This is a genomic window from Nocardia sp. NPDC058658 (assembly GCF_042716665.1).
Classification (GTDB): domain Bacteria; phylum Actinomycetota; class Actinomycetes; order Mycobacteriales; family Mycobacteriaceae; genus Nocardia.
The window spans coordinates 115,344-173,014 of record NZ_JBHXRR010000008.1 but is presented as its reverse complement, the minus strand read 5'-3'; the positions used below and the strand labels follow the sequence as shown (position 1 = coordinate 173,014).

The window sequence follows — 57,671 nt, the reverse complement described above, 5'->3', positions numbered from 1 at the left end:
CAGCAGCGGCGAGATGGTTGTCCAGTTGGCGGCCATCGTGGCGGTCAAGCCGTGCACCAGCACCACCGGCTCGGGATGTTCCGCGCTCGGTTTGCAGTTCCAGTCGTTGGCTCCCGGCGGGGCGGTGCGGTCGAGGTAGTGGGTGATTCCGGGAATCAGCCCGTAGGGGACGGGGTATTGCGGTGCGGCCTGCGCGGCGGGTGTGCCCGCGGCGGCGAGACCGGCCAGTGCCGCGGTCAGGGCCAGGCGTTTTACGAGGCCGGTGCGGCGGGGGGAGGTGATTCGGGTGAGGGAAGACATGAGCACTCCTAGGACGTCGTTGTCTGTCATGAGTTCTAGCACAGCTTTACTAACAATAAAGCGCAAATGGCAAGTATTCGAGGAATGCGCGGGAACTGATTGACAGGACGAGCGATCTGATGGAACGTCTAGACATATTCGTTCCATTGCGAGGAGTCTTCGTGTCTGTCGAACTGGCCATCGACCGTGTCCACCTGCGGGACTGGTTGGTCTCGCTCGGTCTGCGCTGTACCGGGCCGGTCGAGGTCACCCGCATCGGTGCGGGCAATTCCAACCTGACCTTCCTGGTCACCGACACCGCCGACCGCCGCTGGGTGCTGCGCCGACCGCCGCTGGGGGAGTTGCTCGCCTCCGCCCACGACGTCGTCCGCGAGGCGCGGGTGGTGCGTGCGCTGGAGGACACGGAGGTGCCGGTGCCGCGGGTCCTCGGGGTCGGTGCCCAGGACGGCGTCCCGATGGTGTTGCTCTCGTATGTCGAGGGACAGGTCGTCGAGGACATCGCCGTCGCGCAGTCGCTCACGCCCCATCAGCGGCGGGCCACGTCCTTGGCGCTGGCCCGCGCGCTGGCCCAGGTGCACGCCGTCGACCTGGCCGCCACCCGGCTGACCGACCTGGCCTCCCACCGCCCCTACGCCGAACGGCAGCTCCGCCGCTGGTCCAGGCAGTGGGAGCAGTCTCGAACCCGGGAGCTGCCGCGAGTGGACCACCTCACCACACGCCTCACCGCCGCGATCCCCGAACAGCACGAACTGACCCTGGTGCACGGTGACTTCCACCTTCGCAACATGATCATCGCGCCCACCGACGGCTCGATCACCGCGGTCCTGGACTGGGAGTTGTGCACCCTCGGCGACCCACTGGCCGACCTCGGCAGCCTGCTCGCCTATTGGTGCGAGCCGGGCGAACTCGCCGTCCCCGGGTTCGAGATGACCGCGCTGCCCGGGTTTCCCAGCAGGCAGGAACTCGTCGACGAATACCTCGACCACACCGGACGCGATCCCGCCGCACTGGCCTTCTGGCACGCGCTCGGCCTCTGGAAGCTGGCGATCATCGCCGAAGGCGTCCGGCGCCGCACCCTCGACAACCCGGACAACAGCACCCACGCCGGGGCCCCGACGACGGCACAGATCGACCACCTCGTCGACCTCGCCGACGTGGTGGCCACCGCCACCGGCCTGTGACCATCACCGCAGAAAGCGAACAACGACAATGCAATTGGCACTGACCGGCGACGAGATCGCCTTCCGCAATCACCTGCGGTCCCTGTACCGCACCGAAATCCCGGCCGAGATCCGCGACGACGTGCGGGAAGGCCGTGCACTCAGCCCCGAAGCGCTCATCACCACCCAGCGCATCCTCAACGCCCACCGCATCGCCGTACCGAACTGGCCGCAGCAATGGGGTGGCCGGGACTGGACGCCGATTCAGCGCCATCTCTGGCACGACGAGATGGCCCTGGCCTCGGTGCCGGAACCGCTGACCTTCAATGTCGACATGATCGGCCCGGTCATCGCCCGATTCGGCACGGAGGAACAGAAGGCACGGTTCCTGCCGGCGACCGCGAACCTCGACATCTGGTGGTGCCAAGGGTTTTCCGAGCCCGAAGCCGGTTCTGACCTGGCGTCGCTGCGCACCACCGCGACACGCGACGGCAACGAATACGTCGTCAACGGGCAGAAGATCTGGACCAGCGCCGCCCAGCACGCGGACTGGATGTTCTGCCTCGTCCGCACCGACCCCGGTGCGGCCAAGAAGCAGGCCGGGATCTCACTGCTGCTGATTCCGATGGACACGCCCGGTGTCACGGTGCGCCCGATCGAGCTCGTCGGTGGCAGCCGCGAGGTGAACGAGGTGTTCCTCGACGACGTCCGGGTGCCCGCCGAACATCTTGTCGGACAGGAGAATCAGGGCTGGACCTACGCGAAGTTCCTGCTCGGCAACGAGCGAACCGGCATGGCCGCCGTCGGCCGCACCAAGGTCGCGCTGTCGACGATCAAAGCGCGCGCCCGGCGCACCCGCGTGGGCGAGGGGACGCTCCTGGACGACCCGTTGTTCGCGGCGCGGCTGGCCGAACTCGAAAACGACACCCTCGCGCTGGAATTGGTGCAGCTCGGCGCGAGTGCGGGGGTGAAGGCGCCGACCTCGTCGGTGCTGAAACTGCGCGGCAGTGAACTCCAGCAGGCCGCCACCGAACTGATGATGGAGGTCGCGGGCCCCGATGCGCTGCACTCCGCTGTCGACCACTGGGCGGGCCGCAGCACCGCCGCCTACCTCAACTGCCGCAAAACATCCATCTACGGAGGATCGACCGAGGTGCAACGCGGCATCATCGCCTCGACGATCCTCGGACTGTGAGCCGAGCCCATGAATTTCGAACCGACCGCGGAACAAACGATGTTGCGCGACACCGTGGGCAATGTCCTGGCCGACCAGCCGACCACCCAGCCGGATGACCTGTGGGCCACCTTCGCCGACCTCGGACTGCTCGGGCTGACCTTCCCCGAATCCGACGGCGGCCAGGGCGCGGGCCCGATCGAGGCGATGATCGTCATGTCCGAACTCGGCGCCGCCCTGGCCCGCGTGCCGGTGCTCGACTGCGCGTACCTGCCCGGCGGTCTGCTGGTCGAAGCGGCCAGTCCCGCGCAACGGCGTGACCTGCTGCCGAAGGTCGCGGCAGGGGCGCTGCGACTCGCGTTCGCCCATGAGGAGCCGAACTCGCGTCGGGTGTCGACATCGGCAGTGCGACAGGGCAATTCGTGGCGGGTGAGTGGACGCAAGTCGCCCGTTCTGCACGGCGACGAAGCGGATCTGCTCATCGTCAGCGCGACCGGCCCCGATGGGGTCGGCCTGTTCCTCGTCGACCCCGCCGACGTCACCCGGCGCGGCTACGCGACCCACGACGGTGGTCGCGTGGCCGACATCGTCTTCGACCAGGCCCCCGCCGAACCCCTCGCCTCCCGCCGGGCCGACGACGCGATCGAAGCCGTGCACGTCGCCGCCCAGGCCGCGCTGTGCGCCGAAGCTGTCGGCGCGATGACCGAGACCTTGCGCATCACCGCCGAATACCTGTGCACCCGAAAACAGTTCGGCGTTCCGCTGCGGTCCTTCCAGGCGCTCAGCCACCGTGCCGCCGACATGTACATCGCGGTCACGCTGGCTCGCGGCATGTCCGTCTACGCCTCGACGGCACTGGCCGACGGCATGATCGACCAGACGGTGGCCGCGCGCGCGAAACTGCGCGTCGGGCGCTCGGCACGCTTCGTCGGCCAGGAAGCCGTCCAGTTGCACGGCGGTATCGGCATGACCACCGAGCACCCGATATCGCGCTACTTCGCCCGGCTCACCGCCATCGAGCAGACGCTCGGCAGTTCCGGCGACCACCTGCGCTACCTGACCGACCGGGTCGCCGAGTACGACATGGTCGACCTGTGAAGGCCGCCGACCGGCCGGTGGTCGAGGTGACCGGCGGCAAGGTGCGGGGCAGGACCGTCGACGGTGTGAGCGCGTTCCTCGGAGTGCCCTACGCCGCACCCCCGGTGGGTCCGTCCCGGTTCCGCGCGCCGGAACCGGTCGTGGGCTGGGACGGGATTCGCGACGCGGACACCCTTGGTCCCACATGTCTGCAGGGCACGTATCCGCCCGGAATCGAGGAGATCCTGGGCACTCACCTGGTGGCGGGGACGGAATCGCTGAACGTGAACGTCTGGACGCCCGGCGGTGGCGGGTTGCCCGTCATGGTGTGGATCCACGGTGGTTCGTTCGTTCACGGCGCCAACGCCGTGCCGGCCTATGACGGCACCGGTTTCGCCCGTGACGGGGTGGTGCTCGTGTCGATCAACTATCGGCTGGGCGCAGCCGGATTCGCCGTGCTCGACGGTGCGCCGGCCAACCGTGGTCTGCTCGATCAGCTGTACGCGCTGGCCTGGGTGCGCGACAACATCCGGGCGTTCGGCGGTGACCCCGACAATGTCACTGTTTTCGGCCAATCGGCAGGCGCGATGAGCATCGCCGCACTGCTCGGTTCGCCGGCCGCCACGGGGCTGTTCGGTCGCGCGATCATGCAGAGCGGCAATCCGTCGATCGCGGCAACCATCAATGACGCCCGCGTGCTCAGTGGCGAACTCGGCAAGGTACTTGGAGTGCCCGCCAGCGTGGAAGCCTTTGCGGCAGTGTCGCCCTCGGCACTGCTGGTCGCGCAGGAGGCGGTGCGCGCGGACTTCGCCCGTGACCCGAACCCGGCGCGCTGGGGTGCCTCGGTGGTGAGCGCCGGTGCGGGCATGAGCTTCTTTCCCGTCGTGGACGGCGAGGTTGTGCCCATGGTGCCGGTCGAGGCGATCGGGGCGGGATCGGCGCGCGGGATCGCCCTGCTCGCGGGCTACACCACCGAGGAGTTCCGGCTGTTCACCGTGCCGACAGGGCTGGGGGACGTGATCACCGTCGACACGCTGCCGTTCGCGTTGGCCCGCTTCGGCATCGGCGCTTCGGCGATCAGGGCGTACGCGGTCAACCGCCCCGAGGCGACTGCGGGGGACCTGCTGGCCGCGATGGTCAGCGACGCCGTATTCCGCGGTCCGACAAGGGAACTCGCCGAACTACAGGCCGCCGTCGGCACACCCGCGTACCTCTATGAATTCGCCTGGCGGCGCGAGAATCTGGGTGCGATGCACGCGCTCGAGGTGCCCTTCGTCTTCGACACCCTGGCCGCGGCGACCAGTCTCACCGGCCCGAATCCACCACAGCGAATCGCCGACGAAATGCACGCGGCCTGGGTCGGTTTCGCCACCAACGGTGACCCCGGTTGGCCGTCCTACGCCGAGGGCCGCCTGGTCATGACCTTCGACGAGCCCGCCTCGACCCTGGTCGGCAACCCCCGCGCCGACGAAGACGCGACCCGATTCCCACGACGGCAGGACTGACCCATGCCCAACCTGTTCGATCCTGTTCGACGACATGCCGACACTCACCCCGACACGGTGGCCGTGCGCGGCGAAAGCTCCGTCCCCGGTGGCTGCAGCGGCTGGACCTATCACCAATTACGTTCGCGGAGTATCAATTATGCCGCCGCCCTGGTCGAGGCCGGGGTGCGCGTCGGTGAGAGAGTGTTGCTCGTCGCGCCGTCGGTGCCCGAGTTCGTTGTCGCCTACCTGGGGATTCAGGTGGCCGGTGCCGTGGTGGTGCCGATCAATACGATGTCGACCCAGCACGAGGTCGACTACGTCCTCGGCGACGCGGGGTGCGCGCTCGTCATCACCTGGCACACCCTCGGTCCTGCCGCATCGTCGGCGGCGCGGGCGCGCGGCGTGCCGGTCTGGACGCTGGGGCCCGGTGCCGACGCGGGGCCCGCGACGACGGAGGTTCGGGATCGCGACCCCGACGACACCGGCGCGATCCTCTACACCTCCGGCACCACCGGCCGACCCAAAGGCGCTCAGCTGACCGTGCGAAATCTGTTGTCCGCGGGCGAAATCGGCGTCGCGTGCAGCCGTTCGACGCGAGCGGACCGCACCGGCACCGCGCTGCCGCTGTTCCACATCTTCGGCCAGGCCTCGGTGATGATGACAACCTTCACCGCAGGCGGATCACTGTCCTTGCTGCCCCGTTTCGACGCGGCGGCGATGACGGCGATGCTGCGTCGCGACCGGCTCACCGTGCTGGCAGGGGTGCCGACCATGTGGAACGCCATGCTGCACGCGACCGCCGACACCGACCCCGCCGACTTCGCGCAACTGCGCATCGCGATCTCCGGCGGCGCGTCCCTGCCGGCCGCGGTGACGCAGCAGTTCGAAGAACGCTTCGGCTGCACCATCCTCGAGGGCTACGGGCTCACCGAAACTACCGCCTTCGGCACCTTCACCGACATCGACCGGGGCCCGAAGATCGGCTTCGTCGGCAGCGCGACACCGTTCACCCGGATCGAGGTCCGCGACGAAGCAGGCGATCCGTGCCCGCCCTCGACCGTCGGCGAGATCTTCATTCGCGGCGCGACGGTCATGAAGGGCTACTGGGAACGACCATCCGACACAGCCGCCGTGCTCGACGCCGAAGGCTGGTTGCGCACCGGCGACCTCGGCGCCACCGACACCGAGGGTGACCTGCGCATCGTCGACCGAGCCAAGGACCTCATCATCCGCGGCGGCTACAACGTGTACCCGAGCGAGGTCGAGGAAATCCTCTTCGCGCACCCTGACATCGTCGAAGTCGCTGTGATCGGCATCCCCGACCACCACTACGGCGAGGAGGTCGCCGCAGTCGTCGTACGCCACCCGGAATCGACCCTCACTGCCGACGACGTATCGGCATGGGCCCGCGAACGCCTCTCCGCCTACAAGATCCCGCGCGTGATCCAGTTCGTCGACACCCTGCCGAAGGGGGCGACGGGCAAGATTCTCAAGCGATCCATCGACCGCCGAGCACTCCTCGAAATCGACGCACAGTAACCGTGTTACTCTCGGTCGGCGCTGGTGTGACGGGCATCATGATCTGCTTCTCCGGCGACCTGAGTCACCGTGGCGACGACGCCGGTGGTGGTGTCGACTGAGAGGTTCTCGATGAAGCGACAGAATCGGCGATGGGTGCGGGCCGGACGCGTCGGTGCGGCGTTGGTCCTGGCTACCGCTACGGCGGTGGCCGGGGTGGCGACGCGGGAGGCGGCCGCCGAGCCGATGAGCTCGTTCTACACGCCGCCGGAACGGATTCCGCAGCAACCGGGCGCGATCATCAAGACCGCACCGATGTCGTTGTTCGTGACCCCGCCCACCGAGCAGGGATGGCCGGGCAAGGCGCAGCACGTCATGTACACCTCGCGGCTGCAGGACGGGTCGCCGGTGGCGGTGAGCGGAACCTACCTCGAACCGACCGGACCGTGGCGGGGCGCGGGACCGCGTCCGACGGTGGTCATCGGCCCCGGCACCTCCGGTCAGGCCGACCGTTGCGCGATGTCGGTGGCCTTCTCGACGGGGGTATCGCTGTCTGCGCAACCGCTGGGTTTGTCGGCGAACCAGGAGCTACCGTCGTCGACGGTCTGGAGCGGCCTCGGCGCGCGGGTGCTGGTGACCGATTACGTCGGCCTCGGCACCCCCGGCATCCACACCTACGCCAACCGGTTCGAGAGCGGGCACGCCATCCTCGACGGTGTCCGCGCGGCCAACAACCTGGCCGGAGTCGGACCCGAGACGCCGGTCGTGCTCTGGGGCTACTCCCAGGGTGGTGGCGCCACCGCGGCCGCCGCGGAGATGCAGCCGACCTACGCACCGGAGCTGAATCTCAAAGGCACCTGGGCCGGGGGACCGGTCGCCGACCTGGCCGCGATCCTGGAGAAGATCGATGGCGCGTTGATCGGCGGCGCGATCGGCTACGCCGTCAACGGCATGCTCGCGCGCTATCCCGAACTGCAGCGCGCGGTCGACCAGGTCACCAGCCCCGCCGGTCGCGCCATGCTCGCGACGCTGAGCGATTCCTGCATCGCCGACGTGATCACCCACCACCCGTTCCTGAAGACCACCTCGCTCACCAAGGACGGGCGTTCGCTGTCGGCCCATCTCGCCGAATTGCCCGAAGCCGCACCGGTACTGGAACAACTGCGCATCGGCAATTCCACCCCGGCCACCCCGGTGCTGATCACCAGCGGGCGCAACGACGACACCGTCCCGTACGGCCAGGCCCGCCGCCTCGCCGAGGACTGGTGCGGCAAGGGCGCGACGGTCACCTTCCGCGCCAACGATCTGCCGCCGATCCTGCCCGGCACCACGATCCCGAATCATTTCGGTCCGGAACTCATCGACGGTTTCGGTCCCGACAACGCGTTCACCTATCTCCTCGATCGCCTGGCCGACAAACCGGTTTCGGGCTGCAGCCTGGACTGAACCGCGTCGAATCGTCTCGGTAGCAGGACAAGTCGATGGATTACTGTGGCGGGGTGGCCAAAAAGGGCGAAGGTGATCCCGCGCGCAAGATCACCGAAACCACCCTGTCGCTGCTCGAATCGGAGGGTTACGACGCGGTTCAGCTGCGCCGGGTGGCCGGCGTCGCGCACGTTTCGCTGACCACGGTCTACAAGCTGTATCCCACCCGCGACGAACTCGTCCTCGCCGCGGTCGCCCAGTGGATGGCCACCAACACCTACACCGAACTCGACCCACCGCGCCCCGGCGAATCACTCGCCGACGTGCTGAATCGGGTGACCCGGTACGTGTTCGAACCGTGGGAACGCCACCCCCGGATGCTGGCCGCCTACTCGCACGCCCGTTCCGGCCCCGGCGGGCACCGGCTCGACGCCCAGGGCTTCGCCGCGGTGCTGCCCGCCGTCAGCACGATGTTCGCCCGGCTCGACGCCGAGTACGCCGCCGATCTCGCACTCGTGCTCACCAATATGGTCTACGCGCTGCTGGCCCGCTTCGCCCACGGCGATCTCGAGATCACCGAGATCCTGCCCGCCCTCGAACGGACCATCGCGCGACTCACCCAGAACAACGAGGCCTTCGCCGCGGCTGCTGAACGGACCGCCGATGCGGATGCGGCATTCGAATGGGCGACCGGGTTCGGCTCGCCGTATTCCCCGGGAACCGGCGGGTCGTAGGCAGGCCGAACGTTTTCGTGGCGAACCGGAGCAGTTCAAGCTCCGGTCATCCCGGCAAGGGATACTGGAGTTTCGCCTGCCACGGGCGTTGTCCAGTAGGAGGAGTCCGAGCGGATGGATCGCCGGAACCAGGAGTTCAGTCGGCGCAGTCTGCTGTGTGCGGCGGGCGCGGCGATCGCTTTGACCGTGGTGGCGCAGCCGACACAGGCGGGGACGATCGCCCCGAAGCGGGCCGTCGAACTCGGTGCGGGGCAGCGGGCCGACCTGGCGGAACGAGCGATCGTGGAGCGGCATGTGCGATCGCTGTGGGGGCTGTCGCGTCGGCAGTTGGGCACGCTCGTGTGGCCCGCGGATCTGGTGGAACGTGCGGCGGTCGGCCGGTGGTGTTACTGGTGGCAGGCGCACCTGCTCGACTGTGCGGTGGACGCGGCACACCGGGCACGCACCCCTGAACGCATCGATCGGGTCGTCGCCGTCGCGCGCGGTATCCGAACCCGCAATGTCACCGGGTGGACCAATCGGTACTACGACGATATGGGCTGGCTGGCGCTGGCGCTCGATCGTGCCGAGCGGTTGTTGGACATTCAGTTCGACGATGCGTTGGCGGATCTGCGCACCGGATTGCTCGCGGGCTGGAACCCTGACGTCGGTGCGGTGCCGTGGCGGTCCGGCGACGACTTCTACAACACTCCGGCGATCGGTCCGACCGGTATCGCGCTGGCCCGGCTCGGTGAGGTGCCCCGTGCCGAGCAACTGGCCGACTTCCTGCACGCCCGATTGTGTGACGCCGAGACCGGCCTGATCCTCGACGGTGTCCACGAGCCCGGCGGGCGAGTGGACCGCACCGTGCACACCTACTGCCAGGGCGTGACCATCGGCTTGGAAACCGAACTGGCACTGCGCACCGGCGAACCCGTCCACCGCCACCGCGCGACAGCACTTGTCGGCGCGGTCGAGAACGGGCTCACCGAGGCGGGGGTGATCGCCTCGGCCGCCGCGAACGACTCCGGGTTGTTCATGGGAATTCTCGCCCGGTATCTCGCCGAAACCGCACTGGCACTGGACGATACGACCGCGGCGAACATCGTGCACGCCTCCGCCGAAGCCGCCTGGACGAACCGCGCCGAGGTCGACGGGCTACCGCTGTTCGGCGCCGACTGGGCCCGCCCGGTGGTGGTGCCGGAACAGCCGGGCACCTTCCTGCAGCTAGCCGACGCTGCCGCGGCCTCGTCGGCCAACCTCAGCCGCGACCTCTCGGTGCAGCTGAGCGGCTGGATGCTCATGGAAGCCGACTATCGCCTCACTGTTGCCGGTCGCTGACCTGCGGGGTGGATAATGCTCGTTGTGAAGTCGAATGAACAGTCCGTGCCCGAGGCGGTAGCCGTGATCAACACGGTGATCGGCGCCGAAGCGTGCATGGGCGTCGGAACGTTTCGCTACTGGTTTGCCGACGGCCGGTGGGAATGGTCCGACGAGCTCGCCGCGATCTACGGCTACCAGCCCGGTGAAGTCGAGCCGACCACCGAGCTGCTGCTCTCTCATCAGCACCCCGACGATCAGGAAGAACTGGGGTCGGCCGTCACCGCCGCCGTGAACGCGGGCGATCCGGTCTGCGGTCGGCATCGGATCGTGGACACCGAGGGCCGGATTCACGAGGTCTTCGTCGTCGGCGACCACATGGCCGACGAGGACGGCACGGTGATCGGCACGACGGGCCACTACGTCGACGTCACCGATCGGCTCGAGGAAGAACGTCGCGACACCCTCGACGAGACCGTGCCCGAACTCGTCGAGGCACGAGCCGAGATCGAACAGGCCAAGGGCGCGCTGATCCTCATGTACGGCATCAGTGCCGATCAGGCGTTCAAGGTGCTGCGCTGGCGTTCGCAGGAGACCAACATGAAGTTGCGCGATATCGCCGCCCAGATCGTCGCCGACGTCAGGTCGATCAACCCGCACCTGCCCGGTTGCCGGACCCGCTTCGATCATCTCCTGCTGACGGTGCACCAGCGCCGAGGTGAGAGCTGAAACCGGCGAACGAGTCTGCTGCTCAAGGCATTTCGACGGTTTCCGCCCTGGCGATCTCGTTGATGGCGCGCTGAACCGGTTGCTGCGGCGGCGTCCGGGTCAGGTCGGCGAGGTAGTCGATCAACAGGACCGCCGCCGGGTGGGGGTTGCTCTGAACGCGGTCCGGATCCTCGGACTCGTCGATTCCGAGTGCCCCGGCGAGCGCGCTGAACACCGCGGCGGCATCGAGTCGAGGTAGCCAGGCCACCGATCGCCGCACGACCGCGTCGAGTACCGCGCGCACGTCGTCGCCGGTGAGACCGTCGGGGTGCGCGGTTTCCAGGAGGTCCCGCACGATCGCGGACAGGACCGCGGTGACCTGGTCGGCGGGGAGTTGGGCCAGGTCCGCGGTGCTCTCACGGAACCCCGATTCGTCGGCGGCCCGCGCCGCGCTGACCGCGGCCTCGACGGCGGTCGCGATCGCGCGGGCGGACGAGGGCCAGTCGGACGGCCACATGGGTAGGTCTCCTCGCGGGTCGGTGCACATCACTGCCCGATGCGGGCTGCTGCCAGCGTAGTCAGTGCTGAGCCATGCCCCGCGCCGGTGTCATAAGTTACTGGGCATTTTCGTGCCAATGGACTTGTAAACGGCGGTTGATCGATTGAGTAAAGCGGATACAGCTCACCGAAAGGGCTGTTAAGTTACTGACCATTCTGGGCCGTGAGTTGCTGATGCGCCACCTGCATCGCACGCGGTAGAGGTCAGTTGTGCTCGACGAGGAGACGTCATGGATGGACTCAACAGGCGTGATGCATTGAAAGTCGGCGGGCTCGCCGGGGCGCTGGGCGCGTTGGCGATGGTGACACCCGCGCGGGCGCAGCCGTGGACGTGGCCGCCGGAGGGGTCGGTGGCCGGGAGCGGGTCCGGCGCCGACCCGATGACCGTGTGGGATCCCGAGGCCGACGATCTCGTCGCCGGACTGATCGACCGCGGAGACGTGCCGAGAGTCAACGAACTGTTGCGCACCTGGACCAGGAACGGTCAACCGCTGCCGGGAGGTTTGCCTTCGGACCTCCGGGATTTCATGGAGTACGCCCGCCAACTCCCGCACTGGACCGACCCGCTCGCCCTGAGTACTGCGATCGAGTTCAACAAGAAGCGCGGACTGTATCTCGGTGTGCTCTACGGGTTCGCCAGCGGGATGATGAGCACCGTCATTCCGAAGGAGGCGCGGGCGGTCTACTACTCCAAAGGTGGCCACGACCTGAAGGACCGCATCTCCAAAACCGCCAAGCTCGGCTACGACATCGGCAGCGCGAACGCCTATGCGGCAGAAGGCGAAATGATCGTCACCTGCGTCAAGACCCGACTGGTCCACGCGGCGGTGCGCCACCTGCTGCCCCAGTCACCGCACTGGGTGCACTCGGCCACCGAGGACGTCCCGATCAGCCAGAACGACATCATGGTCACCTGGCACAGCCTGCCCACCACCGTCATGAAACACCTGACTGCCTGGAACGTGCCGATTCCGGCGCGCGAATCCGCAGCGTTCCTGCACTCCTGGCAGGTGGCCGCGCACCTGCTCGGCGTGCGCGACGAATACATCCCGAAGTCCTGGCCGGACGCGAATTCCCAAGCGGCACAGGTCCTCGACCCCATCATCGAGGCGACACCGGAGGGCGCGAAACTCGCCGACCGGCTCCTGGGCCTCGGCGCGAATATCGACTTCGCCATGCTCAGCAAGCCGATTCTCGGCGCGTTCACCCGCTTCCTGCTCGGCGACACCATCGCCGACGGACTGGCCATCCCGCGCGAACCCGTCTGGGACCCGCTGCTGCGCGTCAGCTGGGGCCCCTTCATCGCCGTGCGCGAAGGCCTGCTCACCGCCGCACCGCCGCTGTCGGACCCCTACTGGCTGCTCGACGAATTCCTCCGCAAGGCGGCCCTGGTCTACCTGGCCGAACTGCGCCTGCCGATCAGCATCGAAATCCCGACGATGAACCGCGACATGAACCAGCCGCCTCGCTGAAATGGAGATCGATATGCGCACCACCCTCGCGGGCACGTTCCTGGCCGCAACGCTCGTCATGGCCCCGACCGCGACCGCCGACCCCACGCCGGTCGACGCCACCGGTTCATCAGCGCTCGACTACGGATCAACGGCCGCCGGCTCGGGCGCCGAATTGCTCCGTCAAGGCGATCTCATCGGCATCCTCGTACTGCTCGGCGTCACCCCCATCCAGATGCTGACCAGTGGCATCTGCGACCTCGCCACGATGTCGGGACCGGCGAGTCCGTGCACCCCGCAGTCCCGCTACCGGTGACGTGATCGGGTAGCCCGCTACTCGCGCGTGGTGGGCCGGCATCGGCCCACCCTTGCTGGGAGAGGCGACGGAATGCGCCGTCGCCGAACCCGACACAGGAAGCGCGAGTCCCATGATCATCGACGACACAGTTCCGTCGGCCGGCGACACGATCGACACCGGCGAATTCCATTCCGGCCCGGAGGCGGGCTCGGCACTGATCGGCAGCGTCGCCCACGGTGTGCGCGAGCTGCGCTATGCGGCGGTCGACGACCTGGCGATCTTCGAAGGCGACATCGTGCTCGGCACCGTCGAGGAGCTCGACGCCCGTAGGCGCCAGGAAGGTGTGGTGATCTCCGGGGCGGTGTTTCGCTGGCCGAATGCCGTGGTCCCGTTCGAAATCGATCCGGCGCTGCCCGCCCCGCAGCGTGTTTTCGACGCGGTCGCGCATTGGAATTCGCGTACCAGGATCCGGTTCGTCCCGCGCACCGGTGCCCACGGCGACTTCGTGCGGTTCGTCCCGAGCACGTCGAGCCGTTCCCCGGTGGGAAGGCAGGGCGGTCGGCAGACGATCGAACTGGCCGCCACCGCGCCCGTCGGCACCGTGGTCCACGAGATGGGGCACGCGCTCGGGCTCTGGCACGAACAGAGCAGGGAGGACCGGAGCAATTTCGTCGCGGTGCGCCTGGACCGTGTCGACCCCGCCCACCGGCACAACTTCGACCAGCACATCACCGACGGCGACGATGTCGGCGGCTACGACTTCGGCTCGATCATGCACTACCCCGCGACCGCGTTCAGCACCACCGGGGAGCCGACGATCCTGGCGCGCGTGCCGGTGCCGCCCGGCGTGACGATGGGCCAGCGCTCCGCGCTCTCGGCCGGCGATGTCAACGCCGCCCACACGATCTACCCGTGACAACACGCAGGCGCGCGGCGAAGTCGAGTGGTCCACTACTCGTGATCGCTCACCGCCCTCGCGCCCACGCTGAATACCCAGCACACATTCTCCGGGCGAGGTGACCCATGGATACCGAGAGCGAAGTACGCACTGCCGCACTGCACGAACAGATCGACGCCGCATCCCAGCGGTTCGACGATACCGCGGCACAACGCGACGAGGTGACTCGCCGCCGCGCGGTGAGCGCGTCCGATGTCGTCGACACCGAGGAACAGATTCTCGCCCGCGCCGACCGGCTGCTCGTCACCGGCGAAGTGCCCGCGCAGGCGGTGATCGAATTGGGCAGGCACGACCCGATGGACAGCATCGGTTCGCTCGAGCGGGTGATCGGCTTCGCCAACGAACTGCAGGCCGCGAACTTCCTCACCCGCGGTGCCCGCGCCGCCGCGGCAGTGGCGCGAATCTCGTTGGCCGACAACGGTCGTGAGGTGCCGATGGGTACCGGTTCGATGGTGTCACCGCAGCTGCTGCTCACCAACAACCACGTGCTGCCGACACCGGCGGCAGCCGAATCGGTGGTGGTCGAGTTCCGGGCCGAGGTCGGCATCGACAATGTCCCGAACGCCACGGTGCGCTATCGCCTCGCGCCCGCCGACTTCTTCGTGACCGACAAGCACCTCGACTACACCGTGGTGCGGGTGGCGCCGGGGCCCGACGGGGTGGCGCCCGGGACGACGTTCGGCTGGAACCCGTTGATCGCGAAGCCGGGCAAGATCGTGATCGGCGAGGCGATGAACGTGGTCGGGCACCCCTCGGGGCGGCTCAAGGAGATCTCGATCCGGCACAACCGCCTCGACCTGCAACTCGACGACTTCCTGCACTACGCCTCCGACACCGAGCCGGGAAACTCGGGCTCGCCGGTGTTCAACGACCAGTGGGAAATCGTCGCGCTGCATCACGCCGGTGTCCCGAAGAAGGACGACAAAGGCCGGGTGCTGCGCAAGGACGGCAAATTGTGGCAGTCCGGCGACGGCGACGACGCCATCGACTGGATCGCCAACGAGGGCACGCGGGTGAGCGTGCTGCTGCACGACCTGGGATCGCGACAGTTCGATGCGGCGCAGCGCGCCCTGCTCGACGAACTCGGACTCGCGGCGATCGCACCGGCGACGACAAAGGCTGTGCCGCACCAAGTTCCGGCTGCCGAGAGCCTGGTGCACGGACTGCGTGGCAGATCGTCGGCGTTCGGTGGTCGGCGCAGCGTGCTGTTCCTGCACGGACGTGGACAGCAGGGCCGCGACCCGGTCGAGCTGCGCCGTAACTGGACCGCCGGTTTGAACAAGGGACTCACCCTGGCCGGCCTGAGCCCGATCGACCCCGCCGACGTGTTTTTCCCCTTCTACGGTGACCAGCTCATCGAGAGCATGGACACCCGCGAGGCCGTCGACACCGGACCGGAACTGTACGAGACCCTGGTCGCCGAGGCAGCCCACTGGGCAGGCATGCCCGACACCGACGAACTGCCCGCCGAGCGCGAGCTCTTCGGCGGATTCGGGGCCGTGGTGCTGGGGCGACTGCACGACCAGCTCAGCTGGATCGCCGCCCGCAGCGGCCTCGACTCCGCGCTCATCGGCGCCATCTTCAAAGACGTCGCCGCCTATCTCGACAACGAACGCGTCCGCAAGAGCGTGCTGGACACGGTGCTCACCGACATACCCACCGAGGGCGAACTGATCCTGGTCAGTCACAGCCTCGGCACCGTGGTCGCGCTGGATCTGCTCACCCAGCTGCCCCGCGAACTGAACGTGCGACTGCTGGTGACCGCCGGTAGCCCGCTGGGCCTCGACGGGGTGTACCGCAAGCTCCTCAGCGGCGGTCCGAGCAGGCCGGAACGGGTCGGCGAATGGCTCAACACCTGGTACGCGGGCGACCCGATCGCCATCGGCTGCCCGCTGCGTCAGACGTGGGGACCGGACCTGCGCGAGCTTCCGGTGGAGAACCCCAAGGAGCGGGCGCACGACATCGCCGAATACCTCGCCCACGCCGCGGTGGCGGCGACCATCGGGCACACGCTGTCCGCCTGAGCGGCACCACGATTCACACAGCAATCACTCGACACAGGTAGGTGGAAAATGACACTCGAACTCGGCGACCACGTCTGGCACTGGAACGGCAGAATGTCGGTCGACAAGAACATTCCCCGGGCCACCTGGTTCCCCGGCACCAACCCGAACGATCCCACCGACTACGGCGGCCACGGCAAAGAGATCTTCAACTATGTGATCCACGCCGACGAAATCGCCCGTGGCCGACCGCACATGCGCAATCACGAAGGCAGCTTCGCGTGGCTGAACAACAACCCGGGCAATATCACCGGGGTGGCCGGCGGCCCGGACTTCGGGCAGTACCCGGGCAAATTCAACTGGCACAATTTCCTGATCTTCCCGACCTGGAGTGACGGATACTTCGCGATCGCGCAATTGTTGCGGTCGGCCTCCTATCGCGACCTGTCCATCCTGAACGCATTCGCCCGCTACGCACCCGCCTCCGACGGGAACGATCCGGCCACCTACGCCAACTCCGTGGCCACCGCGCTCGGAATCGGCGTGGACACCCGGATCGGCGATCTCGACGACGAGCAGATGCGGGTGGTGCAGGACAAGATCCAGGAGATCGAAGGCGCGGTGCCCGGCGCCAGCCTCGCGTGGGATTCGGAGGAGGTGCCGCCCGAGATCGCCGCCGAACTGCCCGCTTTCCGCCGCGTCGCCCGTCCCAGGGCGCTGGCCCGTGCGCGGGGCGCGTTCACGATGGACTTCTCCGCGCCGGTCGACCCCGCCGGATTCACCAACGGTCTCGGCGGCCCGCATCAGGGCGGTCACCAGGGGCCGAATTGGTATATCGAGTACGGCATGGATCTCGGTGGGCTGGCGGGCACCCCGGTGTTCGCGGCGTTCGACGGTCACATCACCCGGTTCCAACCGCACAACCCGGGGGGCGACAGCGGAAAGGTCTACGGCGCACAGATTTTCGTGCGTGCGCACAACGACATGATGGGTGCCTTCTATACGCACCTGGCCGATGTTCCGGCCGGAATCGGACCCGGATCGACGGTCTCGCGCGGTGATTTCCTCGGCACCGTGTTCGGTTTCGGCGGAATTCCCCCGCACCTGCATCTGGCGCTGGTCGAGATCATCGGCGGCGCGCCGGGCGGGCAGTACACCGGTGTGGATCTGTACCAGACCTTCCTCGGACTGGAGGTGTCGGAGCCAGGCGCGGTGGTCTCGGTGACCTTCCGCCAGGACGGTGGTGCGCCCGAGGACGGGTTGCGCGCCGCGCCGCGCGGGCTGAGCAATGCCGCCGCGGTAGTCGACTGAGCCGACGCGTCGGCACGAGGAGAGGCAGGGGCTGATGGACGAGGCGAAAGGCATGGGCTGATGGACGAGGCGAAAGGCATGGGCTGATGGACGAGGCGAAAGGCATGGGCTGATGGACGGCGAGGCGTTGCTGGTCCGGTCGGCGGACCACCTGGTGATCGGTGTCCGCTGGTCGGACTGCACCACCGACGGGACCGGTGTGCTCGTAGCGGGGGAGCAGGCCCGGCTGTGGCTGCTGTTTCCGCCGCAGCACGTGGGTGAGGAATGCTCCCCGCAGCAGTCGCAGGCCCCGCTTTCCTTGGCGGCGGGCACCACAGGAGCGGAGGTGCCAGGGTGGCGCGGAGTGCTCGCCGGTCCGAGCCGGATCGTCGCGGCGATACCACCCGGTCGGCGAATCCCGTTGACCGCCAACGGGATTCTCGACGCCATGGGTTCGGTTCCGCTCGCGGTGGCGTCGGCGCAGGAGACCGCCCTGGAAATCCCGTGGCGCACGATGCTGGTGCCGGGTGCCAGGACTGACGGCGGCACGGTCGTGTGCAGACATGGCTCGCACACCACGGCCGCCGGTGTGCACGGGCTGTGGCGAACCAGGCTCGTCGACGCCGAAGTCCCCGCCGCGGTGGCACTGTCGGACGCGCATCTCACCGTGCGGGTCATCGAGCCCGACATCGCGAACACCGCCGATCCCGATTTCGGACCGAACAACACCATCGGACTGCCGCGAGCACTCCGCACCCGACTGGTGGCGGAAACCGCCGTGCGACCGGCTACGGCAGCCCGGCTCGAACTCAGCACCCTCGGTGGCACCCTGTATGCCAAGGGGGCCTGGACGGCTTTCGAATGGGAACAACGCGCCGTACTCGGCCGCGACATGCTGGTCCGCGCGCGGCTCGAGGGCGTGCTGTATCCGCTGGGGCACCGGGCTGAATACCTCGAGGTCGTCACGCGAGAATTCGACGCCACGGCAGGCGGGGCGGCGGTATTGCGCCGGGTCGGCGTGCTCACCGTGGTCGAGCCGGTACGTCACCCACCCGACGACCGCGGGCTGCGCCGCCGATTTCCGCTCGGCGACATCGAGGTCGAACAGACGACATACACCGATATCGCCTCACCGAACGCCGCGGTCCCCGGCGCGGGCTGGCAGCGGACCGCACTGCCCGGCATCGGGGAGCAGTCCACGCACTTCCGCCCGACCACCGCGGCGGGTGTGCCGGTGCTGTTCCCGATCCGGTGCACGACCGGCACCGGTGCAGTCACCTTCGCGATGCCGCTGTTCTTCGTCGCCGAGATCGCCGTCGGCGCGACCACCTCACTCACCGATCCCGGCCTGGCGCAGCGCCTTTCCAGTGATTACGGCGCGGCGGCGGTGGCCTTCGCCCCGACACCGATCGATATCACGGGCACGGGTGGCCGCGCCCGCGGCGATATCCACGAAGTGCACGGCCTGACGATCGCCGGCATCGCGAACCAGTCACTCGCCGACGGTTACCGGGCGGGCCTCGCCCAGCTCGAGATCGCATTGCCCGCCTTGCGGGTGTTGCGCGGCGACGACCAGCTGACCTCGGTGCGCTTGTCGGACAACTACTTACGCGACGGCGCCGCCGATGTGGTGATGGAGATGGTGTCGAATCAGACGCGCGAAATCGACTTCGCTCGTGACTCCGGACGATCGGGTGGCCTGCTCGCCCCGAAGTACCTCGCCAACGCGATCTCGCGCAGCCTCGGCCCGGTCAACCTGGGTGCCCTGCCGCATCCGGCGACCGGGTTGATCGACCCCGCAGCACTGTTTCCCTCCGATCAGGCTGCCCTGCTGGGCTTTCCGTTGAAGACGCTGGTGACCCAACTGCGCCTGCCACCGGAGATCACCGCGGTGCCCAGGCTCGGCGCGGCACCGGAGGTGCGCATGCAGTGGCGCGATGTCGCCCTGCGATCGACGGGCGCCTTCGTGGCCCGACCCGGCACCCGGCTCGACCTCACCGTCGTCGCCTCGCCGGACAAGAACGAAACACTGTGCGCCGTCCGGGATTTCAGCCTCGAATTGCCGCCGGGACCGCGTCGTGTGCTGCGCCTGAATTTCAAGGCCCTCACCTTCACCCAGCGGGCAGGATCCGCACCCGATGTCAGCGTCGACGGCATCGATGTCGAATTCGTCGGCGAACTGACCCTGCTGAAAGAACTCCAGGATCTGGTGCAGCTCGGCGACACCGGCAAGCTGCTCGACATCACCCCGGACGGCATCGCGGTGCGCTACGCGCTGCCGCTGCCACCGGTCACCGCGGGTGCCTTCGTCATGCGCAATATCGCACTCACCGCGGCCATCGACATCCCCTTCACCGGCGACCCGGTCGGCTTCACTTTCGGGTTCGCCAGCCGGGTCAGCCCGTTCCAGCTCAGCGTGATGGTGTTCGGCGGGGGCGGTTACCTCGAGATCGAGCTCGACCGCGACGGGCTGCGCAGGCTGGAGGCCGCCCTGGAATTCGGTGCGTTCGTCGCGGTCGACTTCGTCGTCGCTTCGGGCGAAGTGCACGCACTCGGCGGGGTCAGGTTCACCCTCGAACGCGACGGCGCCGTGACACTGTGCGGCTACCTGCGCATCGGTGGTTGCGTCGAGGTGCTCGGGCTGATCAGCGTGTCGATCGAGCTGTGCCTGTCACTGACCTACCGCTCCGAACGCAACGCGCTCGTCGGCCGGGCGACGCTGGTCATCGAGATCGACCTGACCCTGTGGTCGGACAGCGTCGAACTCGACAGCGGGGAATGGGTGCTGGCGGGCGGTGCGGCGCGTCGACCGGCGCTGCGAGATCGGGATACGGCAATGGCGCAGTGGCTCGAATATCGGGCCGCGTTCGCGGGAGTAGGGCGAGAGTGATGGACGAATCCGAGTTCTTCCGAGTGGTGCTCGATGCCGAGCTGACGCACGGGGTCGGCCGGGTGGCCACAAGCCACGACGGACGGTGGATCTGCGCGGGCGCGCTGACGATAGGTCCCTTCGGCGTCGGCGGCGGCGGTACGGTGCTCGGCCTGAGCATGATCGACACCCAGACCGGCCTGCCTGCCTGGACGGTGCCGGGCCTGACCTGCTTCGACATCGTCTTCGCCCCCGACGGCGCCTCGGTCGCGGTGTCTGTCCAGGACCAGGACTCCCGGCTGCGCATCTGCTTGCTGCGGACCGCGACCGGCGAGCAGATCTGGACGGTCGACAGCTTCGGCTACCTGACGTTCGGTCCGGACGGAACACAACTGGGCGTCGTCGGTGTCCGTGATCAGGCCCTCGGTGAACCATCGCACGTCTTCATGCTCGACGCGGCCACCGGCGCACTCCGATACGAGCTGGGAAATACGGTGGCGCGTCCCCGGTTCCACCGCGAATCCCCGTTGATGTGCACCGGCAGTCCATCGTTGGTCGACGCGCCTACGGGCGCAGCGAGGTGGGAGCTGGACGACCACGAGAACGTCCCGTCGGCCGCGGTGTTCAGTGCGGCCGGCGATGCGGTGGTCGTCGCCAGCGCCGGGTGGGCACAGATCGTGACCTACGAGCTCCGCGCCGATGCCGACGGTGCGCCCATCCGGCGCGGGGTGATCGACGTGCCCGAATTGGCGAGCACCAAACTCTGGATGGACCCGCTCGCGTTCGGCCCCGATCTCAGCACGCTGATGCAGATCGGGACCGAGCAGGTGGCCCTGCTGTCGGTGGTCGACGGCAGTGTTCGGAGACTGCTGCCGCTACCGTTGACCGGAAAGCCCTTCGCCGGTGAATTCCTTTCCGAGGGTGCGCAACTCGCCGTGAACGTCACGCTGACCGGATGTGTGGGCATCAGTGTCGTCGAGACCACGGGTGAGGCGTTGGTGTGGTCCGATCCCGGACGAGACGTTTCCCACCTGGCGGTGACCGACGACGGCTCGCGGATCGTCACGGGCGGTGAGTCCAGCGTTCGCGTCTACGAACTCGGCACACCCGCGCGCTCACGCCGCGACTGCCAGGCCCGCATCGCCGCGGTCGCCGCGAGCGACGGTCCCGCAGGCATCGTCGCGGCCGCCGCCGAATCCCGCCTGGTCGTCTTCCGGGCGGGCGGCGGTGAGCTCATGCTCGAGCGCGTTCACCCCGGCCCGATCGGCGCGGTCGCGGTCAGCCCCGACGGGCACAGCGTCGTCACCGGCAGCAGCGACGGCAGGGTCCGGCATTTCGACACACTCACCGGCGCGCGCTGGACGGCCCGCCACACCGGCCCGGTCAACGCGGTCGCGTTCAGCGACCACGGAACCCGAGTGGCGACCGCGAGCGCTGACCGCACCGCCCGGCTGTTCGACCGCGTGCCCAGCGGCGACCTCGAGGACGTGGGCGCGCTCTGGTCGCACCCGCATCCACTGGCGGTCACCCATCTCGCGATCGGTCTCGGCGGCGCCTGGGTCGCGACCGCGGCACTGGATCGCAAGGTGCGCATCCTGTCCGCGACGACCGGGGACGAACTGCATCCGCCGTTCGAGCACGATGCCAAGATTCGCGCGCTGCGTGCAGGTGCCGGAACAGTGGTCACGGCCAGCGAGGACGGCAGCACCGTCGCGATCGATGTGGCGACCGGCCAGCGGCGATGGCGCATCGAGCACCCGGGTTCGGTGACAGTTCTCGCTCTCTCGGCCGACGCCACCCTGCTCGCCACGGCGGGTACCGCGAACACCGTCGATATCTGGCGCATCGACGGCGATCAGCAGGTGCTGGTGCACCGGATCCCGACCAGGGCCGCCGTGAACGACTTGGTGTTCGCGGCGAGTGGCGGGCTGGTGGTGTCGGCCGACGACTCGGTGGTGGCGGTCATCGATCCCGTCACCGGACGCGAGACCGATCGGTTCCTGCATCCGATGCCGATGAGCCACTTGGCATCCGGAGGTGATCGCCAGATCGTTGTCGGCGCCTGCACCGACAATGTCGCGCGCGTGTACGAAATGGGTCAGCGATGAGCGAAATCCTGTGGGTCGCCGTGCCCGACGGCCGCGACGGCGCGGAGCTGTCGCTGCGGGTGTTGGTGGTGCCGAGGCTCGCGGAAGGCATGCTGAGTGACTTCGGCCTGACGGACTGGCCGTCGATCCTCACCGACCAGGTCGGTTTCGAACTTCGGGTACGCACCGCGGTGGGGGAGCGGGTGATCGGCCGGTCGCCGCGTCTGATCGCCAGGGCGAAATCGGAACTGTGGACCGAATTCTTCGGTGGGGAAGCCGGTTTCGTGCGGCAGTGGGAGGACCGGACGGTGCAACTACCCCGCGTCTCCGACACCTCGACCACGGCACGGCAAGTTGCCGCCACCCTGCGCACAGTCACCCGAGCCGGAGCTGAACGCACCCCGGAGGAGACCGAAGCGGCGGTCCGCGACCAGATCTCCGGCTGGAACGGCGCCCCGACACCCCCGGTCCCGGACGAGATCGCACCGCCACCACCGGTCGTCACCGACTTCCACCGCACCGTCTCGAACCTGCGTGAACATCCGGCGGTGCTGCTCGAACTCGGTCTGATCTTCGAATTACGGTGCGAGGCAGGCGATCTGGATCCGGGCACCGCGCAACTGAGTGTGCGCTGTATCGATCCGCCGTTCCTGCGCAACCTCGTCACCTCCCCGTGGACTCGCTACGAACTCACCGCGACCAGCTTCCGACCCGCCCCGACGGCCGAGGGCTCCTCCGGTATCCGCGCGGGCCTGCTCGATCTCTCCGATTCCGCCTCCCTCACCGACCCGACCGCCCCTGCCGCTCAACGTCGTTGGGCGATAGCTACTTTCGACATCGACGGCGGCGCGGACGGATTCCGGCAGGCGGCCCACGATTTCGCGCTGAACCCACCCGAGAACGCCACTCTCCCGCCGGTCCGCTCCACCGGAATCTCGCTGATCCGGCCCGGCCGTGGCCGTGAGTTCGCCGCGCGCAGCGGTGCCGGCCGTCGCGCCAGGGCAATCGGCGATGCCGTGTTCTCGGCCGAGGACCTCGTGCTCGGCTACCGCGTTGACATCCGCCGCGAGGGAACACCGTGGCTGTCGGTGTGTGAACGCGACGCCGACTATCGCGTCAACGGGGTCGACATCGTGTCGGGGCGCGAAGAAGGGCACGTCAAGCCGTTCGCGGCGGTTCGCGGTGCCGACGGGCAGTTGCGTGCCGACGAGGTCGTGGTCCGGTGGGACGGCTGGAGCCTGGCGCTACCGTCACCGAACCTGCGCGGTGACACCGCGGGTCCAGCGCGAAATCCGGCCCAGCCCTTGCCGTTCGACTTCCGCTGGACATTCACGGTCCCCCCGCACAGCATGCCGGCCCTGCGCTTCGCCGATCTGTACCAGATGCGGGTGCGGATCGCGGATATGGCAGGCGGCGGGCTCACCGCCGCCGAACTCGCCGACGCGACGGTCGCCAGCACCGGCGTGAGCTACCTGCGCCACGACCCGGTACCGCCACCCGAACTCCACGGACCGGCCGCGCTCGCACCGGGTGCCGCCGTCGCACGACTGGTGATCCGCAGCGACTTCGACCGGACCGTCGATCAGCTCAGCGCCACCGACCCCGCCTATCCCGCGATCGACGCGCGCGTCCTGCGACCTCCGACCGCACCGTTCTCGGTGATCGAACAGCACCGTGTGCTCGACGAGATGAGCAACGAGGAATCCTTCCGGCTGGCACAGGGCGCGATGGACGCCGACGGCACCGGCTCCGGCTTGCCCGACCCGGTCGCCAGCGGCGTGCGGGCACACGTGCGCGCGGGCGAGGCCGGGCTGGCAGTGCCGATCGGTGACCACAGCGCGTGGGCCCCCGGCTGGCCGGACTTCGCATCCAAAACCCTGGAGCTGCGCGAACATTCCGGCGAACCGTCGATCACCGTGGGGTGGAACGGCGACCGGCTGATCGTCGCGCTGGCCAAGGGAAAGGAGGCGACGATCGAGCTGAGCTCCACCCTCGACGGGGAACTGTCCAACCACCTGGCCATCAGTGACTTTCTCGCCGGTGGGGCGGGCGAGGCGGCGATCTCCCCGGACAGCACCAAGCTCGGCCGCAATCCGGCGGTCACGCCACCGATCCGGATCGCGGTGGTGCACGCCGTCAAACGTCCACTGCGCCAACCACTGTGGACCCTGCCCGCGACCGCCGTCATACGCGGCCCACACGATCCGACGGTGCTGCTCGCACCCGGTTTCCCGCCCGTAGGCCCCGATGCCGGTCTCGACCCCGACAGCACCGGGCGGCTCGAAGTGGCCGCCGCGTGGACCGAGATCAGCGATACCGGACTCGAAGCGGGCGCCGAGACTCGCCCGGTGGGAATCGCGCACCTGCACAGCCAGACGCTCGCGCCCGGCGCGGAACCGCTGGTGCGGATTCGGCACGAGTTCGGCGACACCCGACACCGCACCATCGACTACACGCTCACCGCCGTCAGCCGGTATCGGCAGTACTTCACCGCCGACGAACCCGAAGAGGCGTTCAGCGTCAGCCGTACGCAGGCGCCGGTCATCGTCGCGTCCTGTGCACGACCGACCGCGCCGGTGGTGCTCGGTGTGGTGCCCGCCTTCGGTGTGCGCAGCGAAAGGGCGGGACCCGATCGGCTCGAATTCCACAGGGACAGTGGGCGATTGCGCGTCGAGGTGGCGCGCCCCTGGTTCGAGACGGGCCAGGGCGAACAGCTGGCTGTCGTGCTCGCGCCGAGCGAGGACCCGTCGCCTCCCGTGCGCGAGTCGGTGAGCCGGATGGGCCGTGATCCGCTGTTCGGCACACCGTCGACCAGGACCTTTCCGCCCGCCGCATGGTTCCGCGCGTCGACGAGCGAGGTTTTCGTCGCGGAGCTCGGAGAGTTGGTCGTGATCGCCCCACATGAGGTCTCACCCGGCGGTGACCGCTGGTTCGCGGACGTGGAAATCGCTGTGCCGCAGGATGATCGGTCGTACAACCCGTTCGTGCGCTTGGTCGTCGCCCGCTGTCAACGCCACAGCCTGGACGGGATGAGCCTGTCGCCGCTCGTCGTCACCGAAAGCGTCCCGCTCCTGCCCGATCGGCACGTTGTCGTCGAGCGGGCGGGTGCCGAGCTGCGGGTCACCGTCGCCGGCACGTCACCGAATCCGCTCAACCGGCTGACGGTATTGCTCGAATCCTGCCCGGAGCAGCACACACCGGACACGGTCGAGGTCGTCATCGCCGATCCCGCCGCGTCACCGGAGCTCGCGGCTTGGCGGCCGGTACACACCGTCGAACGCACAGCCGACGGGCAGATCCCGCCGCTGCCGTTGCCGGGCGAGAGCGGGCATCTGCGGCTGCGCCTGCGCGAGTCCGAGAATATCCCCGGCTCCACCGCTGCCGACCTGCCGGATGATCTGTGCTTGCGCAATGTCTTCGTCGCCACCATCGTCCTGCCCGCCGAATGGCACCGACCGTGACGGTGCGGGGCGAACCCCGCACCCTCGGCGGCTACGGCGTGAACGGGCGCTGATCGACGAAATCGGCGCCCGCGTTGATCGTGAACAGGTTCGGAACCTGGTCGGGCGGCATGATGTTCATGATCTGCCGGTGGAACTGCGAATACCCGGCGGTGAAGGTGCCGTTGCCCCAGACCTCGAGCAAGGACCCGGTGAACTGGCCGTTGACCGGCCCGTCATAGGACAGCTGCGAATCCTGGCAGCCGGACAGCAGCAGCACCCCCGCCCGGATATCGGCCCGCGCCTGCGGACCACTGAGCCGCTGGACGAACGAGTACAGCTGCCTGCGCCGCTTGTTGTCCTCGGTCTGCACATCGCGCGGCATCGCCTTGGGGCTGCCCGCGACGACGGTGAGCCCGGCCGGATCGGCGGCGCGCTCGGCCACGTCGATGATCGCCGCCCGTGCGTCGCGGGTGAACACGTCACGGACCACCGACCCGCTGTGACAGCTGTCCGAGCACACGACCACGCGCACACCCGCGGCGAACTGGCGCCACATCTGATACAGCTCGTCGTCGACGATCTGGCGATCGAAGGCCACCCAGGTCTCGTCCTGGCTGTCGTCCTCCTCGCCGTCGACATCCCAGGTCTGGCCACCGTGACCCGAATAGGTGATGAGCACGAGATCGCCGGGCTGCGCATTGTGCGCGAGCTGACCGATTTCGCCGATGATCGCGAAAGAGGTCGCCGCACTGTCGAGCAATTTCGTCGAGGTGGCGAATCCCTGTGCCGCGGCCAGCGCGGCCATGGAATTTGCATCGTTGACACAGCCGGCGAGAGCGCCGTCCCAGCCGTCGTACGCGGCGGGATCGACCCGATTCAATCCGATATGCAAGGAATATCCGGTCACTGTCGTTCCTCCATCTAGAGATATCGAACACCTCCGTGCCGAGAGCTTCGACACCACTCGATCTTCCTGCGGCCGTGCGGAACTCGATAGCGTGGCCGACTACTCGAATGCGCGAAACGAAAATCCGCGCGCGTAATGGGGTAGTGGATTACGCATTCGGACAGGCGGGCCGGCGCGCGACGATAGCTCCACACAGTAATTCCGTCGAGAAAGGACAGCGAAATGTTGGGAACGGATACGGAGGACGCGGTCGTGGCAGCGAGCGTGGATACCGAAGAAGAAGACGCGTTCGAGCCGGCGAAAAGCGGCTACGGTGCCGACGAGGCAGGCGTGCGGGCCATCGGTCAGACGAATATCACGTCGATTTTCTGGGCACAGAAGATTCTGCGCACACACGGCACCGGTGCGTGGGTATTCGGATTCCCGAGTGCCGATGTGCGGGCCGACAGCCAGGTCTCGGTCAGCCTGACCGAGATCGACACCAACGGCACCCCGTTCCTCGGGCCCGCCACCACTCAGGTCCTGAATGTGGTTCCGCATGCCGACGGCACCATGACCGTGCGCTATCACGTGGGGTGGAGCAGCAATATCAGGGTGCTGTTCAATTTCATCATCGCCAATTGAGCCGTGACGGTGCTCCCGCCAGCGCGGTGAGCACCTGCTCGGTTTTCGTATCGCCCGCCGCGATCGTGATGCCGAGCGCGTGTAGGGCTTCTTCGAGTGCGCGCTGCGCGTCGAGTGCGCGCAGATGCAGATCGACGGGCGAATCACCGTGTCGGGGTGTGACTTTCACCGACAACTCGACCAGATCGAGACCGGCGACGGCCCACCGCTCCACATCGGCGTGCTGATTCCCCACCGGTAGTCCCGTCCACCGCGCGGACGCGACCGGGCCCATCGCGCGCAGGTGATCGACCGCGACGCCGGGCGGCGTGCAGCTCACCAGGAACTGCCGCTGGGCCGAGTTCAGCGTGTCGGTGACATCGACACCGCCGGCAACGGCGGCGCGCAGGGACCCGGGGGACCGCTGGCTGATCGCCGAGGCCGACAGCATCCGTCGGCCGCCGGACCAATCGCTTTCGATGCGGTAGCGGATCCCCGGCTCGGTGAAGGGCGCCGCCCAGCGGCCCGTCAGCTGGGCGGCGTGGCACGGCCGCAGCTTGACGGTGAGATCGTCCTGTGCGCCGCTCCGCAACCGGATCACGATGCGGCTCGACAGCAGGGTGGGCGCGCCCGGCGAACCGGGGCGCAATGGTTCGGCGAACCAGATGTCGCGGGCGGTCGCGGCGGTGTCGCTACATCGCAGCCGCCGCAGTGCGGCCGCGACGTCCCCGTCGAGGTTCACTTTGATCTCGATCGGCGTGATCACCGGTGCCCCCTTTCGGTCGCTGTGACGGGTACTGCCCGCGGTGGGCGGGCGCCCTCGACCTCAGATTCGTCGATCGACCGGCGGCGGCGCGCGCGTAGTGCGCTACCCGATCAGGTCTCACAGGATGCGCATCGCCGACGACACCCCCCGATCGGCGACGCGCCGGGGCCGCGCGTAGTCGACTACTCGTGACAGGCCTGACCAGGTGTCGGAGACTGGATTCGATCGGTCCGGTAGGCGCCGAGTCGGTGCCATCCCGTGGAGGTTCTCGATGGTCGACGCACAGCAACAGTCACTGGTCACCCGCGCACTCGTCGCCGGCGCCGAAGCGCTCGACCGGCGGGTCGGCTGGTTCCGGTTGCCGACCCCGGTGGGGTTGGCCGTGCTGATCGGCCTGCGCAGCAGACTACGGTCCCGCAACCTCTTCGATACCGGCCCGCACCCGGCCGGGCCGCTGCCACCGGATGTCGCGGGCGAACACCAGGGCGCGCGCACCATCGACGGCACCTACAACAGTCCCGACGACCCGCGCGCGGGCTCGATCGGCTGCCGCTTCGGGCGCAACGTCCCCCTCGACCGCACCCATCCCGAGGATCCGGTGCGGATCATGGCACCCAACCCGCGCACGGTCAGCCGGAAACTGCTCACGCGCGAGGAATTCCAGCCCGCCACCACCCTGAATCTGCTCGCGGCCGCGTGGATCCAGTTCGAGGTACACGACTGGTTCGTCCACGACCCGGCCGAACACGAACCGTTCACCGTCACCCTGGACGACGACGATCAGTGGCCGCACCCCCCGATGACGATCCCACGAACGGCGACAGTGCCCGCCCCCGATCCAGAAGGTGCGCCGACCTACGTCACCGGCGAGACCCACTGGTGGGACGCCTCCCAGATCTACGGCAGCACAGCCGAATTCGCCGCGTCCCTGCGCTCTGGCAAGCACGGCCAGCTCGTGATCGACGAACTGGGTCTGCCACCGCTGGACGCCGAACGCCTGGTGGCGCTCGCGCCCGCGGCGGCCAATGCCTGGGTCGGCCTCGCCCTGCTGCACTCGCTGTTCCTGCGCGAACACAACGCGATCTGCTCCCGCCTGACCCGGCGCTATCCCGACATGGACGACCAACAGCTCTACGACACCGCGCGACTGGTCAATTCCGCGCTGATCGCGAAGATCCACACCGTCGACTGGACCCCGGCGATCATCGCCCACCCCACCACGGTCGTGGCCATGCGCGCCAACTGGTTCGGGCTGCTGGGGGAGCGGTTGTCGCGGCGCTTCGGCACGCTCCTCGACAACGAAGTGCTGTGTGGCATACCGGGTTCCACGCACGACGACAGCGGGGTGGGGTATTCGCTCACCGAGGAGTTCGTCGCGGTCTACCGCATGCATCCGCTGATCCCCGACGAACTCCTCGTCCGCAGCCTCGCCGACGACACCGTGCTGGCCGAGCACACCCTCCCTGAGCTCGGCGTCGCCCACATCCGCGAACGCCTCGCCGAGACCCCGATGGACACCCTGCTCTACTCCTTCGGCCGAGCCAACCCCGGCGCGCTGACCCTGCACAACTACCCCGCACACCTGCAACACCTCGAGCGCCCCGGCCAACCACCCCTCGACCTCGCGACGGTCGACATTCTGCGGGTCCGCGAGCGAGGTGTGCCGCGCTACAACGAGTTCCGGCGCCAACTGCGGCTGCCGCCGGTCACCTCCTTCGGCGAACTCACCGACGACCCGCGCTGGGCGCGCGAACTCGAACAGGTCTACGGCGACGTGGACGACGTCGACCTGATGATCGGCCTCTACGCCGAACCCAAACCGCCCGGTTTCGGCTTCAGCGACACCGCCTTTCGCGTGTTCGTGCTGATGGCGTCGCGGCGGCTGTCGGCCGACCGGTTCTTCACCACCGACTTCCGGCCCGAGGTCTACACCGAGGCCGGCATGGCCTGGGTGCGCGACACCACGATGCGCAGCCTGCTGCTGCGCCATTTCCCGACCCTGGCGCCCGCGCTCGACGGCGTCGCGAATCCGTTCGCCCCGTGGAGGAGTCAGCGATGAGCTACCTGCGCTACCGCCCCGACCTGGAACAGCCGCGCCCCGACGAAGAACGCGACATCGACAGGATCATCGCGGTGCTGCGCGACAACAACGAACGCGCCTATCGCAAGTACAAGCGTGGCCTGCGTGACGCGCACGCCAAGAGCCACGGCATCCTGCGCGGCGAACTGACGGTGCCCGCGGGCCTGCCACCCGAGCTGGCGCAGGGCATGTTCGCCACCCCCGCCACCTATCCGGTGATCGCACGCTTGTCGAGCACGTCCGGAGTGATCCGCAGCGATCAACTGCGCGGGGTGCGCGGACTGGGAATCAAAGTGCTCGGTGTGCACGGGCCACGCGCACTGCCCGACGACGAGGCGACCACCCAGGACTTCATCATGGTCACCCACCGCGAATTCCTCTTCGCCGACGCGCACGCGTACCTCACCAAGGGCATGCCGACCGCCTGGGCGCTGGCCCGGCTCCCGGATCTGGCCCTGCGTGCGGGCAGCGACCTCGTCGCCGCGCTGAACACCCACGTCCTGCGCCGGATCGGGCGCAGCGTGCCACCGAATCTCGGTGTCTTCGTCGCGCCCAATACCCACATCCTCGGCGAGACGTTCTTCACCTCGGCGCCGCTGCGCTTCGGGGACTACGTCGCTAAGCTGCTCTACGCGCCTGTGTCGCCGGAAGTCGTTGCGCTGCAAGGTCAACCGGTCGACCCCGACGCGGGTGTCAACGCGCACCAGGATCTGATCGTCGACTTCTTCGCCGGGCACAGCGCCACCTACGAACTGCGCGCCCAACTGTGTACCGACATCGCCACGATGCCGATCGAGGACGCGACCGAGCCGTGGCCGGAGGACGAGTCGCCGCACCGGACGATCGCGACCATCCGCTTCGACGTGCAAGATCCCTACACCCCACAGCGGCGTGCCTACGGCGACGACGTGCTTTCGTTCAACTCCTGGCGTGGCCTGGACGCGCACCGGCCACTGGGTTCGATCAACCGGCTCAAGCAGCGGGTGTACGAGGCATCGAGCAACTACCGCCACGACGTCAACAACGCGCCGCGCGTCGAGCCACGCGACGCCACCGAGCTCCCGCCATGATCACCATGCCGCTTCACCCGCGTGCCGACCGGCCGATTCGTTGTGACGACGGCGGAGGAGAACTACACTTTTCACGCATGGCCGGACTCTGGCAGCTGCTCGATCGTCCCGCCGAATACGACGCCGTCCGTGCGGCTTTGACGAATCCGGACGCCGGTGGCGTGATCCTGGTCGGTGCCGCGGGCGTCGGCAAGACCACCCTCGCCCGGCTGGTCACCGCGACGTTGTCCGAACCGGTGCGCTGGGTGGCGTGCACCGCCTCGTCCCAAGCCATTCCGCTCGGTGCGTTCGCGCCATGGATCGCCGCCTCGGCATCGCGCGATCCGCTCGCACTGCTGCACTCGGCCAGGGAGAACGTGCTCGCCCAGCCGGACACGGTGATCGGCGTCGACGACGCGCACCTGCTCGACACCCTCTCCGCGACGCTGGTGCACCAGATCGCCGTCGACCACCGCGCCCGCATCATCGCCACCGTCCGCACCGGTGAGCCGCTGCCCGACGCGGTCACCGCACTGTGGAAAGACGGCTACCTCGAGCGAATCGAGTTGGCGCCGTTCACCAGAACCCAGTGCACCGAGATCGTCGAAACCGTGCTCGGCGGCACCTTGGAGGGGCTCAGCGCCGACGTGATGTGGGAATCCTCGGGCGGCAACCCGCTGTTCCTGCGCAATATGGTCGAGGGCGGTGTCGAGGCCAGCACCCTGACCGATGTCAACGGCGTCTGGCAGCTGCGCGGGCCCACCGCGGTGCCCTCGGGCCTGGTCGAGCTCCTCGACGAGCGGTTGAGCCGGGCGGGTGCGCCCGTACTCGACGTGCTGGAAACCCTCGCCGTGCACGAACCGCTCGACATCGACATCCTCAGCGAACTCGTCGGCACCGCCGCCGTGGACGCGGCCGAGGCCACCGGCCTGATCCGGGTCACGAGCCACAACGGGGTCGTCGATGTCCGGTTCAGCCACCCCCTGCTCGGTGAAGTGGTCCGCTGCCGCGTCGGTACGGCGGCCGCGCGCACCCGGCGCGGACGTCTCGTCGAGACCCTGCAGGACCGGGACCTGAGCACACCCGCGCACCGGATCAGGCTGGCGCGGCTGTGCGTGGACAGTGATCAGCCGATCGACATCGTCCTGCTGATCGACGCCGCCAAGGACGCGGTGTCGCTGGCGAATCTGCCACTGGGCGAACGGCTCGCGCGCGCCGCGTGCGAACGAGGCGGTGGGCTGCGCGCGGCCGAACTGCTGTCCAGGGCGCTGCTGTGGCAGGGCAGGCCGCAGCACGCCGACGAGATCCTGGCCCGCTTCGATCCCGACCGCCTCGACCCGCTGCAACTGGTCCAGTGGGGCCTGGTGCGGGCGAGTCTGCGGTTCTGGTCCCTTGGCGATGTCGACCATGCCCGCGAGCTGATGGCGATATTGCGCGCCCGCGTGGAGCATCCGGCCCTGCGCCTGACCGTCGATGCCGCCGCAGCCGCGATGGCGGTGCACGAAAACGACCTCGCCGTCGGTATCGAGGCGGCCGAGCGCGTGATCGCCGACCCGAATTCACCGCGTCAGGCCGTCGATTTCGCCGCGTTCGCTTTGGGTTTGGCGTTGCCGGTGGCCGGGCGCGGCGCTGACTTCGCGCCGATCGCCGCCCGCAGTCGTGCGCAGCAGAAGTCGACCGACGGGCTCATCCGGGTGATGGTCCGCTACGGCGACGTCCTCGCGCTGACTGCCATCGGCGACCTCGATCTCGCCGAACGCCGGGCCACCGAATACCGGGAGTTCTCCTCGGCGGGCCAGTTCGTCGGTTGGGCGATCGCGCGTATCGCCGACGGGGTCGTTGCCACCTATCGCGGCCGGTTCCGCGAAGCGATCACCGCCTTCGAACAGGCGCTGGCCGCGCTCAACGCCGAAACCTCGCTGCCGTGGAAGCTGCCCGCACGGCTACTGCTGGCCCGCGCCTACGCGGCACTGGGCGAGGTCGAACACGCCGAACGAGTCCTCGGTGACGCCGACGAACACAGCGGACCCCACATGGCCCTGCACGAACCGCAGCGGATCATCGCGCGCGCCTGGCTGGCCGCCGCCGAACACAGCGCGCACTCGGCGGTCGACCTGGCCCGCAAGGCCGCCGACCTGGCCCACAGCGCCGGTCAATACGCCGTGGAAGCCGAGGCACTGCACCACGCCACTCGATTCGGCGACCGCACCCTCGCCACCCGCCTCGCCACCGTCGCCGCCCGCGTCCAGGGACCGGTCGCGGCGATCTACGCCCGTCACGCGGCGGCCCTCGCCGATGCCGACACCGGCGCCCTGGAAGCGGTCAGCCACGAGTTCGAGGCCGCGGGTCTGCTGCTGTCCGCCGCCGATACCGCCGCGCAGACCGTGCCGATCCACGATCACGCCGGTCAGCGCCGACCCAGCGCCCAGGCCGCCGCCCGCGCCGTGGCCATGGCCGCCCGCTGCGACGGCGCAGGCACCCCCGCCATCACCGCGGCGGCCCGGCCACTGCCGATCACCGAACGCGAACGCGAGATCGCCGCCCTGATCGGCCGCGGCCTGTCCAACCGCGCGATCGCCGAGCGCCTCTGCGTCTCGGTCCGCACCGTCGAAGGTCACATCTACCGGGCCTGCATCAAACTCGACGCCACCGATCGCGAGCAGCTCGCCGACCTCATCTAGTCAGCTCATCGGCTCGGCTCGGGCAACTGGCATTCGTTCACCCTCGGGTTCGCACCGAGGTAGTTGAGTGGGCCCGCGAGCGCGGTGAGCCCGATCGTGCCCCAGTCGCCGCAGTTGACCGGGGTGTCGGTGAAATAGTCGCGCTGCACGGCGGCCAGCAGCCCGGCCCCGAACCACACCACCATCAGCACTGACAGCAGGAATTGCGCGGTTTGGTGGCGTGGCCGGGCGCGGATCTCCCTGACTTCGCGAATGTGTCGATCCCGTCGGTTCCGCCGGCCACGCATCGTCATCGATCGCACCTTCCCGCTCCTGGACGCCGCCACGACACGCGCGAGGTTTGCTCCCTCAACAGTGCAGCCCGGCAACCGCCCAGTCAATGGTTGGTGCGAGTTTCGGTCAGGCAGGCACGGGTTGCTCGCCGACGGCCTCGGCGCGCAAACTCCCCAGCAATTTGGTGAGCTTGCGCGAGACGCTCATCTGCGAGACGCCGAGGCGTTCGGCGATCTCGCCCTGGGAGAGCGTTTCGTAGAACCGCCAGATCAGCAGTTGCCGGTCCTCCGGGGGCAGCTGGGCCAGCAGGGGCGCGACGGTGATCGTGTCCTCGGTGAGGCGGTAGCGCGGATCCTCGGCGCCGAAGGTGTCGGCGATGGTCATGCCGGGATCGCCCTCGCTGTCGCGCGCCGGGGTGTCGAGGCTGCGCGTCTGGAACGCGTTGGCCGCCACCAGGGTTCGGGTGACATCGGTGACCGATACGTCGAGTTCTTCGGCGAGTTCGGCGGCGGTGGGGGAGCGCAGGAGCCGACGGCTCAACTCGTCGGTCGCCGTGCGCACCTTGCCCTGCAGTTCCTTCTCCCGGCGCGGCACGTGCAGCGGCCAGAGGTGGTCGCGGAAGTGCCTGCGCACCTCACCCATGATGGTGGGCACCGCGAAGCCCAGGAAGGGGGAGCCAGTGGTGACGTCGTAGCGGTCGACGGCCATGACAAGGCCGAGTCGCGCGGTCTGGAGCAGGTCGTCGAACATCTCGCCGCGACCGGCGTATTTGCGTGCGATGTGCTCGGCCAGGGGTAGGCAGGTCTCGATGATCCGCGCCCGCACGACGGCGTGCTCGGGGCCGCGGGGGTCGGTGAGCGCCCAGTGGGCGAACAGCGGTTCGGCGTTTTCGTAGGTCCTGTTGTGGGTGGTCTGGGACATGTCAGCTCCTGGCCTTCGAGTAACCTGCTCACCGGTTGTCGGGCAAGCGAACCTAAAAGCTGTGTGGGCCGAGCATTCTGAAGGTCATCAGCATTGCCACGCCAAGGCTGCCGGCGCCGAGGATCGCGGCGGGCAGCGATCCGGTCAGCGCGGTCAGGCCGAAGAGGAAGAACACGCAGGTGGCCAACATGATGGTGGTGCTGGTCAGATCCATGCTCGGCGTACTCGTTGTCCGATTACGTGAGGTGGTCATAGATCTAGGGTTCACCGCCGCGACGGTTATTAAACCGTTATTGGTCGACAGGGGTTGACACGGCGGCAATTTCGGAATTAGATGTTTAACCCATCACGAAATGGGAAATATCAATTCAGGTCGCGTACGCGCAGGTCGCGCGCGAGATGATCCCGTTGTTCGATGACCAGGCGGCGCAACGCGCTGGGCGCGTCCGCATTCGCCGCGAGCCACCGATCCACCCCGTCGAGAGTGTCGGCGGCGGGGAAGAGTCCGACCACGATGCGGCGGGCGATCTCGATGCTGTGGGTGTCCCACACCGTGCGCAACGCCGCGAAGTACTCGTCGTCGTAGGGGGCGATCAGGTCGCGGTGGGGGCCCGCGCGGAATCCGTCGATGGTGGCGTCGAGGTGGTCGTTGGTCAACGTGGTGTCGCCGAGCGCGCAGTCCCAGGCTGCGGCTTTGACTTCCGCGTCCGGACGCGCGGCGAGTGCGCGCCGGTGGGCGGTGCGGCCGGAGGCGGTGTCGTCGCGTTCGAGTTCGGTGTCGAGGTCGTCGGCTTTCGCCGCGCCGGTCGCGGCGAGTGCGGTCCACAGTGCCCAGCGCAGATCGGGGTCCATGGCCAAGCCCTCCGGTGCCTTGTCGAGCAGGATCGCCCGGATGTCGTCGGCGCGGCTGTTGTCGACCGTCGCGGCGGCCGCCGTCGCTCGTGCCAACGCCAGCTGTGCGCCGGAGCCCGGTGCGGACGAATGCAGTGTGGCCCAGCAGGATTCGAGCCACTCGCCACGCCACCGGTCACGCGCTTGCGCGGGCAGATAGTGGGCGATAGTGAACGACGCGTTCGCCAGGACGGCGGTCAGCAGCGCCATGTTCGTTTCGGTGGGCGCGAACTCGCGAGCCATCGCCAGGTAGCGTTCGGCGGCCAGTTCGCCGTCGCGGGTGGCGTTCCACAGCGCCGACCAGATCAGGCCGCGGGCCAGTGGGTCGCTCACCCGGTTCAGTGAATGCTCTACGGTGGCAAGTGAATCCGCGTCAAGGCGAACCTTGGCGTAGGTGAGGTCGCCGTCGTTGAGCAGCCGCAGTGGGGCGGGGGCGAGGTCGACCGGCGTGCGTTCGTCGACGATGTCGAGTTCCACGCGCTCGCGAAGCACCAGGTCGCCCGCGGTGTCGAAGTCGTAGAGGCCGATGGCGAGCCGGTGTGGGCGCGGATCGGTTTGCACGATCGCACCGTCTTCGAGGGTCAGCGTGGACATCCCGGTCGTCTGCAACCAGGCGCGCGCCCAGCCCGCCAGGTCCCGGCCGGAATCCGCCGACAATTCGGTCAGCAGATCATCGAGGGTCGTATTGCCGAAAGCGTGTGTCCGGAAATACCGGCGCACGCCGGAGAAGAATTCGTCCCTGCCGACATAGGCGACCAATTGTTTGAGCACGCTGGCGCCCTTGGCATAGGTGATGCCGTCGAAATTGAGTTTGGCCGCCTCGAGATCGGTGATGTCGGCGACGATCGGATGGGTGGTCGGCAGCTGATCCTGCAGATACGCCCACGCCTTGCGGCGGTTCGCGAACGCGACCCAGGCATCGGTCCACTCGGTGGCCTCGGAGCTGGCCAGTGCGCCCATGTAGTCGGCGAAGGATTCCTTGAGCCACAGGTCGTCCCACCACACCATCGTGACGAGATCGCCGAACCACATGTGCGCCATCTCGTGCAGGATCGTGTTGGCCCGGCCCTCGTACTGCGCGGCAGTGGCGGCGCCACGGAACACGTAGGCCTCGGTGAAGGTGACCAGGCCGGGGTTCTCCATCGCGCCCAGGTTGTATTCGGGCACGAACACCTGGTCGTACTTGCCCCACGGATACGGGTAGGCGAAGTGCTCGGCGAAGAAGTCCAGGCCCTGCTTCGTCACCTCGAAGATCGTATCCGCGTCCAGATAGCGGGCCAGCGAAGCACGGCAGTAGATCCCGAGCGGAATGGTGAGTTCGCCTCGCGCCCAAGAGGACTCGAGGCGATGGTACGGGCCCGCCGCGATCGCGGTGATATAGGTCGAAATCGGCAAGGTGGGGGAGAACACGACGTTCTGTGTCACGCCATTGTTCTGGATCGCCGCGAACGGCCGATTCGACATCACCTCCCAGCCCGCGGGCGCACTCACCGCGAATGTGAACGGCGCCTTCATATCCGGCTGTTCGAAGCAGGCGAAAACCCGCCGCGCGTCCGCGGGCTCGTACTGCGTGTACAGGTAGGTCTGACCATCCACCGGATCGAGGAACCGGTGTAGCCCCTCGCCCGACCGGCTGTAGGCACCGGTACCCCGCACGACAACCAGATTCGACGCCGCCAACCCACCGACATGGATCCGGGCCCCGTCATAGACAACCGGAACCTGTTCACCGTTCACCGTCACCGATTCCACGCCGAGCCCGATGAAATCGAGCCACGTCTGCTCGACACTCGCATCGAATTCGACAGTGGTCGTCGTCTCGAAACCCTCGCGGGTCTGATCCGGCGCCCCCCTCAGATCGAGTTCGACCGAGTAGGCACGGACGGTGACCGCGGCGGATCGCGCGGCGGTCTCGGAGCGGCTCAGGTTCGCGGAGTTCACACCCCGATCCTGCCAGCCCGACCTACTCCACGGTGACGCTCTTGGCGAGGTTGCGCGGCTTGTCGACGTCGCGGCCGAGGGCGAGGGCGGTGTGGTAGGCGAGTAGTTGCAGGGGGATGGTCAGGAGCATGGGGTCCAGTTCCGGGGCGACGCGGGGGACTCGGATCACTTCGTCGGCCGCGTTCGGGGGCAGGTCGGCGTTGGTGACGGCGATGACCGGGCCGCCGCGGGCCTTGATCTGTTCGATGGTGCTGAGGTTCTTGGCGAGGAGTTCGTCGTCGGGGACGATCACCACGCTCGGCATTTCCGGGTCGATCAGCGCGAGCGGGCCGTGCTTGAGCTCGGAGGCCTGGTAGGCCTCGGCGTGCACATAGGAAACCTCTTTGAGCTTCTGGGCGCCCTCACGGGCGACCGGCCACGCCCGCACCCGTCCGATGAAGAACATGCTGCGGGCCTTGGCGTACCGGTGCGCGATCTCGGCGATGGCGTCCTCGTCGGTGAGAACCTGGTCGATGGCGTCGGGTAGCGCGCGCAGGCCCTCGACGATGCGGTTGCCGTCGGCGGCCGAGAGGTCGCGGACCCGGCCGAGCAGCAGGGCCAGCATCGTGAACGACACGGTCATATTGGTCAGCGCCTTGGTCGAGGCGACCGAGATCTCCGGGCCCGCGTGCAGGAATACCCCCGCCCCGCACTGGCGAGCGATCGCGCTGCCCACCGCGTTGACGGCACCGATCACCCGGCCACCCTTGCGCTGCAACTCCTGCACGGCGGCGAGGGTGTCGAGGGTTTCGCCGGACTGGCTGATCGCGACATACAGCGCGTCGGGGTCGACGACCGGATTGCGGTACCGGAACTCCGACGCGGGCTCCGCGACCGCGGGGATCCGGGCCAGTTCCTCGACGAGTTGCGCGCCGAGCTGGCCGGCGTAATAGGCCGAGCCGCAGCCGAGGAACACGACCTTGCTGATGCTGCGCAACTCGCGGGCGTCCATGTTCAGCCCGCCGAGATGCGCGGTGGCGAACCGGTCGTCGAGGCGGCCACGCAGTGCTCGGCGCACCGCCTCGCTCTGTTCGGCGATCTCTTTGCGCATGAAGTCCGGGAAGCCGCCGAGCGCGTAGTCCTCGGCCACCATGTCGATCGTGGTCGGGGTCTTGTCGGTCTGCTCGGAGTCGACTCCCAGTGTGCTGGTACGGAATTCGCCTTCGCGGACGGTGGCCAGTTCGCCGTCGTCGAGGAACACCACGCGCTGGGTGTGATGGACAAGCGCGGCGACATCGGAGGCCACGAACATCTCGCCGTCACCCACGCCGAGAACGATCGGGCTGCCGTTGCGCGCTACTACCAGCTCGGCCGGGCGGCGCGCGTCCAGGACCAGCAGACCGTAGGTGCCCCGAATGCGGTGCAGCGCGACGCGCACGGCGTCCTCGAGGGATTCGGCGTCCTCGATCTCGCGGGCGATCAGGTGCGCGATCACCTCGGTATCGGTGTCGGAGACCAGGTCGATGCCGAGCGCGGTGAGCTCGGCCCGCAGCTGTTCGGCGTTCTCGACGATACCGTTGTGCACCACCGCGATGCGTCCGCTCGCATCGGTGTGGGGATGGGCGTTGGCGTCACTCGGCTCGCCGTGGGTGGCCCAGCGGGTGTGCGCGATCCCGACCGTGCCACGCAGGACGGTGGTGTCGGTCTTGTCGCGCAGGTCCTGCACCCGGCCCTGGGTTTTGCAGACACGCACCTTCCCTCGATGCGGCAGCGCCAAGCCTGCCGAGTCGTAACCGCGGTACTCGAGCCGGTGCAGGCCCTCCAGCAGCACCGGAACGGCTTGGCGGTGACCGATGTATCCGACGATTCCACACATGGCGTGAACCCCTTACCCGTAGACGATGCGACGTAGTTGCCGTTCGGTGAAGGGCGGGGCCGCGACCGGCCGCTGGGCGAGTTCGGCTTCTAGCTGTCGCCAGATCTCGGCATTGCGCATCTCCCGCGCCTGCAGCTCGGCGTGCCTGCGTCGGACGAACTGCTCGGCCGTCTCGTCGAAGTAGCCGACGATATCGGCGACAACCCGGGCGGCCACACGTTCGGGTAAGCCGGTGGACGCCACTACGTAGCGGACCAGCTCGGTTGATGCCCCGTCGTTCACCCGGACGATCATGCCTCGCCGGATCGGGTTCGCCAACTTCCCTGCCCGAATTCGGGCAGAAACCGGTATGGAACGGCTCGACGGCGACCTGGGCAGGTGTGCAGTGGACGCAATTCGTGCACCCGATGCCGATGCTGTTATCGCCTTGTGAGGTGTGAGCCGAGACTTGCGGACAATTTGCTGGGAGGCTGACAGGAGGCACGACAGGCTGCGCATCCGAGTGGAGGTTGTGGTGAGGCGACGAATGGGTGGCGCATTCAGTGATCGGCTCTATTTCGCGGGCCCGGCCCCGGCATCCGAGGTTGCCGGGGGTCGACCCGAATATGTGGTCGACGCGGCCATCGTGACGATCGCCGAAGAGATCGTGCGAACAGGTTTCGATGCTGAAGATACCGTGCATCAGCGGTTGCGCAGATTCTGTGCCCACGCGAAAGCCGAAGGGGCCATGGTGAATTGCCTGCTCGGCGCGGCCACTTCGGTCGAGGATGGTGGCGTGGTTCCGTTTGTCGGCCGGGTGGTCGGCAGGCTCGGCCATGCGGAGTTGTTGTTCGATCTCGCGCTCGGCGAATCCGGTATCGACCCGTTCGACGGGAATCCGGTGCGGAATATGGTGGGGCCGGGCACGATGACCGAGCTGGATTTCGAATTCGTCATCGCGCAGGTGAGTGAACTGGTCGATAGCTTGATGCTGCCGAATTATCTCGCATTGCTGGAATGGCGTGATCTCACCGGCGAGGCGCCGCGCTCCCGCCGCCCCGAGCAATCGGCCGCACTGCTCTACGAATTGAACGAACGGCTCACCCCGGTTCTCGGCGAGATGCCGCTGGCCTGGCTGTTGCTGCACTACGCGGAGTTCGGGGTCGCGCCGCTGGCCGACTCGATCCATCGTGCGCTGCTGCGCACCAATGCCGCCGACGCCGTGTCCGCCGCCCGCACCGGGGCGGCTGCGCTCGCCGCGATGTCGTTCGTCTCCCCGTCGGCGAGGGTGGGTGATCTTCCGGTGGTGTCGCGCCGGCCGCGGCATCAGCCGACGCTGGTCACCGGCAATCACGTCATGGCCGATCTCGTGTGCGCGCTGTCGCGGTGCGATACCGCCAACGGCTGGCAGGCCGACGCCAAGCTGCTGCGCCCCGCCGACGCGCAGACGGTCGGCTGGCTGCTGGTCGAGGATCGCCGTCATCGACAGGAAACCCGGTGCGGGCGAGGCGATCTCATGGCCTCGGCGATCGGGCTGGAGATCATGCTCGGTGTCGACCACACGTCGGTTTCGGCCCCGTCGACGGCGCGGCAACCGTCGTCCACCGTGATCACCGCCGACCTGTTGCGCGTCCTGCGCCTGCCCTGGGACCAGATCCCGGACTCGGCCGACTACACCCCACGCCACCTCGACAGCGCCCTGCGTCTGGCCTGTTGCGCGATGGAGGCCATGGCCCCCGGCGACGAGGCCACCTCCGACATCCTGCGCCGCGCGGCCGACCGCGCGATCCCCGCCCTGAGCGCCCGCCCCGACCCGCCGATCTACCTCCAGGGCGCCCTGGCGCTCCTGGAAGCCTGGCACCACGGTGGCGCCCCGCGAACCCGGCCCCTCCTCGAAGCCACCCAACCCATCGCCCCCGTCGTCTTCACCACCCTCCTCCTACTCGCCGCAGCATTACTCGAAATGCTGGCCCAAGAATTCGACGCCGACGTCACCCACGTCCTCGACGCCCTCGAAACCCGCCTACGCGCCCGCGATCGGCTGTCGGAGTAGCGACGTCAGTTCAGGTAGGGGGTGAGTTGGGGGACGGCGTCGACGATGTGTTGGGCGACGATGGGTCGGCCGATGGGGGTGAAGGCCCAATCTTGTTGGATGCGGTGCAGTTTGCCGAAGACGATGCCGGTGTAGGCGCCCACTTCGGTGAGCTGGAGGCGGACCAGTTCGATACCGGTGACGTTGTCGACGATGCGGCAGAAGCCGTTGTCGATCTGGCTGAATCGTTGACCGGAGTAGGAGGTCACCAGGAACAAGATCGTGGTGACCTCGGGATCGAGGATCGTCAGATCCACTGCGATCACCTCGTTCTCGCCGTCGCCGTCACCGGTGACACTGTCGCCGTGGTGGCGCAGCGCACCATCGCGCGAGGTCAGCTGCTCGTGATAGGCGACGTCGGTGAAGTTGTCGCCGACGAACGCCAGCGCCGCCGCGTTGAGGTCGATGTCCTTGCTGGACAGGGCGGAGACGTCGGTGTCGCCCGCGGGATCCCAACCGAGGCCGAAGCTGACGTGGGCGAGAGATTCGGTCATGCGGTGCTCCTAGTCGAACGGTCGATCCCGCAGCACCGAGACAGTGCCGACCCGAGCCACGCTACCGACGGACTGCCCGGCCTGCCCGCGGGTAAACACCGCGCGGGACTACCGTGACCCGATGAGCGCACGCTTCGAAGAACTCGGCTGGCGGAAGACCCCGATCGGCGAGATCAGTCTGCGGCGGCGATTCGACCCGACCGTGCGCGCCGATGTCTACGAGGTGAAACTCGACGACGAATATCTCATGTCGAGCTTGTTCACCGTCGCCGAACGGGAGCTGTCGCACCTGGGCTTGGCCCGGACACCCGGCACCGAGCTGGACGTGGTCGTCGGCGGCCTCGGGTTGGGCTACACCGCCCGAGAAGCCTTGGTGGATCGGCGAATTCGCGAACTCACCGTCATCGAGTATTCCGACGCGGTGATCGACTGGCACCAGCGCGACCTGCTGCCCGACACCGCCGGCCTGGCAGCCGACAACCGGGTCGAGCTGGTCTGCGCGGACTTCTTCGCCGCCGCCACCGGACTGATCGGATTCGACCCTGCCCACCCCGGCCGACGGTACGACGCGCTGCTCCTCGACATCGACCACTCACCGCGCCACGTCCTGCACGGCCCGAACGCCGCGTTCTACACCGCCGACGGCATGCGCGCGGTCGCGAACCACCTCGTCGACGGTGGCACCTTCGCGATGTGGTCCGACGACGCCCCCGATGACCAGTTTCGCGCGGTCCTCGAAACTGCTTTCATCGACGTCGAAGCCCAGCGCATCGTGTTCGACAACCCGCTGACCCGAGGGCAGTCCGGCGCCACGATCTACCTCGCCACCCGCCCCGACCGCACTCGGGACACAGGCCATGAACAGGCGATATGTGACTAGGAACAACAACGAGGCGAATTGATTGCCATCGGCGTCGGCGGGAGCGATCGTAAGTATCTGGGAGGAGTCGTCCCACACACCGAATCTCCGGCGATCGCCTCATGGTCGGCCGATTCGGGATCGAGCTTTTCGGATTCGACATCGGAGTCAGGATGAACAGCTTGCTCGAAAGCCATCGCGGATGGGTCGCAGATATCTTCGCGGATGGGTTGTACGGACGCAGCGACGCTGCCACTCCGCAGTCGACGGTCGCGATCGACGACCGCCCACTGCCCGCTGAGGATCGGCGCACACGCCGCCCGGAGGAGGTGATCGGGTGGCGGGCACTGTGTTCCTGCGGCAACTGGCACGGTCGAACCTGGCTACGCACCGACCGATTCGCTGACCACGCCCCTTCCGCCCGCGTCCTGCACTGCGCCACCGGCCGCCTCGACCCCGACCTGGCCCGTGCGGTCCTTGCGGAATGGGAATACCACCAGCTCGAGATGCAGGCGCTGATCCCGGTCCGGCTGGCATTCGAAGACACCGCCTCGGCGCAGCAGCGCCTGGTCGAAGCCGTCCGCTTCGTGCGCGCGTCGGGCGCATCGTGGGAAGCGGTCGCCCGCGTGATCAGCGCGCCCTCGGCAGATGCCGCCGAAAAGCGATTCAGTAACTGGACATCACCCGAGCACGCTGTGGCAGACCTCCGCATTCCGTAACTCCGAAGCGGCTGCGCACCTGGGCAGCCGCGTGATCGTCGATTTCGCTCAGCCTGAATTCAATGCTGGTCGCGGCCCGTTCCCGGTGGTTTCGTGTGACGAGATCGTCCGGGTTCGAGCGAAAGGCCTTCGTATGTCTGTCGAGGTGGTCAGGCTGGGTGCGCACATCGGTGCGCGGGTCGACGGGGTGCGACTCGGTGGCGACCTGGACGCGCGCACGGTGGCCGCCGTTCGTGCCGCGCTCGCCGAGCACAAGGTGATCTTCTTCCGCGGCCAACACCACCTGACCGAGGACGGCCAGTACGAGTTCGCCCGGCGGCTCGGCACCCCGACCACCCCGCACCCCACGGTCACCTCGGCCGGTGCGAAGAGCCTGGCCATCGACTCGCAGCAGACCCGCTCCAACGTCTGGCACACCGATGTCACCTTCGTCGATCGTGTGCCGAAGGCCTCGATCCTGCGCGCGGTCGCGCTGCCGAGCTACGGCGGGTCGACTACGTGGGCGTCGACGGTGGCCGCCTACAACTCGCTGCCGCAGCCGCTCGAGCGGCTCGCCGAGAGCCTGCGCGCGCGGCATTCGAACCGCTACGACTACGCCGCCGAGATCGAACAGCGACCGGCCGACACCGACCGCGACTACCGCCGCGAGTTCGAGTCGACCTATTTCGAGACCGAGCACCCCGTGGTGGAGGTGCATCCCGACACCGGCGAACGAGCCCTGTTGCTGGGCTGCTTCGTGAAGGAGATCGTCGGGGTGTCCAGCAGCGAATCACGCGCGCTGTTCCGTTTGTTCCAGGACCGGATCACCCGCCTCGAGCACACGACCCGCTGGAACTGGGAACTCGGTGACGTCGCGATCTGGGACAACCGAGCCACCCAGCACTACGCCATCGACGACTACGACGGCGGCGAACACCGCAGGCTCACCCGCATCACCCTCGCCGGCGAGGTTCCGGTGGGTGTCGACGGCACCACCAGCACCGTGCTCGCCGGCGACGCCGACCCGTACACGGCTGCCCCGCTCGAGCATGCGGCGTAACGACCACCTGGCGCGCTTCCCCGAATCGTTACCGCGGATCAATTATTCTTCGACGGCACATTCGTCCGATGATCCAGCGCGAACGGGTATCCGCCGAACCGGCCCGACGAGGGGATTGCCGTGAACCTGTGGAGCTATGTCCGGGGGAGGGGTGAGCTGCTGACCTTCCTCACCTATCAGCACGCGTCCCTGGCGTTCCAAGCGGTGCTGGTCGGGACGATCGTCGCGGTGCTCATCGCCGTCGCGGTATACCGGCTGCCCCTGGCTTCGGCGCTGACCCTGACCTCGAGCCGGGTCGCGCTCACCATTCCGTCGCTGGCACTGCTGGCATTGCTGCTCGTTCCGTTCGGTCTCGGCGTGGTGCCGTCGTTCATCATGCTGGCGTTCTTCGCGGCATTGCCGGTGATCGGCAATTCGATCGTCGGCCTGCGCTCGGTGCCCGCCACCGTCGTCGAATCGGCGCGTGGCATCGGCTTGTCGCGGTGGCGGATCCTGCTCACCGTCGAACTGCCGATCGCGTGGCCGGTGATTCTCACCGGGATCAGGGTATCGACCCAGATGATCGTCGGTGTCGCCGCGATCGTCGCCTACGTTCTCGGACCCGGCCTCGGCTCGCTGATCTTCAACGGCCTGTCGCGCCTCGGCGGCGCCAATGCCCTCGAAATGGCGCTCACCGGAACCATTCTCATCGTTGCCATCGCGTTGGTCTTCGACGCGCTCCTCGTCCTGCTCGGACGCCTCACCATTGCCAAGGGACTGTGATGACCGATGTGACCAACCGGCCCGCACCGGCGAGCCCGCAGCGCAATGTGACCGGTGATTCCATCACCTTGGACGGGGTCGTGAAGCGGTACAAGGGCCAGGACACCCCCGCTGTCGAACGCCTCGACCTCGAGATCGACGCGGGCAACATCGTCGCGTTCGTCGGACCGTCGGGATGCGGCAAGACGACCACCCTGAAGATGATCAACCGACTGATCGAACCGACCGAGGGGCGAATCCTCATCGGCGGCCGCGACGTCACCCGGGAGGACCCCGACAAACTGCGCCAGTCGATCGGCTACGTCATCCAGTCCGGTGGCCTGTTCCCACACTGGACGGTCGCCAAGAACATCGGCGCGATCCCACGGGTGCTCGGCTGGGACAAGAAACGGATCGCCGAACGCACCGAATACCTCCTCGACCTCGTCGGACTCGACCCATCGACCTTCGCCGACCGGCTGCCCAAGGACATGTCCGGCGGTCAGCAGCAGCGCGTCGGCGTGGCCCGCGCGCTAGCGGCCGACCCGCCGGTGCTGCTGATGGACGAGCCGTTCGGCGCCGTCGACCCGATCACCCGAGTTCGCTTGCAGGACAGCCTGATCTCGATCCAGCACGAACTCGGCAAGACCATCGTCATCGTCACCCACGACTTCGAGGAAGCCACCAAACTCGGCGACAACGTGCTCATCCTGTCCGAAGGCGGGCATGTCGAGCAGTACGCGACGCCGGAGGTCATCCTCACCGACCCGGCGACACCGTTCGTGGAGGAATTCGTCGGTTCCGGCGCGAAACTGGCCTATCTCACGGTGTCGCGGGTGCGCGATGTGGAGGTCGACCCGGTGACCACCGCCCGGATCGGGGAGTCCTCGCAGGTCGTGATCGGGCGGGCGAGAGCCGCGGGAAACACCTGGGTGGTGGTCGTGGACGAGGCAGGGCGGCCGCGGTCGTGGCCCTCGCTGACCGAGGTGGCGAGCAAGCCGGAGGTCTCGGACTACCTGGATCGCCGACTGCCCGTTGTGGCCCAGTCCTCGACCCTCAACGACGCGCTCGACGCGATGCTCGCGGCCAGTCAGGGCGCCACCCTGGTCACCGACGGTCGCGGCGCCGTGGTCGGCTCGCTCAATATCGGCGCGGTCACCGACGTGATCCAGACCAAACTCGCCGAAGGGCACGCCGCCGTCGAGGACCTGTCCTACGAAACCTATGTCGACGGTTCCGATCCCACGCCCACGCCGGTCGTCGCCGCCGACGAACCTGGACAGGCATGAACCGGCTGCGACGCGTCCCGATCGACGTGTGGTTCGAACCGTTGATCATCGCGGTGATCGGCATCGGCTACGTGCTCTGGTATCGGTCCTCGACCTTCACCGCGACCGAGCAGGCATCCCTTGCCTGGGCCAACCTGCAGACCACGATCCTCGAACACATCCGGCTCACTGTGGTCGCCACGCTGATCGTGGTCGTCGTCGCGATCCCCCTCGGCATCGCGCTGACCAGACCCGCTTTGCAGCGACTCGAACCGATCGCCGTCAACATCGCCAACATCGGCCAGGCCGCGCCCGCCGTCGGTTTGCTGGTGTTGTTCACCTTCTGGCTGGGCACCGGATTCCGCACGGCGGTCGTCGGTCTCGTCGTCTACGCGATCCTGCCGATCCTGCAGAACACCATCGTCGGGCTGCGCCAGGTGGACCATCGCACCATCGAAGCCGCCCGCGGCATCGGCTTCTCGGCCGCACGAACCCTGGTGCAGGTCGAGTTGCCCCTGGCCGTGCCGGTGATCCTCAACGGCGTGCGGACCGCGCTGGTCATCCTGGTCGGCACCGCGACGCTGAGTACCTTCATCGGCGCGACCAGCCTGGGCACCCTGATCACGACCGGGGTCACGCTGTTCCTGCCCAAGTTGCTCATCTCCGGTGCGGTGCTCGTCGGGCTGCTGGCGTTGATCATCGACTGGCTCGGCCGACTCGTCGAACTGGCCGCGACCCCACGAGGTATCTCATGAGACGAGTCCCGTTGCTGATCACGCTGATCGCCCTGCTCGCCGGGTGCGGGCTCGTCAGCTCGTCGGGCACCTTCCACGATGCGAGTCTGCCCGGCGGCGAACGTCCCCTCGACGGCGCGAAGCTGGTCGTGACGTCGAAGAGCTTCACCGAGGGCGTGCTGCTCGGCAAGATTACCGCGACCTACCTGGCCGCGGCGGGCGCCTCGGTCACCGACCTGACCGGCGCTCCCGGTTCGGCGTCCTCACGGCAGGCCCAACTCAACGGCGACGCCGACGTGCTGTGGGAGTACACCGGCACCGGCTGGGTCAACTACCACAACGAGACCGAGACGATCGTCGACCCGCGCGAGCTCTGGCAGCGCGTCCACGACGTCGAAAAGCGCGACTACGACCTGGAATGGCTCGCCCCGTCGAACTTCAACGACACCTACGCGTTCGCCGCGTCGACACCGACCGCGCAACGCCTCGGCGTGCGGTCGCTGTCGGACGTGGCCGCACTACCGGTCGCCGAACGAACCTTCTGCGTCGACGACGAATTCTTCAGCCGCTCCGACGGTTTCATCCCGATGCTGCAGAAATACGGCATCCCCTACAACGACCCCAACGGTGTACCCGCGGGCAACGTCACCCGCATGGACGCCGGTGTCGTCTACACCGCCACCGCCAAAGACGCCCCCTGCCATTTCGGCATGGTCTACACCACCGACGGCCGCGTCAAGAACCTGAATCTTCTGGTCCTCGACGACGACAAGAAGTTCTTCCTCCCCTACAGTGGCACCGCCGTCGTCCGCGGCACCGTCCTCGAAGCCCACCCCCAAATCCGCCCCCTCCTCGACACGATCTCCCAACGCCTGACCGACGACCTCATGCGAGAACTCAACGGCCGCATCGACATCGACGGCGAAGACCCCGCCGATGTCGCCTACAACTGGCTGAAGAGCGCAAACCTGATCACCTAACGGCGCAGCTAGGATTTTGCTGTGCCCCAGGATGCTCTGACCGACGTGAACCGCTTCGATCCAGTGCCGGACCCACGGCCGATCGACGAGCCGTGGCCCGAGCTGAAGTGGCCCGTCCCGGCCGATGCCGAACTGGTCGGCGACACCGTGCGTTTGAACCCGCTCGACCTGGCAGCGGACGCGGCCGAGTTGTTCGCGGCGCTCGACCACGATGTCGTGTGGGCGCACCTCCCGATGCGTCTGCGCGAACAGCAGCAGTTGGAAGAGTTCCTCCGATCATGGCAGGCAACGCCCGACCGTCACATGTGGGTCGTCCGCACGCTACGGGCCATCGCCGGGTTTCCCGCCGGTGCGATCATCGGCATGACCTCGTTTCTCGAAACCCGGTCGGGGGATGCCCGATTGGAGATCGGCGCCACGCTCTACACCCCGGCGGTGTGGGGCAGTGCCGTGAACCCGGAGGCGAAGTTGCTGCTGCTGGGGTATGCGTTCGACACGCTGGGCGCCGGCCGGGTCGAGCTCAAAACCGATGTGCGCAACCACCGTTCCCAGCAGGCCATCGCTCGCCTCGGCGCACAATACGAGGGCACCCTGCGCCGGCATATGCGGCGGGCCGACGGCACCATTCGTGACTCGGTCCTGTTCTCGATCACGGCCGAAGACTGGCCAAGCGTTCGGGAAGGCCTTGTCACCAGGCTCCGAGGTTTCGCTGAATAGGTGAGCACAACGCACCGCGCGCGCCACGGCTGGGGCCGGGCGCGCGCGGTGAAGGGTGGTGCGGTGCAGCCTATTTCGTGAGGGGTAGGCCGGTGGGGGCGGGGATCTGGTCGACGGTGAGGCGTTTGCGGAAGACCCAGTAGGTCCAACCCTGGTAAACCAGCACGACCGGGACGCAGAGTACGGCTGCCCAGCTCATTACCTGGAGGGTGTAGTGGCTGGAGGCGGCGTTGTCGATGGTCAGGTTGAAAGCGGGGTCGATGGTCGAAGGCATGACGTTGGGGTAGAGGGAGCCGACCAGCAGGACGGTGGCCGCGGCGATGGTGAGGGCGGTCCCGATGAACGCCCAGCCGTCGCGGCCCGCGGCGGTGGCGCCACCGGCGATGACCAGGCCGAGTACGGCGGCGCCGAGGGCACCCCAGGTCCAGCCGGAGCCGTAGGCGAGTTGGGTCCACAGACCGAACCCGCCGACGATCGCCACGGTGGGGATGTAGAGGATCCGGACGCACTTACGGGCGTCGTCGCGAACCTCACCACCGGTCTTGAGCGCCAGGAAGATCGCCCCGTGCAGCGCGAACAGAATGCTCGTAGTCGCCGCGCCGAGCAGCGCATACGGGCTGAGCAGATCCCAGACCGAGCCGACGACCTGCTTCTTCTCGTTGAGCGGCACCCCGCGTACGAGATTGGCGAACACCCAACCCCACGCCAGCGCCGGAATCCAGGAGCCGATCCCGATGCCGATGTCGCACCAGGCCCGCCACTTCGGCGAGTTGATCTTGGATCGCCATTCGATGGCGCAGATCCGCAGGATCAACGCCACCAGCAACAGCAGCAGCGCCAGGTAGAACCCGGAGAAGAGGCTGGCGTACCACTCGGGAAACGCCGCGAACATCGCGCCACCGGCGGTGATCAACCAGACCTCGTTGCCGTCCCAGACCGGGCCGATGGTGTTGAGCACGACGCGTCTGCGTATGTCGGAGCCTTTGCCGAGGATCGGCATCAGCATGCCGACACCGAAGTCGAATCCCTCGAGGATGAAGTAGCCGGTGAACAAGACCCCGACCAAGACGAACCAGAATTGTTGCAGACTCATCGTCGTCTCCTAGTACGCGAAGGACAGCGGCTCGACAGGATCGGCGCGGTGCTTGCCGCCACCACCGTCGTCATCGGGACCGGACTGATCATCGGACGCCGTCGGCCCCGGTTCGGGCCCGACCACGGTGTAGCGGTGCATCAGGTAGTACCAGACCACGGCCAGCGCGCCATAGAGCAGCGTGAACACGGCCAGCGAGAACATGACGGTGCCCGGTGCGTGGTCGGAGACACCTTGCGCCACGGTCATGCGAATGGTCTTGTCGCCGGTCAGATTCGGCACCACCACCCATGGCTGGCGTCCCATCTCGGTGAACACCCAGCCCGCGCTGTTGGCCAGGAACGGCGTCGGGATCGCGATCAGGCACAGCCAGGAGAACCAGCGTTTGTCGGGCACCCGGCCACCACGGGTCATCCAGAGCCCGGCGAGCAGCAACAGCACCGGCCCGGCCAGCAGCCCGACCATCCCGCGGAAACTCCAGTAGGTGACGAACAGATTGGGCCGGTAGTTGCCGGGTCCGTAGTCCTCGACGTAGGACTTCTGCAGATCCTCCACGCCTTGCAACGTGACGCCGGTGAACTTGTCCTTGGCCAGGAACGGCAGTACATACGGCACCTCGAACAGGTGCGTGACACTGTCGCAGTTGTTGTGGGTGCCGACGGTGAGGATCGAGAACTTCGGGTTCGTCTCGGTGTGGCACAGCGATTCCGCCGAGGCCATCTTCATCGGCTGCTGATCGAACATGATCTTGCCCTGGATATCGCCGGTCAGACCCACTACGACGACCGACGCGGCAACGACCCACATCCCAGCTCTGGCCATGGGCCGCCACATGGTCTTGGCTTCAGTCTGTTTCGTCTTGTCGCCACTGCGCATGTTGCGCACCATGAACCAGCCCGAGATGCCGACGACGAAGACGGCCGCGGTCAGGAACGCGCCGGCCACGACGTGCGGAAACGCGGCGAGCGTGGTGTTGTTGGTGAGCAACGTCCAGATGCTGTCGAGTTCGGCACGTCCGGTCTCGGGGTTGTATTCGGCGCCGACCGGGTGCTGCATGAACGAGTTGGCCGCGATGATGAAGTAGGCCGAGGCGTTGACACCGAAGGCGACTATCCAGATCGTGGCGAGGTGCACGAGCTTGGGTAAGCGGGTCCAGCCGAAGATCCACAAGCCGAGGAAGGTCGACTCGAGGAAGAAAGCGACCAGGGCTTCGAATGCCAGTGGCGCACCGAAGATGTCGCCGACGAACCGGGAGTACTCACTCCAGTTCATCCCGAATTGGAACTCCTGCACGATGCCGGTGGCAACGCCGATGGCGAAGTTGATCAGGAACAGTTTTCCGAAGAACTTGGTGAGCCGGTACCAGTGTTCTTTTCCGGTGATCACCCACGCCGTCTGCATTCCCGCGACGAGCGGTGCCAGTCCGATGGTGAGCGGAACGAAGATGAAGTGATACACCGTGGTGATACCGAACTGCCACCGGGAGACATCCAGTGTGCTCATAGCCAGCGAACTCATCGTCGGATCTCCTGCCATCGCAGTGGACTCTTGCCGAACCGCACGCGCTGTCGTGATTGTCGTACGTGTTTATCGCCTGCAGTGCATATCGAGATGAAATGGATGCATATCAATCGTCGGGCGGTGGGGGATAGGTGATCGTTGTTCCGTCGACGTGGGCGAAGTCCGTGAGCTGGTGTTCCGGTGCGCGGGTGGCGGACATGATGTCGCGCACCTGCACGCCCCGGACCAGCAACGCGTCGCCCACCAGCGAGCGATGACACCGCCATGGCACCGCTTCGGCGCACATGATGGCCGTGGTCGCCTCGCCCGCGAGATCGACGAGTTCGTCGATGCCCGCGGTGAATTCCGGTGTCTGCATGTAATTGGCGTACGAGCGGAACGACGCGTTGCGCCAGCCCGCATTGAGCGCACTGCTCTGACCGTGGCGCAGCCCGCCGAGCGCGGCGAGATAGATATAGCGAATGCCCGCCGACTGCAGGGTTTCCGGGAGTTTCTCGCGGCCGAACTGTGGATTGTGGCGTGACCGGGGGACGGTGCGAATATCCACGAGCTGGGTGACGCCGTAATCGTGGAGCAGACCGACGAATTCGTCAGCGGTCCGCGTCGAATGGCCGATCGTGTACACAGTCAGCACTGCTCGATCCTAGGCGACGAAGACGCGAATTCCGGTCAGGACTCGGCGATCGTCTTCGCGTGCAGCAGCACGTCCTCGATCATCGCGGGGGTCACCCGACCGGTGGCGGTATTGCGCTGGCTCACGTGGTAACTACCGAGCACGGTGACCGCTCGGCCGTCCGGATGGGTGATGACCACTTGCGCGCCGTGGGTGAAACGCGGACGTGGGCGTGGCACGTTCCAGCCGCCTGCCGTCAGGACGGTGAACAGGGCCTGCCAGCCGAAGGCGCCGAGGACGACGATCACGCGAAGCGTGGGGCCGAGCAGCTCCAGTTCCCGGCTGAGGAAGGGTGCGCAACGGTGCCGTTCCTCCGGTGTCGGCTTGTTGTCCGGCGGGGCGCAGTGCACGGGTGCGGTGAGCCGGATGCCATGCAGTTCGATGCCGTCGTCGCGGCTCACCGGGTGCGCGCCCGTCGCGAGGCCGACCGCGTGCAGGGCGCCGAACAGGACGTTGCCACTCGGGTCGCCGGTGAACATGCGGCCGGTCCGGTTACCGCCATGGGCGGCGGGGGCGAGGCCGACGACGAGAATGCGCGCATCGGCGGGCCCGAAGCCGGGCACGGGCCGACCCCAATACTCTTCGTGGCGGAAGGCTGCCCGCTTGACGACGGCGACCTCTTCGCGCCAGGCGACGAGTCGGGGGCAGGCACGGCAGGTGGAAACGAGACGGTCGAGTCCGTCGATATCGCGGGTGCCCTCCGCCGCGAGTGGCGCAGTTTCCGGATCGTCGCCGGTCATCGGCCCAGTCTAGGCCGATGCGACTTCGAGACACTTCGCCGCGCGAACCACCTGCACGGTACCGCGGGTACCACGTACATTCGTGACATGTCGTCTACTGAGATCGTGAGCGCCGACGGTGTCGTGTGCGGTCGAGCGGGCCGTCGGATCGCTCGATGGCGTGCCCTGCCCTACGCGGCCCCGCCCCTCGGAGCTCTACGGCTGCGCGCTCCCCAGCCGGTTCGACCGTGGTCGGGGGTGCGGTCGGCGACCGACTTCGGCTTCGCCGCGGTACAGAACCCCAGCGGCGCCCGCGTCGGGCCACGCACCTGGCAACCGATCGGCGAGGACTGCCTCACGCTCAATGTCACCGCACCGGTGATACCGTCGCCGACACCGCGCCCGGTGATGGTGTTCTTCCACGGTGGCGGCTATCTGCTCGGCACATCGAGCATGTACTCCGGCGCCCGGCTGGCCGCGCGCGGCGACGTGATCGTGGTGTCGGTGAACTACCGGCTCGGCGCGTTCGGGTATGTCGACTTCAGCGAATTCTCCACGGCCGAAAGACCTTTCGATTCGAACCTCGGTCTCCGCGATCAGGTCGCGGCGCTGGAATGGGTGCGCCGCAATATCGCCGCGTTCGGCGGTGACCCGGACAATGTCACCATCTTCGGTGAGTCGGCGGGCGCCCACGCCGTGGTCAGCCTGCTGGCGACGCCGTCGGCGGCAGGCCTGTTCCATCGGGCGATCGCGCAGAGCGCACCCGCGGACTGGACGTTGACGCCCGACGAAGCTCGCCTGTTCGCCCGCCGCTGTCTGGAACGACTCGGCACCACCTCCGCCGACGCGGCGACGATGCTGAGCACCGTGCCCGCGAAGGAACTCGGCCGGGCGGGTGACCGCGCGTTGGCTCGAGCCCTGCGCGAGGAGCCCGGCAGCTACCCCTTCGCTCCCGTCGCGGACGGCGACTTCCTCCCGGAGGCCCCCCTGGATGCGATCGCGGCGGGCCGGGCACATCTGGTGCCGTTGATCATCGGCACCAACCGTGACGAGGCCACGCTGTTCCAGCGTTTCGCCAAGTCCGTCCCGCACACCCCCGAACAGCTCACCAGCATCTTCCAACGCTACGAGCCCGGCGCCGAACAGGTGGTGACCGGCAGCTACCGCGGGTATCCGGCCGCACGGACCGCGGTGCGCATCGGCGGCGACCACCTTTTCCTTCGCCCCACGCTGGCCGTTCTCGAGGGCCACAGCCGCCACGCCCCCACGTTCGCGTATCGGTACGACTACGCCCCGCGCGCCCTGCATCTGGCCGGTTTCGGCGCCACCCACGCCCTCGACCTCGTTCCGGTCTTCGGCTGGGTCGACGGTCCGGTAGGTCGCGCGATGACAGCGGCAGGCGGTCGGCGGGCGTTCCTCGCCGTCCAGGACTACATCCAGGACAACTGGTTGAGTTTCGCGCGCACCGGACAACCGTTGCCGCCCTGGACGCCCTACACCACCGACCGGCGAACCACCTGCATCATCGACCACCCACCACGCGTGCTGGTCGACCCGGATTCCGCGCGACGTACCGCGTGGCAAGGCATTCGAAAGTGTGAAGCGTGACTGTCGAGCTCGACGCCGGGCACCTGGCGGATCGCATCAGATCGCTCTTCGCCGAAGACGCGCAGATCCGTGCGGCACGGCCCGACGCCGATGTGCACGCCCTCGTGACCACCCCTGGGCTCGCGACGGCGCGCATCATCGAGACCGTGATGACCGCCTACGCGGACCGTCCGGCGCTGGGCACCCGCCGTACCGAACTGGTCGAATCCGGTGGACGGTCGACCCGAAAGTTGTTGCCGGAGTTCGATCTACTGACCTACGGCCAGGCGTGGGAGCGCACTCGCGCGCTTGCCGCGGCCTGGCAGCGCGACGGCATCGTCGCGGGAGACTTCGTCGCGGTGCTCGGATTCACCAGTGCCGACTACACCGTGCTCGATCTCGCCACGATCCACCTCGGCGGGGTCGCGGTGCCGCTGCAAGCGGGCGCGGGACTCGAACAATTGCGGTCGATCCTCGACGAGACCGAACCGACCGTATTCGCGGTCGACATCGCGCACCTGGATGTCGCCATTGACGCGGTGTTGGCCGGCGCCACGCCGCGTTCGCTGATCGTGTTCGACCATCACGCCGACGACGACGATCACCAGGATGCTCTCGCCCGAGCCCGCGCCCGTCTGCGAGCCGGGGGATCTGCTCTCGTACCCACCACCCTCGACGACACCATCGAACAGGGCCGTCTCGCCGAACCGGCGCCGCTGCACGTGCCCGCCGAAGGTACCGACCCCCTCGCGCTGTTGATCTACACCTCGGGCAGCACCGGCACCCCCAAGGGCGCGATGTACACCCAGCGCCTGGTCGCGGTGGGCTGGCAGCCGCCACGGCCACTGACCGCGATCAACGTGAACTTCCTGCCGATGAGCCACATCGCCGCCCGGCTCACCCTCAACAGCGTGCTCGCTCGCGGCGGCACCGCGTACTTCGCCACGGCATCGGACCTGTCCACGCTGTTCACCGACATCACCCTGGTGCGGCCCACCGAGATCTTCCTGGTGCCCAGGGTGTGCGACATGATCCTGCAGCGGTTCCGTCGCGAGGTCGAGGAGGGCGGCGACACGGTGAAAACCGAACTGCGCGAACAGTTCCTCGGCGGCCGGTTGATGTCGGCGCTGTGCGGCAGCGCACCGATCGCGCCAGAGTTGCGCACCTTCGTCGAATCGGTGCTGCAGTTGCGTCTGCACGATGGCTACGGCTCCACCGAGACCGGCGGCGGGGTGATCTTCGATACGAAGGTGATGCGCCCGCCGGTGCTGGATTACAAACTCGTCGACGTGCCCGAGCTCGGCTATTTCGGGACCGACAAGCCGTATCCGCGCGGTGAGTTGCTGCTCAAGACCACCACCATGATCGCCGGATATTACCGTCGTCCCGAGGTGACCGCCGAGGTCTTCGATGCCGACGGTTTCTGCCGCACCGGTGATGTGGTCGCCGAGCTGGCGCCGGATCGATTGGCTTATGTCGACCGCCGCAACAACGTCCTCAAACTCTCCCAGGGCGAGTTCGTGACGGTATCTCGGCTGGAAGCGGTGTTCGCGGGCGCGGATCTGGTGCGCCAGATCTACGTGTACGGCAGCAGCGAACGGTCCTATCTGCTGGCGGTCGTGGTGCCGACCGAGGCGGCGCTGGCGGGACCCGCCGACGAGTTGCGCGCGGCGATGAGCGCGTCGCTGCACCGCGCCGCCGTCTCGGCCGAGCTGGAGCCGTACGAGATTCCGCGTGACTTCCTCATCGAAACCGAACCCTTCTCGACGGTCGACGGGATGCTGTCCGGAGTGGGGAAACTGTTGCGGCCCAAGCTGAAACAGCGCTACGGCGACCGCCTCGAAAATCTCTACGCCGACCTCGCGCAGGGTCAGGAAGACGAACTTTTACGCCTGCGTCGCGACGCCCCCGCCTTGCCGGTGTACGACACCGTCGCCCGTGCCGCGCGCGCCGTGCTCGGCGGCGACTCCGACCTGAGCCCGGACGTGCGGTTCGGCGATCTCGGCGGGGATTCGCTGGCCGCACTGTCGTATTCGACCCTGCTGCGTGAACTCCTCGGGGTAGAAGTGCCGATGAACGTGCTGCTCGGACCGGACAGCGACCTGGGTCGCATCGCCGACTACGTGCGGCGTGAACGCGAACCCGGCACGCGCAGAGTCGATTCCGATGCGGTGCACGGCCCCGCGGTGACCGAAATTCGCGCGACCGACCTGACGCTCGAGAAGTTCCTCGACGTCACCTCGGCTGCGCAGGTGCCCGCCGCCGCGTCGGCGAAGACGGTGCTGATCACCGGCGCGAACGGCTATCTCGGCCGGTTCCTCCTGCTGACCTGGCTCGAACGGCTCGCCCCCGTGGGCGGCACGGTGATCTGCGTGGTCCGTGGTGGCGATGTGGCCGCCGCCCGTGCGCGTCTCGATGCGGCCTTCGCCAGCGACATCGAGCTCAGCGACCACTTCCAGCTCCTCGCGAAGGATGCTCTCGAGGTACTGCCCGGTGACATCGGCGAACCGAATCTCGGTCTGCCAGAGTCGGTATGGGACCGGTTGGCCGCCGAGGTCGATCTGATCGTGCACTCCGCGGCGCTGGTGAACCACGTGCTCCCGTATTCCCAGCTGTTCGGCCCGAATGTGGTCGGCACGGCCGAGATCAT

The 57,671-nt window shown here is 67.8% G+C and carries 47 protein-coding genes (2 of these 47 cut by a window edge); 32 read left to right on the top strand and 15 right to left on the bottom strand.

Going from position 1 to position 57,671, the window contains the following annotated elements:
* Window positions 1-300, bottom strand: partial view of a lipase family alpha/beta hydrolase gene (locus tag ACFWUP_RS14990; protein ID WP_379234496.1) — the start only. It extends 681 nt beyond the left edge of the window; 300 of the gene's 981 nt are visible here — the first part of the coding sequence; it begins with the start codon at window positions 298-300; its stop codon lies off the left edge, out of view.
* 119 nt (window positions 301-419) lie between these two features.
* On the opposite strand from ACFWUP_RS14990, the gene ACFWUP_RS14985 reads away from it, so the two are divergent.
* The 9 genes from ACFWUP_RS14985 to ACFWUP_RS14945 all read left to right on the top strand — a co-directional run bounded on the left by ACFWUP_RS14985 (window position 420) and on the right by ACFWUP_RS14945 (window position 10,903).
* Window positions 420-1,481 carry a phosphotransferase family protein gene (locus tag ACFWUP_RS14985; RefSeq protein ID WP_379234495.1) on the top strand — a complete coding sequence of 354 codons (1,062 nt, stop codon included), beginning with the start codon at window positions 420-422 and terminating at the stop codon, window positions 1,479-1,481.
* A gap of 28 nt (window positions 1,482-1,509) precedes the next feature.
* Window positions 1,510-2,655, top strand: coding sequence for an acyl-CoA dehydrogenase family protein (locus ACFWUP_RS14980; protein WP_379234493.1), 1,146 nt, complete (start codon window positions 1,510-1,512; stop codon window positions 2,653-2,655).
* A gap of 9 nt (window positions 2,656-2,664) precedes the next feature.
* Window positions 2,665-3,732, top strand: coding sequence for an acyl-CoA dehydrogenase family protein (locus tag ACFWUP_RS14975; RefSeq protein WP_379234491.1), 1,068 nt, complete (start codon window positions 2,665-2,667; stop codon window positions 3,730-3,732).
* The gene (locus tag ACFWUP_RS14970; protein WP_379234489.1) at window positions 3,729-5,216 is read left to right on the top strand and encodes a carboxylesterase/lipase family protein; all 1,488 of its coding nucleotides are present in this window, start codon (window positions 3,729-3,731) and stop codon (window positions 5,214-5,216) included. Before ACFWUP_RS14975 ends, ACFWUP_RS14970 begins: the two co-directional genes overlap by 4 nt.
* A gap of 3 nt (window positions 5,217-5,219) precedes the next feature.
* Complete coding sequence (locus tag ACFWUP_RS14965; RefSeq protein ID WP_379234487.1) at window positions 5,220-6,737, top strand: class I adenylate-forming enzyme family protein; 1,518 nt, start codon at window positions 5,220-5,222, stop codon at window positions 6,735-6,737.
* A gap of 111 nt (window positions 6,738-6,848) precedes the next feature.
* Window positions 6,849-8,162: a lipase family protein gene (locus ACFWUP_RS14960; protein ID WP_379234485.1), complete on the top strand. Its 1,314-nt coding sequence runs from the start codon at window positions 6,849-6,851 to the stop codon at window positions 8,160-8,162.
* Window positions 8,163-8,215: 53 nt separating this feature from the next.
* Window positions 8,216-8,875 carry a TetR family transcriptional regulator gene (locus ACFWUP_RS14955; protein WP_379234483.1) on the top strand — a complete coding sequence of 220 codons (660 nt, stop codon included), beginning with the start codon at window positions 8,216-8,218 and terminating at the stop codon, window positions 8,873-8,875.
* Between the two features lie 114 nt (window positions 8,876-8,989).
* Window positions 8,990-10,195, top strand: a complete 1,206-nt coding sequence (locus ACFWUP_RS14950; RefSeq protein ID WP_379234481.1) for a glycoside hydrolase family 76 protein — start codon at window positions 8,990-8,992, stop codon at window positions 10,193-10,195.
* Window positions 10,196-10,210: 15 nt separating this feature from the next.
* Window positions 10,211-10,903, top strand: a complete 693-nt coding sequence (locus ACFWUP_RS14945; RefSeq protein ID WP_379234479.1) for a PAS and ANTAR domain-containing protein — start codon at window positions 10,211-10,213, stop codon at window positions 10,901-10,903.
* 22 nt (window positions 10,904-10,925) lie between these two features.
* On the opposite strand, the gene ACFWUP_RS14940 is transcribed toward ACFWUP_RS14945, so the two are convergent.
* Window positions 10,926-11,399: a hypothetical protein gene (locus ACFWUP_RS14940; RefSeq protein ID WP_379234477.1), complete on the bottom strand. Its 474-nt coding sequence runs from the start codon at window positions 11,397-11,399 to the stop codon at window positions 10,926-10,928.
* A gap of 271 nt (window positions 11,400-11,670) precedes the next feature.
* Here ACFWUP_RS14940 and ACFWUP_RS14935 point away from each other — a divergent pair, with 271 nt between their 5' ends.
* From ACFWUP_RS14935 to ACFWUP_RS14900, 8 genes are all read left to right on the top strand, one after another.
* A complete protein-coding gene (locus ACFWUP_RS14935) occupies window positions 11,671-12,912 on the top strand; it encodes an oxygenase MpaB family protein (protein WP_379234475.1) in 1,242 nt (413 codons plus the stop codon).
* 13 nt (window positions 12,913-12,925) lie between these two features.
* Window positions 12,926-13,207, top strand: coding sequence for a hypothetical protein (locus ACFWUP_RS14930; protein WP_379234474.1), 282 nt, complete (start codon window positions 12,926-12,928; stop codon window positions 13,205-13,207).
* Window positions 13,208-13,319: 112 nt separating this feature from the next.
* The gene (gene legP / locus ACFWUP_RS14925; protein ID WP_379234472.1) at window positions 13,320-14,105 is read left to right on the top strand and encodes a Dot/Icm T4SS effector Zinc-dependent metalloprotease LegP; all 786 of its coding nucleotides are present in this window, start codon (window positions 13,320-13,322) and stop codon (window positions 14,103-14,105) included.
* A gap of 107 nt (window positions 14,106-14,212) precedes the next feature.
* Window positions 14,213-16,171 carry a trypsin-like serine peptidase gene (locus ACFWUP_RS14920; protein WP_379234470.1) on the top strand — a complete coding sequence of 653 codons (1,959 nt, stop codon included), beginning with the start codon at window positions 14,213-14,215 and terminating at the stop codon, window positions 16,169-16,171.
* Between the two features lie 48 nt (window positions 16,172-16,219).
* Window positions 16,220-17,461: a peptidoglycan DD-metalloendopeptidase family protein gene (locus ACFWUP_RS14915; RefSeq protein ID WP_379234468.1), complete on the top strand. Its 1,242-nt coding sequence runs from the start codon at window positions 16,220-16,222 to the stop codon at window positions 17,459-17,461.
* Between the two features lie 112 nt (window positions 17,462-17,573).
* Window positions 17,574-20,330, top strand: a complete 2,757-nt coding sequence (locus ACFWUP_RS14910) for a hypothetical protein (RefSeq protein ID WP_379234466.1) — start codon at window positions 17,574-17,576, stop codon at window positions 20,328-20,330.
* Window positions 20,330-22,417 carry a WD40 repeat domain-containing protein gene (locus ACFWUP_RS14905; RefSeq protein WP_379234464.1) on the top strand — a complete coding sequence of 696 codons (2,088 nt, stop codon included), beginning with the start codon at window positions 20,330-20,332 and terminating at the stop codon, window positions 22,415-22,417. The genes ACFWUP_RS14910 and ACFWUP_RS14905 overlap by 1 nt, the downstream gene beginning before the upstream one ends.
* Window positions 22,414-25,857 (top strand): hypothetical protein, encoded by a 3,444-nt coding sequence (locus ACFWUP_RS14900; RefSeq protein WP_379234462.1) that lies wholly within the window; start codon window positions 22,414-22,416, stop codon window positions 25,855-25,857. Before ACFWUP_RS14905 ends, ACFWUP_RS14900 begins: the two co-directional genes overlap by 4 nt.
* A 31-nt stretch (window positions 25,858-25,888) precedes the next feature.
* On the opposite strand, the gene ACFWUP_RS14895 is transcribed toward ACFWUP_RS14900, so the two are convergent.
* Window positions 25,889-26,746 (bottom strand): caspase family protein, encoded by an 858-nt coding sequence (locus tag ACFWUP_RS14895; protein WP_379234460.1) that lies wholly within the window; start codon window positions 26,744-26,746, stop codon window positions 25,889-25,891.
* A 222-nt stretch (window positions 26,747-26,968) separates the two neighbouring features.
* Between ACFWUP_RS14895 and ACFWUP_RS14890 the strand changes: the two genes are divergently transcribed.
* Window positions 26,969-27,370: a hypothetical protein gene (locus ACFWUP_RS14890; protein WP_379234458.1), complete on the top strand. Its 402-nt coding sequence runs from the start codon at window positions 26,969-26,971 to the stop codon at window positions 27,368-27,370.
* Here the strand turns inward: ACFWUP_RS14890 and ACFWUP_RS14885 are convergent.
* Window positions 27,357-28,115, bottom strand: coding sequence for a hypothetical protein (locus ACFWUP_RS14885; protein WP_379234456.1), 759 nt, complete (start codon window positions 28,113-28,115; stop codon window positions 27,357-27,359). The two genes, ACFWUP_RS14890 and ACFWUP_RS14885, sit on opposite strands and share 14 nt — an antisense overlap.
* A gap of 271 nt (window positions 28,116-28,386) precedes the next feature.
* Here ACFWUP_RS14885 and ACFWUP_RS14880 point away from each other — a divergent pair, with 271 nt between their 5' ends.
* The 3 genes from ACFWUP_RS14880 (at window position 28,387) to ACFWUP_RS14870 (ending at window position 33,925) form a co-directional block, all read left to right on the top strand.
* Window positions 28,387-30,174, top strand: coding sequence for a peroxidase family protein (locus tag ACFWUP_RS14880; protein WP_379234454.1), 1,788 nt, complete (start codon window positions 28,387-28,389; stop codon window positions 30,172-30,174).
* The gene (locus ACFWUP_RS14875) at window positions 30,171-31,265 is read left to right on the top strand and encodes a catalase family protein (RefSeq protein WP_379234452.1); all 1,095 of its coding nucleotides are present in this window, start codon (window positions 30,171-30,173) and stop codon (window positions 31,263-31,265) included. Before ACFWUP_RS14880 ends, ACFWUP_RS14875 begins: the two co-directional genes overlap by 4 nt.
* A gap of 77 nt (window positions 31,266-31,342) precedes the next feature.
* Window positions 31,343-33,925 (top strand): LuxR C-terminal-related transcriptional regulator, encoded by a 2,583-nt coding sequence (locus ACFWUP_RS14870; RefSeq protein ID WP_379234450.1) that lies wholly within the window; start codon window positions 31,343-31,345, stop codon window positions 33,923-33,925.
* Between the two features lie 5 nt (window positions 33,926-33,930).
* On the opposite strand, the gene ACFWUP_RS14865 is transcribed toward ACFWUP_RS14870, so the two are convergent.
* From ACFWUP_RS14865 to ACFWUP_RS14840, 6 genes are all read right to left on the bottom strand, one after another.
* A complete protein-coding gene (locus tag ACFWUP_RS14865) occupies window positions 33,931-34,218 on the bottom strand; it encodes a hypothetical protein (protein WP_379234448.1) in 288 nt (95 codons plus the stop codon).
* Window positions 34,219-34,324: 106 nt separating this feature from the next.
* Window positions 34,325-35,119 (bottom strand): SigB/SigF/SigG family RNA polymerase sigma factor, encoded by a 795-nt coding sequence (locus ACFWUP_RS14860; protein WP_379234446.1) that lies wholly within the window; start codon window positions 35,117-35,119, stop codon window positions 34,325-34,327.
* A gap of 52 nt (window positions 35,120-35,171) precedes the next feature.
* On the bottom strand, window positions 35,172-35,372 hold the full coding sequence (locus ACFWUP_RS14855) for a hypothetical protein (RefSeq protein WP_379234444.1): 201 nt from the start codon (window positions 35,370-35,372) through the stop codon (window positions 35,172-35,174).
* Window positions 35,373-35,482: 110 nt separating this feature from the next.
* Window positions 35,483-37,951 (bottom strand): aminopeptidase N, encoded by a 2,469-nt coding sequence (pepN, locus tag ACFWUP_RS14850; protein ID WP_379234442.1) that lies wholly within the window; start codon window positions 37,949-37,951, stop codon window positions 35,483-35,485.
* A 22-nt stretch (window positions 37,952-37,973) separates the two neighbouring features.
* The gene (gene glmS, locus ACFWUP_RS14845; RefSeq protein ID WP_379234440.1) at window positions 37,974-39,806 is read right to left on the bottom strand and encodes a glutamine--fructose-6-phosphate transaminase (isomerizing); all 1,833 of its coding nucleotides are present in this window, start codon (window positions 39,804-39,806) and stop codon (window positions 37,974-37,976) included.
* 12 nt (window positions 39,807-39,818) lie between these two features.
* Window positions 39,819-40,088: a hypothetical protein gene (locus tag ACFWUP_RS14840; protein ID WP_379234438.1), complete on the bottom strand. Its 270-nt coding sequence runs from the start codon at window positions 40,086-40,088 to the stop codon at window positions 39,819-39,821.
* 232 nt (window positions 40,089-40,320) lie between these two features.
* On the opposite strand from ACFWUP_RS14840, the gene ACFWUP_RS14835 reads away from it, so the two are divergent.
* Complete coding sequence (locus tag ACFWUP_RS14835) at window positions 40,321-41,838, top strand: hypothetical protein (RefSeq protein WP_379234436.1); 1,518 nt, start codon at window positions 40,321-40,323, stop codon at window positions 41,836-41,838.
* A 5-nt stretch (window positions 41,839-41,843) separates the two neighbouring features.
* Here ACFWUP_RS14835 and ACFWUP_RS14830 read toward each other — a convergent pair whose 3' ends face one another.
* Window positions 41,844-42,371, bottom strand: a complete 528-nt coding sequence (locus tag ACFWUP_RS14830; RefSeq protein WP_379234434.1) for a TerD family protein — start codon at window positions 42,369-42,371, stop codon at window positions 41,844-41,846.
* Between the two features lie 121 nt (window positions 42,372-42,492).
* Between ACFWUP_RS14830 and ACFWUP_RS14825 the strand changes: the two genes are divergently transcribed.
* The 8 genes from ACFWUP_RS14825 (at window position 42,493) to ACFWUP_RS14790 (ending at window position 49,428) form a co-directional block, all read left to right on the top strand.
* Window positions 42,493-43,251, top strand: a complete 759-nt coding sequence (locus tag ACFWUP_RS14825; protein ID WP_379234432.1) for a spermidine synthase — start codon at window positions 42,493-42,495, stop codon at window positions 43,249-43,251.
* Window positions 43,252-43,403: 152 nt separating this feature from the next.
* On the top strand, window positions 43,404-43,949 hold the full coding sequence (locus tag ACFWUP_RS14820; RefSeq protein WP_379234430.1) for a hypothetical protein: 546 nt from the start codon (window positions 43,404-43,406) through the stop codon (window positions 43,947-43,949).
* 133 nt (window positions 43,950-44,082) lie between these two features.
* Complete coding sequence (locus ACFWUP_RS14815) at window positions 44,083-44,988, top strand: TauD/TfdA dioxygenase family protein (RefSeq protein WP_379234428.1); 906 nt, start codon at window positions 44,083-44,085, stop codon at window positions 44,986-44,988.
* 120 nt (window positions 44,989-45,108) lie between these two features.
* A complete protein-coding gene (locus ACFWUP_RS14810) occupies window positions 45,109-45,750 on the top strand; it encodes an ABC transporter permease (RefSeq protein WP_379234426.1) in 642 nt (213 codons plus the stop codon).
* Window positions 45,750-47,018 (top strand): ATP-binding cassette domain-containing protein, encoded by a 1,269-nt coding sequence (locus ACFWUP_RS14805; RefSeq protein WP_379234424.1) that lies wholly within the window; start codon window positions 45,750-45,752, stop codon window positions 47,016-47,018. The genes ACFWUP_RS14810 and ACFWUP_RS14805 overlap by 1 nt, the downstream gene beginning before the upstream one ends.
* Window positions 47,015-47,752, top strand: a complete 738-nt coding sequence (locus tag ACFWUP_RS14800) for an ABC transporter permease (protein ID WP_379234422.1) — start codon at window positions 47,015-47,017, stop codon at window positions 47,750-47,752. The genes ACFWUP_RS14805 and ACFWUP_RS14800 overlap by 4 nt, the downstream gene beginning before the upstream one ends.
* The gene (locus tag ACFWUP_RS14795) at window positions 47,749-48,711 is read left to right on the top strand and encodes a glycine betaine ABC transporter substrate-binding protein (protein ID WP_379234420.1); all 963 of its coding nucleotides are present in this window, start codon (window positions 47,749-47,751) and stop codon (window positions 48,709-48,711) included. Before ACFWUP_RS14800 ends, ACFWUP_RS14795 begins: the two co-directional genes overlap by 4 nt.
* A gap of 21 nt (window positions 48,712-48,732) precedes the next feature.
* Window positions 48,733-49,428 carry a GNAT family N-acetyltransferase gene (locus tag ACFWUP_RS14790; protein ID WP_379234418.1) on the top strand — a complete coding sequence of 232 codons (696 nt, stop codon included), beginning with the start codon at window positions 48,733-48,735 and terminating at the stop codon, window positions 49,426-49,428.
* 70 nt (window positions 49,429-49,498) lie between these two features.
* On the opposite strand, the gene cydB is transcribed toward ACFWUP_RS14790, so the two are convergent.
* The 4 genes from cydB to ACFWUP_RS14770 form a co-directional block, all read right to left on the bottom strand.
* Entirely contained in the window at window positions 49,499-50,521 is a 1,023-nt protein-coding gene (cydB, locus tag ACFWUP_RS14785; protein ID WP_379234416.1) for a cytochrome d ubiquinol oxidase subunit II, read from the bottom strand.
* A gap of 9 nt (window positions 50,522-50,530) precedes the next feature.
* Complete coding sequence (locus tag ACFWUP_RS14780; protein ID WP_379234594.1) at window positions 50,531-52,024, bottom strand: cytochrome ubiquinol oxidase subunit I; 1,494 nt, start codon at window positions 52,022-52,024, stop codon at window positions 50,531-50,533.
* A 124-nt stretch (window positions 52,025-52,148) separates the two neighbouring features.
* The gene (locus ACFWUP_RS14775) at window positions 52,149-52,676 is read right to left on the bottom strand and encodes a DUF488 family protein (RefSeq protein WP_379234414.1); all 528 of its coding nucleotides are present in this window, start codon (window positions 52,674-52,676) and stop codon (window positions 52,149-52,151) included.
* Window positions 52,677-52,711: 35 nt separating this feature from the next.
* Entirely contained in the window at window positions 52,712-53,455 is a 744-nt protein-coding gene (locus ACFWUP_RS14770; RefSeq protein WP_379234413.1) for a uracil-DNA glycosylase, read from the bottom strand.
* 87 nt (window positions 53,456-53,542) lie between these two features.
* Here ACFWUP_RS14770 and ACFWUP_RS14765 point away from each other — a divergent pair, with 87 nt between their 5' ends.
* Window positions 53,543-55,042, top strand: a complete 1,500-nt coding sequence (locus ACFWUP_RS14765; protein WP_379234411.1) for a carboxylesterase/lipase family protein — start codon at window positions 53,543-53,545, stop codon at window positions 55,040-55,042.
* Window positions 55,039-57,671, top strand: the 5' portion of a protein-coding gene (car, locus tag ACFWUP_RS14760) for a carboxylic acid reductase (RefSeq protein ID WP_379234409.1). 808 nt of this gene lie beyond the right edge of the window; only the first 2,633 of its 3,441 coding nucleotides appear in the window; the start codon lies at window positions 55,039-55,041; the stop codon falls past the right edge of the window. The genes ACFWUP_RS14765 and car overlap by 4 nt, the downstream gene beginning before the upstream one ends.

What these genes read in the sequence shown, in the direction of transcription:
- ACFWUP_RS14985 (WP_379234495.1), top strand. Translation starts at nt 420, where the DNA reads ATGGAACGTCTAGACATATTCGTTCCATTGCGAGGAGTCTTCGTGTCT.
- ACFWUP_RS14980 (WP_379234493.1), top strand. Translation starts at nt 1,510, where the DNA reads ATGCAATTGGCACTGACCGGCGACGAGATCGCCTTCCGCAATCACCTG.
- ACFWUP_RS14975 (WP_379234491.1), top strand. Translation starts at nt 2,665, where the DNA reads ATGAATTTCGAACCGACCGCGGAACAAACGATGTTGCGCGACACCGTG.
- ACFWUP_RS14965 (WP_379234487.1), top strand. Translation starts at nt 5,220, where the DNA reads ATGCCCAACCTGTTCGATCCTGTTCGACGACATGCCGACACTCACCCC.
- ACFWUP_RS14960 (WP_379234485.1), top strand. Translation starts at nt 6,849, where the DNA reads ATGAAGCGACAGAATCGGCGATGGGTGCGGGCCGGACGCGTCGGTGCG.
- ACFWUP_RS14950 (WP_379234481.1), top strand. Translation starts at nt 8,990, where the DNA reads ATGGATCGCCGGAACCAGGAGTTCAGTCGGCGCAGTCTGCTGTGTGCG.
- ACFWUP_RS14945 (WP_379234479.1), top strand. Translation starts at nt 10,211, where the DNA reads ATGCTCGTTGTGAAGTCGAATGAACAGTCCGTGCCCGAGGCGGTAGCC.
- ACFWUP_RS14940 (WP_379234477.1), bottom strand. Translation starts at nt 11,399, where the DNA reads ATGTGGCCGTCCGACTGGCCCTCGTCCGCCCGCGCGATCGCGACCGCC.
- ACFWUP_RS14935 (WP_379234475.1), top strand. Translation starts at nt 11,671, where the DNA reads ATGGATGGACTCAACAGGCGTGATGCATTGAAAGTCGGCGGGCTCGCC.
- ACFWUP_RS14930 (WP_379234474.1), top strand. Translation starts at nt 12,926, where the DNA reads ATGCGCACCACCCTCGCGGGCACGTTCCTGGCCGCAACGCTCGTCATG.
- legP (WP_379234472.1), top strand. Translation starts at nt 13,320, where the DNA reads ATGATCATCGACGACACAGTTCCGTCGGCCGGCGACACGATCGACACC.
- ACFWUP_RS14920 (WP_379234470.1), top strand. Translation starts at nt 14,213, where the DNA reads ATGGATACCGAGAGCGAAGTACGCACTGCCGCACTGCACGAACAGATC.
- ACFWUP_RS14915 (WP_379234468.1), top strand. Translation starts at nt 16,220, where the DNA reads ATGACACTCGAACTCGGCGACCACGTCTGGCACTGGAACGGCAGAATG.
- ACFWUP_RS14910 (WP_379234466.1), top strand. Translation starts at nt 17,574, where the DNA reads ATGGACGGCGAGGCGTTGCTGGTCCGGTCGGCGGACCACCTGGTGATC.
- ACFWUP_RS14905 (WP_379234464.1), top strand. Translation starts at nt 20,330, where the DNA reads ATGGACGAATCCGAGTTCTTCCGAGTGGTGCTCGATGCCGAGCTGACG.
- ACFWUP_RS14900 (WP_379234462.1), top strand. Translation starts at nt 22,414, where the DNA reads ATGAGCGAAATCCTGTGGGTCGCCGTGCCCGACGGCCGCGACGGCGCG.
- ACFWUP_RS14890 (WP_379234458.1), top strand. Translation starts at nt 26,969, where the DNA reads ATGTTGGGAACGGATACGGAGGACGCGGTCGTGGCAGCGAGCGTGGAT.
- ACFWUP_RS14880 (WP_379234454.1), top strand. Translation starts at nt 28,387, where the DNA reads ATGGTCGACGCACAGCAACAGTCACTGGTCACCCGCGCACTCGTCGCC.
- ACFWUP_RS14875 (WP_379234452.1), top strand. Translation starts at nt 30,171, where the DNA reads ATGAGCTACCTGCGCTACCGCCCCGACCTGGAACAGCCGCGCCCCGAC.
- ACFWUP_RS14870 (WP_379234450.1), top strand. Translation starts at nt 31,343, where the DNA reads ATGGCCGGACTCTGGCAGCTGCTCGATCGTCCCGCCGAATACGACGCC.
- ACFWUP_RS14865 (WP_379234448.1), bottom strand. Translation starts at nt 34,218, where the DNA reads ATGACGATGCGTGGCCGGCGGAACCGACGGGATCGACACATTCGCGAA.
- ACFWUP_RS14860 (WP_379234446.1), bottom strand. Translation starts at nt 35,119, where the DNA reads ATGTCCCAGACCACCCACAACAGGACCTACGAAAACGCCGAACCGCTG.
- ACFWUP_RS14855 (WP_379234444.1), bottom strand. Translation starts at nt 35,372, where the DNA reads ATGACCACCTCACGTAATCGGACAACGAGTACGCCGAGCATGGATCTG.
- glmS (WP_379234440.1), bottom strand. Translation starts at nt 39,806, where the DNA reads ATGTGTGGAATCGTCGGATACATCGGTCACCGCCAAGCCGTTCCGGTG.
- ACFWUP_RS14830 (WP_379234434.1), bottom strand. Translation starts at nt 42,371, where the DNA reads ATGACCGAATCTCTCGCCCACGTCAGCTTCGGCCTCGGTTGGGATCCC.
- ACFWUP_RS14825 (WP_379234432.1), top strand. Translation starts at nt 42,493, where the DNA reads ATGAGCGCACGCTTCGAAGAACTCGGCTGGCGGAAGACCCCGATCGGC.
- ACFWUP_RS14820 (WP_379234430.1), top strand. Translation starts at nt 43,404, where the DNA reads ATGAACAGCTTGCTCGAAAGCCATCGCGGATGGGTCGCAGATATCTTC.
- ACFWUP_RS14815 (WP_379234428.1), top strand. Translation starts at nt 44,083, where the DNA reads ATGTCTGTCGAGGTGGTCAGGCTGGGTGCGCACATCGGTGCGCGGGTC.
- ACFWUP_RS14805 (WP_379234424.1), top strand. Translation starts at nt 45,750, where the DNA reads ATGACCGATGTGACCAACCGGCCCGCACCGGCGAGCCCGCAGCGCAAT.
- ACFWUP_RS14800 (WP_379234422.1), top strand. Translation starts at nt 47,015, where the DNA reads ATGAACCGGCTGCGACGCGTCCCGATCGACGTGTGGTTCGAACCGTTG.
- ACFWUP_RS14795 (WP_379234420.1), top strand. Translation starts at nt 47,749, where the DNA reads ATGAGACGAGTCCCGTTGCTGATCACGCTGATCGCCCTGCTCGCCGGG.
- cydB (WP_379234416.1), bottom strand. Translation starts at nt 50,521, where the DNA reads ATGAGTCTGCAACAATTCTGGTTCGTCTTGGTCGGGGTCTTGTTCACC.
- ACFWUP_RS14780 (WP_379234594.1), bottom strand. Translation starts at nt 52,024, where the DNA reads ATGAGCACACTGGATGTCTCCCGGTGGCAGTTCGGTATCACCACGGTG.
- ACFWUP_RS14770 (WP_379234413.1), bottom strand. Translation starts at nt 53,455, where the DNA reads ATGACCGGCGACGATCCGGAAACTGCGCCACTCGCGGCGGAGGGCACC.
- ACFWUP_RS14765 (WP_379234411.1), top strand. Translation starts at nt 53,543, where the DNA reads ATGTCGTCTACTGAGATCGTGAGCGCCGACGGTGTCGTGTGCGGTCGA.